This is a genomic window from Thalassotalea sp. PLHSN55 (genome assembly GCF_052030545.1).
Classification (GTDB): Bacteria; Pseudomonadota; Gammaproteobacteria; order Enterobacterales; family Alteromonadaceae; genus CANMXU01.
Map to the genome: position 1 here is coordinate 1 of NZ_JBPDIH010000008.1, position 57,671 is coordinate 57,671.

General features: G+C 38.7%; 49 protein-coding genes and 1 riboswitch (1 of these 50 running past the window's edge). Of the genes, 15 read left to right on the forward strand and 34 right to left on the reverse strand.

Annotated features, from left to right (window positions below; translation table 11 throughout):
• Window positions 1–262: 262 nt before the first annotated feature.
• The 10 genes from ACRRSQ_RS15400 to hinT form a co-directional block, all read right to left on the reverse strand.
• A complete protein-coding gene (locus ACRRSQ_RS15400) occupies window positions 263–2,419 on the reverse strand; it encodes a hypothetical protein (protein WP_440876658.1) in 2,157 nt (718 codons plus the stop codon).
• Window positions 2,420–2,874: 455 nt separating this feature from the next.
• Window positions 2,875–3,312: a universal stress protein gene (locus ACRRSQ_RS15405; protein ID WP_440876659.1), complete on the reverse strand. Its 438-nt coding sequence runs from the start codon at window positions 3,310–3,312 to the stop codon at window positions 2,875–2,877.
• A gap of 334 nt (window positions 3,313–3,646) precedes the next feature.
• Window positions 3,647–3,991: a YajD family HNH nuclease gene (locus ACRRSQ_RS15410; RefSeq protein WP_440876660.1), complete on the reverse strand. Its 345-nt coding sequence runs from the start codon at window positions 3,989–3,991 to the stop codon at window positions 3,647–3,649.
• Window positions 3,992–4,025: 34 nt separating this feature from the next.
• Window positions 4,026–4,850 carry a LytR/AlgR family response regulator transcription factor gene (locus ACRRSQ_RS15415; protein ID WP_440876661.1) on the reverse strand — a complete coding sequence of 275 codons (825 nt, stop codon included), beginning with the start codon at window positions 4,848–4,850 and terminating at the stop codon, window positions 4,026–4,028.
• Entirely contained in the window at window positions 4,851–5,921 is a 1,071-nt protein-coding gene (locus ACRRSQ_RS15420) for a sensor histidine kinase (protein WP_440876662.1), read from the reverse strand. It lies immediately after the preceding gene.
• Between the two features lie 128 nt (window positions 5,922–6,049).
• Window positions 6,050–7,069, reverse strand: coding sequence for a phosphotransferase (locus ACRRSQ_RS15425; RefSeq protein ID WP_440876663.1), 1,020 nt, complete (start codon window positions 7,067–7,069; stop codon window positions 6,050–6,052).
• A gap of 27 nt (window positions 7,070–7,096) precedes the next feature.
• Window positions 7,097–7,726 carry a nicotinamide riboside transporter PnuC gene (gene pnuC, locus ACRRSQ_RS15430; protein WP_440876664.1) on the reverse strand — a complete coding sequence of 210 codons (630 nt, stop codon included), beginning with the start codon at window positions 7,724–7,726 and terminating at the stop codon, window positions 7,097–7,099.
• Complete coding sequence (locus ACRRSQ_RS15435; protein ID WP_440876665.1) at window positions 7,720–7,992, reverse strand: hypothetical protein; 273 nt, start codon at window positions 7,990–7,992, stop codon at window positions 7,720–7,722. The genes pnuC and ACRRSQ_RS15435 overlap by 7 nt, the downstream gene beginning before the upstream one ends.
• Before the next feature lie 74 nt (window positions 7,993–8,066).
• Entirely contained in the window at window positions 8,067–10,214 is a 2,148-nt protein-coding gene (locus tag ACRRSQ_RS15440) for a TonB-dependent receptor (RefSeq protein WP_440876666.1), read from the reverse strand.
• 70 nt (window positions 10,215–10,284) lie between these two features.
• A riboswitch (TPP riboswitch) is annotated at window positions 10,285–10,384 on the reverse strand.
• 76 nt (window positions 10,385–10,460) lie between these two features.
• The gene (gene hinT, locus ACRRSQ_RS15445) at window positions 10,461–10,811 is read right to left on the reverse strand and encodes a purine nucleoside phosphoramidase (RefSeq protein WP_440876667.1); all 351 of its coding nucleotides are present in this window, start codon (window positions 10,809–10,811) and stop codon (window positions 10,461–10,463) included.
• Window positions 10,812–11,048: 237 nt separating this feature from the next.
• Between hinT and ACRRSQ_RS15450 the strand changes: the two genes are divergently transcribed.
• A complete protein-coding gene (locus ACRRSQ_RS15450) occupies window positions 11,049–13,640 on the forward strand; it encodes an EAL domain-containing protein (RefSeq protein ID WP_440876668.1) in 2,592 nt (863 codons plus the stop codon).
• Here ACRRSQ_RS15450 and ACRRSQ_RS15455 read toward each other — a convergent pair.
• From ACRRSQ_RS15455 to ACRRSQ_RS15475, 5 genes are all read right to left on the reverse strand, one after another.
• Window positions 13,600–13,983 carry a DUF4440 domain-containing protein gene (locus ACRRSQ_RS15455; RefSeq protein ID WP_440876669.1) on the reverse strand — a complete coding sequence of 128 codons (384 nt, stop codon included), beginning with the start codon at window positions 13,981–13,983 and terminating at the stop codon, window positions 13,600–13,602. The genes ACRRSQ_RS15450 and ACRRSQ_RS15455 overlap by 41 nt on opposite strands.
• Window positions 13,984–14,081: 98 nt before the next feature.
• The gene (locus ACRRSQ_RS15460; RefSeq protein ID WP_440876670.1) at window positions 14,082–14,627 is read right to left on the reverse strand and encodes a hypothetical protein; all 546 of its coding nucleotides are present in this window, start codon (window positions 14,625–14,627) and stop codon (window positions 14,082–14,084) included.
• 15 nt (window positions 14,628–14,642) lie between these two features.
• Window positions 14,643–15,254 carry a LysE family translocator gene (locus ACRRSQ_RS15465; protein WP_440876671.1) on the reverse strand — a complete coding sequence of 204 codons (612 nt, stop codon included), beginning with the start codon at window positions 15,252–15,254 and terminating at the stop codon, window positions 14,643–14,645.
• 3 nt (window positions 15,255–15,257) lie between these two features.
• Window positions 15,258–15,683: a hypothetical protein gene (locus ACRRSQ_RS15470; protein ID WP_440876672.1), complete on the reverse strand. Its 426-nt coding sequence runs from the start codon at window positions 15,681–15,683 to the stop codon at window positions 15,258–15,260.
• Window positions 15,684–15,789: 106 nt separating this feature from the next.
• Window positions 15,790–17,772 (reverse strand): methyl-accepting chemotaxis protein, encoded by a 1,983-nt coding sequence (locus ACRRSQ_RS15475; RefSeq protein ID WP_440876673.1) that lies wholly within the window; start codon window positions 17,770–17,772, stop codon window positions 15,790–15,792.
• A gap of 535 nt (window positions 17,773–18,307) precedes the next feature.
• Between ACRRSQ_RS15475 and ACRRSQ_RS15480 the strand changes: the two genes are divergently transcribed.
• On the forward strand, window positions 18,308–18,715 hold the full coding sequence (locus ACRRSQ_RS15480) for a type II toxin-antitoxin system HicB family antitoxin (protein ID WP_440876674.1): 408 nt from the start codon (window positions 18,308–18,310) through the stop codon (window positions 18,713–18,715).
• 129 nt (window positions 18,716–18,844) lie between these two features.
• On the opposite strand, the gene bioD is transcribed toward ACRRSQ_RS15480, so the two are convergent.
• From bioD to bioB, 4 genes are read right to left on the reverse strand one after another with little or no spacing between them, the layout of a single operon-like run.
• A complete protein-coding gene (gene bioD, locus ACRRSQ_RS15485; RefSeq protein WP_440876675.1) occupies window positions 18,845–19,543 on the reverse strand; it encodes a dethiobiotin synthase in 699 nt (232 codons plus the stop codon).
• Window positions 19,536–20,321, reverse strand: a complete 786-nt coding sequence (gene bioC / locus ACRRSQ_RS15490; RefSeq protein WP_440876676.1) for a malonyl-ACP O-methyltransferase BioC — start codon at window positions 20,319–20,321, stop codon at window positions 19,536–19,538. The genes bioD and bioC overlap by 8 nt, the downstream gene beginning before the upstream one ends.
• Window positions 20,321–21,460 (reverse strand): aminotransferase class I/II-fold pyridoxal phosphate-dependent enzyme, encoded by a 1,140-nt coding sequence (locus ACRRSQ_RS15495; RefSeq protein ID WP_440876677.1) that lies wholly within the window; start codon window positions 21,458–21,460, stop codon window positions 20,321–20,323. Before ACRRSQ_RS15495 ends, bioC begins: the two co-directional genes overlap by 1 nt.
• Window positions 21,461–21,478: 18 nt before the next feature.
• Window positions 21,479–22,549, reverse strand: a complete 1,071-nt coding sequence (bioB, locus tag ACRRSQ_RS15500) for a biotin synthase BioB (RefSeq protein WP_440876678.1) — start codon at window positions 22,547–22,549, stop codon at window positions 21,479–21,481.
• Between the two features lie 121 nt (window positions 22,550–22,670).
• Between bioB and bioA the strand changes: the two genes are divergently transcribed.
• Complete coding sequence (bioA, locus tag ACRRSQ_RS15505) at window positions 22,671–23,999, forward strand: adenosylmethionine--8-amino-7-oxononanoate transaminase (RefSeq protein WP_440876679.1); 1,329 nt, start codon at window positions 22,671–22,673, stop codon at window positions 23,997–23,999.
• A gap of 14 nt (window positions 24,000–24,013) precedes the next feature.
• On the opposite strand, the gene ACRRSQ_RS15510 is transcribed toward bioA, so the two are convergent.
• Window positions 24,014–24,382, reverse strand: a complete 369-nt coding sequence (locus tag ACRRSQ_RS15510) for a hypothetical protein (RefSeq protein ID WP_440876680.1) — start codon at window positions 24,380–24,382, stop codon at window positions 24,014–24,016.
• A gap of 144 nt (window positions 24,383–24,526) precedes the next feature.
• Between ACRRSQ_RS15510 and asnS the strand changes: the two genes are divergently transcribed.
• From asnS to ACRRSQ_RS15525, 3 genes are all read left to right on the forward strand, one after another.
• Entirely contained in the window at window positions 24,527–25,927 is a 1,401-nt protein-coding gene (gene asnS, locus ACRRSQ_RS15515; RefSeq protein WP_440876681.1) for an asparagine--tRNA ligase, read from the forward strand.
• A 181-nt stretch (window positions 25,928–26,108) separates the two neighbouring features.
• Window positions 26,109–27,113 carry a 6-phosphofructokinase gene (locus ACRRSQ_RS15520; protein ID WP_440876682.1) on the forward strand — a complete coding sequence of 335 codons (1,005 nt, stop codon included), beginning with the start codon at window positions 26,109–26,111 and terminating at the stop codon, window positions 27,111–27,113.
• Window positions 27,114–27,199: 86 nt separating this feature from the next.
• The gene (locus ACRRSQ_RS15525; protein WP_440876683.1) at window positions 27,200–28,306 is read left to right on the forward strand and encodes an ABC transporter substrate-binding protein; all 1,107 of its coding nucleotides are present in this window, start codon (window positions 27,200–27,202) and stop codon (window positions 28,304–28,306) included.
• Window positions 28,307–28,340: 34 nt separating this feature from the next.
• Here ACRRSQ_RS15525 and aroG read toward each other — a convergent pair whose 3' ends face one another.
• Window positions 28,341–29,396, reverse strand: a complete 1,056-nt coding sequence (gene aroG, locus ACRRSQ_RS15530) for a 3-deoxy-7-phosphoheptulonate synthase AroG (RefSeq protein ID WP_440876684.1) — start codon at window positions 29,394–29,396, stop codon at window positions 28,341–28,343.
• A 210-nt stretch (window positions 29,397–29,606) separates the two neighbouring features.
• Between aroG and add the strand changes: the two genes are divergently transcribed.
• Window positions 29,607–30,614 carry an adenosine deaminase gene (add, locus tag ACRRSQ_RS15535; RefSeq protein WP_440876685.1) on the forward strand — a complete coding sequence of 336 codons (1,008 nt, stop codon included), beginning with the start codon at window positions 29,607–29,609 and terminating at the stop codon, window positions 30,612–30,614.
• Window positions 30,615–30,693: 79 nt separating this feature from the next.
• A complete protein-coding gene (deoD, locus tag ACRRSQ_RS15540; RefSeq protein ID WP_440876686.1) occupies window positions 30,694–31,398 on the forward strand; it encodes a purine-nucleoside phosphorylase in 705 nt (234 codons plus the stop codon).
• 481 nt (window positions 31,399–31,879) lie between these two features.
• Here deoD and ACRRSQ_RS15545 read toward each other — a convergent pair whose 3' ends face one another.
• Both ACRRSQ_RS15545 and ACRRSQ_RS15550 read right to left on the reverse strand, forming a co-directional pair.
• Entirely contained in the window at window positions 31,880–34,150 is a 2,271-nt protein-coding gene (locus ACRRSQ_RS15545; RefSeq protein ID WP_440876687.1) for a TonB-dependent receptor, read from the reverse strand.
• Window positions 34,151–34,244: 94 nt separating this feature from the next.
• On the reverse strand, window positions 34,245–35,474 hold the full coding sequence (locus ACRRSQ_RS15550; protein WP_440876688.1) for a phosphopentomutase: 1,230 nt from the start codon (window positions 35,472–35,474) through the stop codon (window positions 34,245–34,247).
• 225 nt (window positions 35,475–35,699) lie between these two features.
• On the opposite strand from ACRRSQ_RS15550, the gene udk reads away from it, so the two are divergent.
• From udk to deoC, 3 genes are read left to right on the forward strand one after another with little or no spacing between them, the layout of a single operon-like run.
• A complete protein-coding gene (gene udk, locus ACRRSQ_RS15555) occupies window positions 35,700–36,356 on the forward strand; it encodes a uridine kinase (RefSeq protein WP_440876869.1) in 657 nt (218 codons plus the stop codon).
• A 7-nt stretch (window positions 36,357–36,363) separates the two neighbouring features.
• Window positions 36,364–37,608 carry a NupC/NupG family nucleoside CNT transporter gene (locus ACRRSQ_RS15560; protein ID WP_440876689.1) on the forward strand — a complete coding sequence of 415 codons (1,245 nt, stop codon included), beginning with the start codon at window positions 36,364–36,366 and terminating at the stop codon, window positions 37,606–37,608.
• A gap of 16 nt (window positions 37,609–37,624) precedes the next feature.
• The gene (gene deoC, locus ACRRSQ_RS15565; RefSeq protein ID WP_440876690.1) at window positions 37,625–38,419 is read left to right on the forward strand and encodes a deoxyribose-phosphate aldolase; all 795 of its coding nucleotides are present in this window, start codon (window positions 37,625–37,627) and stop codon (window positions 38,417–38,419) included.
• Window positions 38,420–38,486: 67 nt separating this feature from the next.
• Here deoC and deoA read toward each other — a convergent pair whose 3' ends face one another.
• Together deoA and ACRRSQ_RS15575 are read right to left on the reverse strand one after the other, a co-directional pair.
• Window positions 38,487–39,800 carry a thymidine phosphorylase gene (deoA, locus tag ACRRSQ_RS15570; protein ID WP_440876870.1) on the reverse strand — a complete coding sequence of 438 codons (1,314 nt, stop codon included), beginning with the start codon at window positions 39,798–39,800 and terminating at the stop codon, window positions 38,487–38,489.
• Between the two features lie 10 nt (window positions 39,801–39,810).
• Window positions 39,811–40,227, reverse strand: a complete 417-nt coding sequence (locus ACRRSQ_RS15575) for a cytidine deaminase (protein WP_440876691.1) — start codon at window positions 40,225–40,227, stop codon at window positions 39,811–39,813.
• Between the two features lie 201 nt (window positions 40,228–40,428).
• Here ACRRSQ_RS15575 and ACRRSQ_RS15580 point away from each other — a divergent pair, with 201 nt between their 5' ends.
• Together ACRRSQ_RS15580 and ACRRSQ_RS15585 are read left to right on the forward strand one after the other, a co-directional pair.
• A complete protein-coding gene (locus tag ACRRSQ_RS15580) occupies window positions 40,429–41,823 on the forward strand; it encodes an alkaline phosphatase (protein WP_440876692.1) in 1,395 nt (464 codons plus the stop codon).
• A gap of 176 nt (window positions 41,824–41,999) precedes the next feature.
• Window positions 42,000–42,227 (forward strand): glutaredoxin family protein, encoded by a 228-nt coding sequence (locus ACRRSQ_RS15585; RefSeq protein ID WP_440876693.1) that lies wholly within the window; start codon window positions 42,000–42,002, stop codon window positions 42,225–42,227.
• A gap of 54 nt (window positions 42,228–42,281) precedes the next feature.
• Here ACRRSQ_RS15585 and ACRRSQ_RS15590 read toward each other — a convergent pair whose 3' ends face one another.
• The 5 genes from ACRRSQ_RS15590 to ACRRSQ_RS15610 all read right to left on the reverse strand — a co-directional run bounded on the left by ACRRSQ_RS15590 (window position 42,282) and on the right by ACRRSQ_RS15610 (window position 47,585).
• Window positions 42,282–43,493 carry an EAL and HDOD domain-containing protein gene (locus ACRRSQ_RS15590; RefSeq protein ID WP_440876694.1) on the reverse strand — a complete coding sequence of 404 codons (1,212 nt, stop codon included), beginning with the start codon at window positions 43,491–43,493 and terminating at the stop codon, window positions 42,282–42,284.
• Between the two features lie 323 nt (window positions 43,494–43,816).
• Entirely contained in the window at window positions 43,817–44,374 is a 558-nt protein-coding gene (locus ACRRSQ_RS15595) for a phosphoribosyltransferase (protein ID WP_440876695.1), read from the reverse strand.
• A gap of 73 nt (window positions 44,375–44,447) precedes the next feature.
• Window positions 44,448–45,440 (reverse strand): M28 family peptidase, encoded by a 993-nt coding sequence (locus ACRRSQ_RS15600; RefSeq protein ID WP_440876696.1) that lies wholly within the window; start codon window positions 45,438–45,440, stop codon window positions 44,448–44,450.
• The gene (locus ACRRSQ_RS15605) at window positions 45,418–46,611 is read right to left on the reverse strand and encodes a tetratricopeptide repeat protein (protein WP_440876697.1); all 1,194 of its coding nucleotides are present in this window, start codon (window positions 46,609–46,611) and stop codon (window positions 45,418–45,420) included. The genes ACRRSQ_RS15600 and ACRRSQ_RS15605 overlap by 23 nt, the downstream gene beginning before the upstream one ends.
• Before the next feature lie 116 nt (window positions 46,612–46,727).
• Complete coding sequence (locus ACRRSQ_RS15610; protein ID WP_440876698.1) at window positions 46,728–47,585, reverse strand: hypothetical protein; 858 nt, start codon at window positions 47,583–47,585, stop codon at window positions 46,728–46,730.
• A gap of 171 nt (window positions 47,586–47,756) precedes the next feature.
• Here ACRRSQ_RS15610 and ACRRSQ_RS15615 point away from each other — a divergent pair, with 171 nt between their 5' ends.
• Complete coding sequence (locus ACRRSQ_RS15615) at window positions 47,757–49,343, forward strand: FGGY-family carbohydrate kinase (protein ID WP_440876699.1); 1,587 nt, start codon at window positions 47,757–47,759, stop codon at window positions 49,341–49,343.
• Between the two features lie 26 nt (window positions 49,344–49,369).
• Here ACRRSQ_RS15615 and ACRRSQ_RS15620 read toward each other — a convergent pair whose 3' ends face one another.
• The 4 genes from ACRRSQ_RS15620 to ACRRSQ_RS15635 form a co-directional block, all read right to left on the reverse strand.
• Entirely contained in the window at window positions 49,370–50,512 is a 1,143-nt protein-coding gene (locus ACRRSQ_RS15620) for a DUF1501 domain-containing protein (protein ID WP_440876700.1), read from the reverse strand.
• 2 nt (window positions 50,513–50,514) lie between these two features.
• Window positions 50,515–51,864 (reverse strand): DUF1800 domain-containing protein, encoded by a 1,350-nt coding sequence (locus ACRRSQ_RS15625; RefSeq protein ID WP_440876701.1) that lies wholly within the window; start codon window positions 51,862–51,864, stop codon window positions 50,515–50,517.
• 188 nt (window positions 51,865–52,052) lie between these two features.
• Complete coding sequence (locus tag ACRRSQ_RS15630; protein WP_440876702.1) at window positions 52,053–54,149, reverse strand: multiheme c-type cytochrome; 2,097 nt, start codon at window positions 54,147–54,149, stop codon at window positions 52,053–52,055.
• Between the two features lie 263 nt (window positions 54,150–54,412).
• Window positions 54,413–55,315, reverse strand: coding sequence for a GntR family transcriptional regulator (locus ACRRSQ_RS15635; protein ID WP_440876703.1), 903 nt, complete (start codon window positions 55,313–55,315; stop codon window positions 54,413–54,415).
• A 646-nt stretch (window positions 55,316–55,961) separates the two neighbouring features.
• Here ACRRSQ_RS15635 and ACRRSQ_RS15640 point away from each other — a divergent pair.
• On the forward strand, window positions 55,962–57,671 hold the 5' portion of the coding sequence (locus ACRRSQ_RS15640) for an HD domain-containing phosphohydrolase (protein WP_440876704.1). Its footprint extends 396 nt past the window's final position; 1,710 of the gene's 2,106 nt are visible here — the first part of the coding sequence; the start codon lies at window positions 55,962–55,964; its stop codon lies beyond the right edge, outside the window.

The following is a 57,671-nucleotide window of genomic DNA, read 5'->3' on the forward strand; positions in this document are numbered from 1 at the left end:
GTACTAAAACCCACCCTATTTTAAAAAATAAAAGATAAATGGTTATTTAGACCTGTTCTAAAGAGTATCGGACATAGTAAAGGTGTGAATTAGTCAGGGTGCTCACCTGTGTTTGTATATAGATTTTATAACTTAACACATTCATCTTACTTTATTGATATTTCCAAATTAACCTAAGGCATATAAAAAAATAGCGAGCTTCATAACGTTTATCGTTTTGAAGCTCGCTATATTTAGTTATCAATAATATTGATAACTCGTATTACTGACCTGTTCGTGGCAATGTTTTACTGGTATTAAATACTTGCAGTGCCGCGGTTGTGGCAAAGCCTCCCGCATCTGGGAATTCAATCTCTATGGTATTGTTTTCGGCTAACGCTGTAATTGGCACCGGAATTTCAATAACACCAAAGTAGCTATCGCGACCAGGATTTACTCTACCTGTTTCTTGATCATATCCTCTAAAGTCGGCTGGCACTGTAACATCCGTTGAATTGACTTTTACTGTTGGTATTAACGATTTACCATGTGCTCGGCCAATACCTAAACGTAATACCGCTTCACCAGTTGCGCCAACAGTAACGTCATTAATATTAAAGGTAATTTCAGTGTTGGCGGCAATTTCTTGTTTAAAATCGCTAGCGTAATATTTTACTTCATCACTGGTTTGGTCAATTGTAATATCAGTGTTGTAAGTCACTTTGATGATCATAGTACCTTCACCATCTAGCGTTACTGAGTCAGGCAAAGTACTTGCGTTTACTTCATCAAGCGATGATGTCCAATCGTCTGTTTTTAGATGTTTGATGTTAACAGCACTAATATTTGCGGTATCGATACCAAATGCATTTAAGTTAACGTCTGCTTCGTCAAATTCTAAGTTATTTAAAATGATATAGGCATCGTCACCATCAACATAAGCATCTACTTGAATATCAAGATCAGATGACCAAGTATCAACGCGTGTACCATTAACCTCAGACCATAAGTTGTAAAATAGTTCGATATCAGAATAAACCCACTGAGTTGCCGTATTGTCACCAGTGCGTTCAAATTCCTGCACCATTAAACGTGGACCATATGGAATGCTCTGACCATTTTGTTCAGTACGTCCCCATTCAGCTTTAACAACGATAAATGGAATTGTTTTTGCTATAACGTCTGGACGCTCAAGGAAACTCATCAACATTTTGTTCGTTGCGCGCATTACTAAGGTGTCTTTTTTATGCGTCCAACCAATACTTCTTTCACAATGGCTCGCTGCGCCATACTCTGAAATAACATAAGGTTTCATTTCACCTACGGCTATGTGGCTATAATTTTCCATCATATCCATCGTTGCTTCCATGTTACTGCCAGAGCGATATTTTTCAGTATTGTTGTGACAAGGAAAGTCATATAAATGGATTGAATAAAAGTCCATTTCAGCGCCAGAGGTATCAATAAATAGCTTGTCTCTGTCTTCCCAGCGTTGAAAGTTGTCAACGTCAAAATCAGGAAATGCAACGGTATAACCACCAACTAAAACATCGTCATTTTCAGCAATTTTGTGTATTTCTGCTTTGGTCGTATTGTGAAATTCAAATGCTTGCAATGGCGTAACATAATTATCATCGCTTGGGTTTCGAACTGTTGTTAGGTCATATAATGGCTCATTCATAATTTCGAAGTATTTAGGTTTAGTTTCCCATGCTTCGTTATCATTATTTTTGAAAAAGTTAGCAAGGTATTGGCCCATATAATGACCTGTTGCTGTACCTAATGGTTCTTCTTCGGTGTCTGTTTGTGAAAAAGCCCAAGGCTCGCCAACAGCTGCAAGCGTTGCTATTTCTGTTCCTTCTGGCCAATATGGGTGTTGCTGTGCCCCTTGAATCATATCTTGTGCACGCGCCTGTATTTGTGGCAGACGAGCATCGCTATGTTTTTTAGCCGTACTATTTGCATATGTCCAACGGAAGTTTCCGCCAGTCGTTGCAACGGAAGTCTCGTCAACAAATCCTGGCTTGTCGGCATCTTCACTAACATTGCGAAGTGCCCAACTAATCGAGCCAGTCACTCGTCCAAAATAAACGTCGTTGTTGGTGACAAAGTTAACCATAAGATCTTCGTCTTCATTCGGAGCGTTTCTTGAATGAACGTCGCTTTCACCCCAGTCATTTTCTGATGGTGAAGCGTGAATGGTGATAAACTTTTGTCGATCAAAATGCTCTATTCCACCAACACTATGTTTAGTATCAAAATTAATATCAACCTGTATACCGGTTGGCGTAGGTTCAGGATCGGGTGTTGGGTCTGGCGCTGGAATTGGATCTGGCACCTCTTCTTTTTCGCCACCACTGCTACCGCAACCAATTACCCCTATGCTAAGGCATGCCGCCACAACCAAATAAATTTTAGATTTTTTTGCGTGAATATTCATTTATACCTCTTGTTAAGCTCAATATTCTTAGCGTTAAACTTGCGCTAGCGTTTATATTGAACACATACACTATTATTATTTTTATTTCCTGCCTCTTTAATGCAGGTGATCTTTTTGTTTAGACAATTTTGTAAACAATGCAAATACTACATTGTTAACAATATTTAATAAACAATTTAATTGTGGCGATTAAGGATGATATGATTAATCGTTTAAATACAAGCAGATAATGGCATATCGGTTATTTCGATTTTTACAATAAAAAGATTTTTTCTAAAAATTAATCGATAAGGAATTAGCAGAGGCTGGAAATTAATGTAGCGTTTGATATTAAGTTATTCGTCTTTTACTTAAACATCATTTTGGCGTTAAATCATTTTTACCCTTTATCGCCATTTTCGAAAAAGGCTTCCGAAGAAGCCTTTAATTATTGTTTTTATACAGTCACTTTCCTGTTAAGGCACCAATACAATTGGAATACCTACACGGTGCGCGAGTTTGTTAGCAACACTACCAACAAGCAAGTCAACAATACGTGACCGACCTTGGCGGCCAACAAAAATCATATTAGCGTGCATCAGTTTTAAGTGATCCAAAATAGCAATTACTGGATCGCCCCATAATAATTCGTAAGTAATGTTGATATCGCGTTCTTTGTACTGTTCAGCTAACGGCACCAATATACGTTCTATGGTGGCTTGTTCTTCAGCATCTTTATCAATCGTTGGTGGTCTTGAACCTTCCATTGCTATTGGATGAATAAATGACCAATCCATTACGGTGATCAGCTTGATGTTGGCATTTGTTTCTTCTGCTAAACTAATGGCACGTGCTGCTGCTCTGTTGCTCCATTCACTGCCATCAACTGCTACTATATATAAAGGTTTGCTCATGGTCATTTCTCCAGTATTAGCGATATATTATTCTCGCTAGTGTTGCGTTAATTTTTATTACTGGTTAAACATTACACCACCAAACTAATGGAAAATAGCCACTTTCGAATAGAACTTTGCCGTAGATCAAATCAAGGCTCTGTTGTAAAAGAATCCTTAAGTTAGCAGAAAGATTTTGGTTATTTTGATAGTCAGGTTAATTATTGTGATCGGGTGTAAAAATTGAGCAAGTCTCTATTTATCGCAATAAAAAGCCGACTAAATTGTCGGCTTAATGTTTAACTTAACTGAGGTACTAATACGCAAATGCACATTTATACTATGCTAAAAACCATTATTTTTTGAGCATAGATTTTAAATCAGCAAACGGATTGTACGTTGCTGATTCTTGATCATTATTAGTGCTTAATGCATCAGTTTGATATTTGGCGTGTTGGGTGTATTTGTCATGCTCGTTGTCGTGACAATAAATACATAACAGCTCCCAGTTACTGCCATCGGCTGGGTTGTTGGTATGGTCATGATCAATGTGATGCACGGTTAATTCTTTTAAGGTTGAAAATACAAATTCTCGCGCACAACGACCGCAGATCCACGGGTATAATTTCAACGCTTGGTCACGATAGCCCTGCTCTTGACGTTTGTAATTGGCACTGGTGCCTAATTTATCAGATGACATTATATTCCTACTTCTTGATGATTAAAGCTAGCGATTAGCTATGTACCGCGAGTTTAACTTTTTCTTTATAACTTCGACTTACTTTTAACTCTTTGCCATTATTCATGACCAAGTAGTATTCGCCATTTAGCTGACTACAAAACTTTTTGATGTAGCTTTTATTCACTATGGTTGAGCGATGACTGCGAATAAACTGATTAGGATCTAAGGTTTCTTCAAGTTGCTTCATGGTTTTTCTGAGAATATGCGTACTTTCTTCAGTATGCACGCACATGTAATCACCAGCGGCATCGATCCATAATATGTCGCTTACCGGTACACGACTGGTTTCGCCTGCATCTTTGATCGCTAAAATATCTGAATACTTATGTAAATCAACAGGACGATTTTGCGCAAGTGTTTCAAGTATGTTGTCGGTATCATTACCTGTTACTTCACTTACTATTTGCACAAGTTCTTTAGTATGTGTCGCACTTTGACGCTGATTGATATGTGTTCTAATTTTATCAATACATTGTGCCAAACGCTGTTCATCAGCCGGTTTTAATAAATAATCTAATGCGTGAATATCAAATGCTTGGATGGCGTATTGATCAAATGCAGTAACAAAAACAATATTAGGTAAAGGCAATTCTTGGCTAACTAGCTCTTGCACTACTTGAAAACCATTTAACCCTGGCATTTGAATATCTAAAAACATCACATCGGGTTGATATGCACGAACTGCCTCTATTGCTTCTCTGCCGTTGCTACATTGAGCAACTAATTCAAAGTCGGTAAATTCCTTAAGCCTGATCTCTAACCCTTTACGGGCCAATGGTTCGTCATCAACAATGATGGTTTTGAACATTTGACTCATTTATTGACTTTCCACTTCATACGGTAACCTAATGCTAACTTTAACACCTGTGGGCGTATTATGTGAAACAACTAGTGAAAAATTGTCAGGATATAAGGCATTTAGTCGCTCTCGGGTATTAGTTAGCCCCAATCCGTTTTCGCGGTGCAAATTACCGTTGATAATTTCAGCACCGGGTCCGTTATCTGAAAGCTCTATCAGCAGATCGTTGCCAAAGTGCTTAACAATAATATTGATAGTACCGCCCTGCTCGCATACTGCAATGGCGTACTTAATTGAATTTTCGGCGAGCGGTTGCAATACCATACTCGGTACTAATGCATGCTGACACGCTTGTTCTATATCAACCACTACTTTTAAGCGCTCTTCAAAACGTACTTTTTCAATATCTAAATAAAGTGACAGCGCTTGAATTTCACTCGCCACTGTCACTTTCTTCATAGGATCTTTATCAAGAGAATAACGTAAAAATTCACTTAATTTGGTGACCATGCCGTTAGCGGTTTTATTTTCTTCAACCAATATTAACGTCGAAATGGCATTTAAGGTATTGAACAAAAAATGCGGATTTAATTGATAACGCAACATTTTTAATTGCGCCTGATGGGCAACGGTATTTGCTTTTAATACATTTTGCTGTGCTTTTTGCAGCATTTGATAGTATTTAATACCAAAATACAAACCGCTCCAGCTTAAAATAATATAGAACGACCAGACACTCGATTCGGTGTAATACAGCCAAAAGTCGGGTTTGTAGCCGTGCTTGTATATTTCCCAGTAGTTAATATTTTTAACGACTTGCCACAAAACCCCAGTTACATATGATGCGACAATGACAAAAATGGCAATTTTTAACGGTGGCTGATCCCAAATTCTTCGATAAAAGTAGCGCAATGGTACGGTTAAAATCCATGCGGCATACGAGTTTAAAAAGATGATCACCACAAAGATATCGCGCAAATCGTGTAGTAACGATCCCAGATAATGCACAAGCGCAAACCCAAACCAACCTGCAGTTTGTAATACCCAAAAAAATCGATTTCTATCTTCTACTAATACTTTCCAATTCACAGCATTCAACCGTAATGTGCTCTAACTTTTATTATAGAGAGCTATAAGTGAAGTTCATTACCACTTAGCGTGTCTATTTAACAGTTTGTCTCATTTGATTACATCTGGTTGAGACATGTTTTGTTTAATTATTCACAATGACCGACGAGCTTAATACCTGACAAATCGCCAAAATTAGCTAATTGCTCGTTTGCCAACGCCTGTAGATTTGAACAATGGTTTTGCTTCAATGAATTTTCTAGATACCAAAGCCCGTTTAATAAATAACAACATGGCAACAAGGCATTAACTAAGTTTTTATCAACTTTACCAATTGAGCTTTGTGCACTATCAATGCTGTTGGCAGAGGCGTTTTTGTAGCCTAAATACATGTGAACATATTGATCAACGGTCAAATCTAATAACGTTAACTCGCTATGGTTAATGGCGACAAACATGGCAATATCAAATTCTACCGGTGCTATTGATGCACATTCAAAATCGACCAAGACACATGGCGAGCTACTTTGGTGACTTGCTAGCTTGTTCGCGTTAGTTTTAGTTTTAGTTTTTATAATATTTGAAAAGTTGACATCACCATGACAAAGCACCAGATTTAACCTATTAGTTAAACTCGCCAATTGACTGTTTTGCACGGCAAGCCAACGATTAAGCAACGCCATTTTCTCTAAACTAAATTGTTCAATAAAACTTGCACTATGAGTGCTAATTAACGATGAAATTATGCCAATAACATTAAGAGCTTCAAGCTTAGCTAAAGAAGCATCTGATAATTGATGCAGCTTTGCCATTAGCTGCATGGCAATATCCATTTTTTCATCGGTAGGCATGGTTACTTGAGCCAGTGTTTGGCCATCAATAAATTCGCTAATAAGCCAAGTTTGGTCAGTATATACCAGTGTAGCGCCAAACTTATGTTTAGCGGCAAGCATTGTCGCTTCAATTTCAATCGATGCGCTGTAGTGACCGACGAGATACTTTGCGAAATATTGCTTCGTGTTGGATGCATTTAAATTGTCGATTAGTGTGACTTTAAAACACTGGTGACTTGTTCCCTGCGCTATCGGTTCAATGCAGATTTGGTACTTAGTTAAGTCATAGCCAACAAACAAGTCGAGCTTGGCAAGTTGTTGGCGAATATCGTTCATGTTAGCGCTTGGCAAAGTCAAGTTAGCTTAATGGGCCGACGATAACGTACATGGCGGCTGCGCAACCGATACATATTTTTTACGCCAGTAGATATAACCGACAGCCGCAATAACCACGTATAAAATAAATAGCGCTGCGGTTGGTTGCAGGTTTTTTTCTATATATAGGTAAATAGAAACTGCGTCGATGACGATCCAGTACAGCCAATTTTCCAAGACTTTTTTGGCAACTAAATAGGTACCAAATACGGCAAACACTGTGGTTGCGGAATCAAAGTAAGGAAAGTCTGTTGGTGTAAATGTAGCCATTAACCAGCCAACAACAAGCGATATTACAGTAAGTATGGCTATCGCTTTTACATGCCAAACTAACGACCAACTTTGAATTTTCTGTTCGGCTTTACCTTGTGACGGTAAATTCTTCCAGCAATACCAGCCATATAGCGCCATGACCAAATAATAGACCTGCAACAAACTGTCCATCCACAGGTAGACATCGTAAAAAATAACGGTATATATAACTGTACTAACGATCGCTGCCGGCCAACACCAAATATTTTCTTTCGCGGCAAGTATCACATAGGCTAACGCACTAATAACGGCAGCTAGTTCCCATAAGGGTAACGTGGAAAAATATTGGACACTTTCGCTTAGCATAATTCTTCAGGAATAACTTCAGAGCGGTCGCCGCCAATAAACTTACAAACAAACACGGCTGCGTCGAGGGTTTGATGTACGTGTTTTATTTCGGCCATGACTTTAGAGGTGGCTAAATCGTATTCACCGAACACTTGAGTGCTCATGCCATTTGTAACCACTTTTAAACCGTCGACATTGCGAAGGCGTTTAATAAAGGCCCAAATTTCAGTTTTAAATTTTTGCTCAGCCAATGGGTATAAACTGATTTCTATCGATATATTCATAAGGTTTCCTATATGCTTGGGCATCATGTATTGGACATAGTGTAATGACCAAGCATATTATCATCGTCAGTTAACTAAAACTGATAATCAAATGTTACGCCAAATACTGCTGGCTCCCCAAACTGGTAGTAGGCTTTATCAGTGTAGCCGTCGCGTGGGTCATTACCAAAGTAAAAACCACGAGTTGCATATTCTTTGTCGAACATATTACGCACCCATGCCTTAATATGCCAATTTGGTGCGAAGTAAGTAACTGAACCATTAAATACCGTTGCTGTGCTCGACTTTTCACTATGGCTGTCTGAGAAGTAAAAACCGTCTTTACTATCAACAGAAACGTTGACTAGCCAATTATCATTTGGATAATAATTTACACCTAAGTTCATTTGAAAGTTTGGTGCATGTGCTTGGTCACGACCTGTTTCTTCTGTACCGTCTTTATAAGTAAAGCCACTAAACTCGGTATCTAGCAAACCAAGTGCGCCATATACTTCAACAGCTTCGTTAATAAACCAATTGCCTTCTACTTCAATACCTCGGTTATAACCTTGCGCGGCATTAGCCCAGTAACTGGTGAATTCTGAACTACCGTCTGGTCGTTCAACTAAGTTGTAGCTGCTAATTTGAATATCTTCACGCTCCATATAGAAAACTGCGGTACGAACCGATGCGGTATTGTTTAAAAAATTCGCTTTGTAACCGACTTCGTAATTCCAGACATATTCAGGATCGTAAGTGCGTAAATCGGCTGGCAACGTACCGTCTGCATTTACACCACCAGCTTTAAAGCCACGGTTAATTGAAGCATATACTTGGTTATTATTATCTAATTGATAAGACAGCACAGCTTTACCGCCCAACATGTCGTCGCTTGGTTTATCAACAACACCATCACTGTTGGTGAAGTCGCTAATACGGTGTTCAAAGCGCAAGCCTGAAATAAGTTTTAGTTTTTGCGTAATCGATGTTTCTAATTGGGCAAACAATGCATAGCTTGAGGCGTCAAACTCAGAAAGATAGTCTGCATCAAGATAGGTATATTGACGACGTAGATCTTCTGTTTCATGTTTTACATAAGCGCCGGCAACCCACGAAGTACTGTTATTAAATATTTCTTCGCCTGGGTTTGAAATAAAACGCACTTCGCCGCTAAAGTTATTACGCTCTCTAAAGTAATGATCGGTTGATGAATAGCCGTCAGCTTCAGCTAAACAACCTGTTGGGGTAATACACGGGTCAGGATTATAAATATCGTTGTCCCAATCGTCAGGGCGCCATTCGTATTCACCAAAAGCCCAGTCTTCGTCATATCCGTAGTCTAAATCAGAAAATGACATACTAGTAACCGCTTCTATAGTGAACGCTTTGTTGGCGGTGTAAGTAAACTTGGCACTCATTGCGGTAGAGTTTTGCTTATCAAAGCCAGGGTTATCTGAATAAGTGGTGCGGTTATTGTCTAAAGAAAAGGCATCGTAACCGTTGTCGAAATTAAAATGCATTAGCGCTAGGTCTATGGTTAGATCTTTGCTTGCTTGGATCGCTAGTTTGCCACGCAAACTTAATTCATCACGGTTGTTGGTATCTTCACGATCTAAATGGATATTTTCCATATAGCCGTCGCTTTTGTACTGCTCTACTGCCATACGATAGTTAACTTTATCGTTTGCAGGCCCAGAAACAACGAGTCCAGCACCGTAACTATTATAGTTGCCAGAAGTTAAACGCATCGAGCTTTCAAATTCATCAGTAGGTGCATTACTTTGCATGTACATAATACCCGCTAACGCATTAGCGCCAAAACGTGTACCCTGTGGCCCGCGGTAAACTTCCACTTGACCAATATCGTATGTTGATGCAATGCTGCCAATTCCAGAAAAATCAATGTCATCAACAATTAAACCAACAGATGAGTTCATAGGTTGAATAAACTGGCTACGCTCACCTATGCCACGTATTTGGTAATATCTAGCACGTTGTGCGCCACTGGCAAAATTAATGTTTGGTAGCGTTGCGACAATTTCTTCTAAGTTTTGCGCACTTCGTAAGGCAATGTCTTCACTAGAAAGAACAGATAATGCAGACGTAGATTCGTGTAAATTAAGTTGGCGATAATCACTTTGAACGGTGATCACTTCCATCGCTTGATTGTTATTGGCTAAGGTAAGTGGAGTGATAAAGGCGCTAGCAACGGCTAAAGCAAGTGATGTTTTTACGGCTTTCATGTTGATCTCATAATTATTTTTACGGGACCGCGCTTGAATGTATCAAACAGTTAGCCATTAAAGCCTTAATGTACTGTGAAACAACCATTCCTACGCCGGTATTATCCGTGTCAGGTTCTAAGGGTTACTCTCAGCATAAAAGCATGTTTTATGCACCCCTTGGCTTGGGGCGCATATTACCAATTTGTATCAGGATGTACAGCAGTATTGTGTCACAGTTTTTTTATAACTTATTTAATAGTCGTATTAAACCGCTAACATTGGCCCTAGTGGCTTGCCACCAAGTAAGTGCATATGAATATGGTAAACCTCCTGCCCGCCATGATCATTGCAATTCATAATCAGTCGGTAGCCATTTTCATCAATGCCCTCTTCTGCAGCGAGTTTTTTAGCCACGGTGATCATACGCCCTAAGGTTAATTCGTCAGCTTCAGTAACATCATTCACCGTAGGAATTAATGTATTTGGAATAATCAATATGTGCGTACTGGCACGAGGTGCGATATCTCGAAACGCTGTTACTAGCTCATCTTGGTATAACAATGGAGTTGGAATTTCTTGACGAATGATTTTTGAAAAAATGGTTTCTTCAGCCATGTTTTAATACTCTTTATAAGTGCCCATAGGTTGTTATCGTTAGTGTAACGTGAAATCGATAAATAATTAACTATTTGCTTTAATTTGAAAATAAGGTGTTAAATCGCAATTTATTGTGGGCATGTTAATATTGGCTTTATCATGGTTTTTCAATAGTCGTTAACGCGTTTAGTGATGATATTCACTTGTAGATCTACTACTATAGCGTTTTAACAGCATTATAAAAAAGGCATTACCTTGCTAGTTAACAAGCTTAAACTTTTTGGTCAAATTTCCCGACAAATTTTTATCTATTTTATTATCGTCACTATTTTAGGGCTAATTTACGGTATTTGGCATAGTTCACAGCAAGCAGATTTTTTACCATTAACTGAACAGTCATCAACGATCGAGGCTAAATACAGTTATTTTATCAGTCGAGACTCAGTCAATACTCAAGAAGTTTTAGCGCATGAGTTTTCCTACGTTGATGCTCAAGATATTCCATTCCAGCTTGATGACATGACTTATTGGATCAAAGTTGAGCTTACCAACAAGGTTAGCGCCGAGCTGCCATTAGTATTACATGCCGACAATGCCATGTTAGAAGATTTTTCCATCTACCAATTGGCTCAAGAATACAATAAAGCGGTTAAAATAACGCTAGATACCAATACGACTCAGACAATATTTCCTCACTTATCTTTTAATTTGCCTGCAAAAGTCACCAATACTTATTTAATGAAAATCAAAACACTTGGTCCGCCTAATGTGCCAATCGTGTTATACCATCAAGATAATTTTCAACAACGCATACAATTAAGTCAGTTACTGTTCGGCGCATTCATTGGTATTATGTTGATGATCGCAGCCTACAATGTCGTGGTATATTTTGCCCTTAAAGATAATATTTATTTAATATATTTAGGCTATCAACTGTCAGCCTTTGTTGTTTTAGCGGGAATTAATGGTTTTGGCTATTACCTACTTCCTGTGTCTATTCAGCAACACCTTAACGACCAAATTATATTTTTTCACTATTTATTAGCGATTTTTTTGCTGGTATTTACGCTCTATTTTTTACGGTACAACCAACAACACCCTAAAATTACGCGAATTGTCGGTATCGTGAGCATTGCGCTTATTATAACCAGTGTAATTTCAACTCAACTCAGCCCCATTATGCAGGCGAAAGTATTTTTTAGCGTGCAACCTATGCTGTACTTACTGGCTATTTTTCTAGTGGGGTTAAAATTACGTAAATCTTTTGCTTGGGCTCGTTTTTATTTTATATCTTGGTTGCCTTTGCTTATCGGCGCAGCAGTTCAGCCTATGTTGCTGCTTAACTTTATTGACTATTCATTTATTGCCAAAAATGCCTTTTTACTTGGGGTATTAATTGAAGTGAGTTTTATGGCGTTTGCGTTAGCAGAGCGTATGCGCAGAAATGAACAAGAGCGATTACATGATGTTTATTATCACGCTAACAATGGCTTACTTAAAAAAGTGTTGTTATCAAATGCCATTGCCGAGCATGCACAGCAACACCAAGTTAATTTAAGTATTTTAGTGATTAAGCCAGAGCACATTGATCATATTAACTTGTACATGAATGACCGTTTAAATAGCCATTTTTATCGAGAGTTAAATCGCAGCCTTTCATCTTTATTTGCCTACAATAATGCCATTGTGCCGTTATCAGCTAATGGTGAAAAGCTTTGTTTGGTTGAAAAAAACACCTTCGCGATACTCATTGATAACAAAAAAACAACGCAGTCACACCAAGTTTTAATACAATCAATTCAGTCTGTTATTTTAGATAACTATAAAATTGACCAGCTATCATTGCCACTTTCTGCCCATGTTGGTATCGCCAATTTCCCTGAACATGGCAATACCAGTAACCAAGTATTAAATCGTGCGCAGCTGGCACTAAAACAAGCTGAAAACTCACCTAACAAATGGGCTATTTTTGAAGCTGAAAGCGCACTGCAAGACGAGTATTTATTAAAACTTGCCTGCGATTTGCAAGCGGCAATTAACAATAACGAATTTGAGGTTTATCACCAGCCCCAAATTGATTTAAAAACGTTAAGAGTCTGTGGTAGCGAGTGTTTATTACGTTGGCACCATCATAGTGAAGGTGAAATTTCACCAGATATATTTATTGCCGTAGCTGAAGATACCGGACTAATTAACGAACTCACCTTGTGGGCATTTAATAAAGCCTTATCTCAGCATCAAGATATTATTGATAATGGCAATTCTAATCACATGCTATCAATAAATATTTCAGCTAAAGATATCAGTTCAAAAACATTCTATCAGTCAGTAATTGAGAGCATTGAACAAAGTGAAATACGCGCAGATAAAATTATTTTTGAACTGACCGAAGCGGCAATCATTACCGATAATGAACAAGCACAACGTGCTATTGAACAATTTAGTGAACTAGGCATTACCATAAGCATTGATGATTTTGGCAGTGGTTGCTCTTCTCTCTCTTATATTACTGATTTACCTTTCAATGAATTAAAAATAGATCGGCAATTTGTCGCTGACATCAATCAATCTCGCAAACGTAAAACCATAGTACAAACCATGGCAACAATGGCAAAAGGTATTGGTTTGGAAGTTGTAGCTGAAGGGATCAGCAGTGAAGCTGATGAAAAAGCAATGCAGGCCTTTGGCTGCGATATTGGTCAAGGGTATTATTATGCGCCGCCAATGCCGATTATGAGCTATTTAATTTGGTTAAAAGAACAAGTTAATGGCCGAAATCAGCAACAAGAAGGTGAGTTTATTTCTGCTAAAAAGGTGGAAGAATTGAAGAGTGATGGTCAACAATAAGCCAGCTACCCCCTATTTTTTGATAGACAAAACTAAAACGTGCTTGAGTGATGACTTTATGGTTTTTATCAAACCAGCTAAATGTATATATACCGTTGCTTATGGCAAAATTGTCAAAGCAACGGATCTCAAACTGATCAAATTCAATTTTACGTTCACTAAACTGAAAAAAATACGTGAAGTATTGTTCTATTAAGGCTGTGGTATTACGTTGAATCGGAGAAAACGTGCCCCATAACGACGCGTTTTCAGCATATAAACGACAAATAGCCTCTGGTGTTTCTTCACTAAACCCTTGTGCCCATGTCGACATTAGCTGATTAATTTCTGTTGTTAATGCCATCACCTACTCCCTTTGTAAAAAACAAGCCTACTTGCATATGCTCATAATCTACCGACTAATGCGTTTGCTATCTATAAGCAAAAAGTCGTAATTATATTTTAAAGCAACTGTTTTTTAAGAACATTAAGATATGAAAAATAAGCCTCTTCGTTATAGTTTCTAGATAACTTATTCATAAAGCCGTGGTAATAATTACTTTGGCAAATACTTACCTTGTTAAATAATGCTATTTTGTTTGCCAAGTAGCTAATATCAAAATGATCTTCTTGTTTGGGCAATATAACGTCTATGGAGAACTTTGGTTGTTGGGTAAGGTAATGCCGTATTTGGCTGCCGTAAAAGGCAAATGCTTTCGAATTTTTGTTGATATTATTTGAGCCAGCATAGCGCCAAAGTACAGATGCGCCAACGCTAAAACCAATCAACCGGTAAGCTGTGTTTGGCTCGAGTTGCTTTTTAAGCGTGTCGAAATATCTATCTAAACCGACGTGTTCAACAAAATATTGATAGGCGGTTGCTTCGTCATCAAAACTAAGGCTTGAGTCTTTATATGGCGAAATGATTTTTGCAGCGCCAATCGCTTCGCTAAACGCTTGTAGAGAGGTGCTATTGCCGAATATATCGCTAATGATTATCGTGTCCATAGTCTCTTAGGCTGCCTAAAAGTATTCAACAACTAATGCCGAGATCACGGGTAAAATGGAGCCGACCAGTAACAACGCCATGGTTACATTAAATACTTTTTGATGATTTGGCTTTGACAAGTATTTTTTCATTTTCATGCCGCCGAGTAACCATAAAAACAAGCTTGGTAGAGCCACAACAAAAAAGACAAAGGCAATGTATAAAACTTGCCAATAAAACGTATCCGATAACGTGGTATAAGCGCTAATAGCGCCTGTGCCCATTACCCAAGCTTTTGGGTTTAACCATTGAAATAATGCCGCTTGTACAAAGCTTATCGGTTTAGCAACGTCTTTTTCTAACGATGTTGTCGCAGAGTTGGCAATTAACCACGCAAGATATAATAAATAGAACACGCCAATAATTTTAATCGCTTGATGTAAAAATGGATAAGCAAGAAAAACACTCGACATACCAAAACCAAGAATAATTAACATTGGAATAAAGCCACAAATAATACCCATTAAATGCGGCATACTTCGCTTAATACCAAAGTTTAAACCTGAGGTCATGATCATAATATTATTAGGACCTGGGGTAATAGAAGCAGACAAGGCAAATAGCCAAACTGTTAACCAATATTCCAATTGCTAATTCCTTTTAAGCTGATGTTTTTGATAATAGGCTTTAAGCGCCTGTTCAATTTGCACTTTATCAGAGGCTGAGTTTTCTTGGTAACCACGTAAGTATGGCCAGCCATATCCCCAGCGAAATTGTGTGGGTAAATAAGGTGTGCCTCCGACACGAACACCAGCAAGCATCAATTTTGCGATGTGCTTTTGTCCGACTTTATCGACGCAGTGCTTTAAATCTTGATCAGCAATTTCGCGCATTTTAGCCGTGCCACCTTGCCAATAGGCGAGATCATGCGCGGTGCAACAGTCTAACCATAATGTATTTTGCACGAGCGTACCATCGGGAAACAAACTACAACCGTCAGAGGTAAAAGGTTTGATGGTGTCAGCATTGCAAAACAATGGTGTTAAACAAACTAAAATGAAGGCGTATTTGAACATAGCTACTGTTTTATCGTTATAAGTATATGGTCGATGTGCTGATGCACTGACCATATACTAACGATTTTTGCTGGATAAAACAGCTAGCAAATTTTGAAATGGGTAGTTAAGTCGAAAACTTCTCAACTAAGGCTTGTTGCGTATTGGCGATATTTTCCAGTGTTTGACTAAGCGCTAACGCCTCACTAGATTGAACATTAACAATATCTGACTGAGATTGAATATGGCTCATGTTGCGATTCATTTCATCACATACGCTGCTTTGCTCTTCAGTCGCAGCCGCGATTTGTGTATTCATTTCATTAATGCTACTCACCGCCTCAGAAACATTAGTGAGCGCCTGAACAGCCTCTTGTGCTTTTTCCAAACCATGTGTTGATTTAGCTTGTGTTAATTCCATCGACTCAACAACCTCGTTTGTTGATTGTTGGAATTGGTTTAACATTTGATCAATTTCACCGGTTGACTCTTGAGTGCGCTGGGCTAAGGATCTTACTTCGTCAGCCACTACGGCAAAACCCCGGCCTTGCTCGCCGGCTCGTGCCGCTTCAATTGCTGCGTTCAAGGCTAATAAGTTGGTTTGTTCGGCAATATTTTGAATAGTCGAGAGAATACTATAAATCTGAGTGGTATTTTGAGATAGCTCGTTTACGTAGCTTGAGGCCAAGGCGGTTTGTTGAACCATCTCTTCTATTGCCTGACAGTTTTCATTTACTTTTTCGCATGTAATATCAACAAACTTTTGACCGTTATACGCAGAATCTGCCGCGCTTGCCGCATTAGCAGCCATATCTTGTGATGTTACCGACATTTCGTTCATTGCGGTAACCACCATATTAATTTCGTTTTGCTGAACGCTAACGGCATTATGGTTAGTTATTGACACTTGATTGGTTTGCTCTGCGGTATGATTAATTTCATTTGACGCTTGTTTAATATCGGTAATTAACACTCGCAAATTTTCGATAATTTCATTAACCCAATGACCAACAGTACCCAATTCATCTTTACCTAGATTGTCGATACGTTTCGTTAAATCACCTTCACCTTGGGCGATGTCTTGTAAACGTTCAGTCATTTGTGCAAGCGGTTGATTAATTTGTCTCATTAACCACCAACTAAAGACTAAACTGGCGAGCAGAATAAAACCAATTGCAACGAGCCATAAGGTTAATGAATTGTAGGCGACGTGCTTATTGCGCTCAGCGGTTTCAATAACTTGATTAGCGGCAAACATTTTAATTTGGTCAACGTCTGCAGAAATGTTATCAATTTGAGTTAACCATGCATTTAGATTGTAAGTAATAGGCTTACCAGTGCCCGCTTTAACGATATTAGATATCTTAGAATAAAAACGTGGCTTTAGGGTTTCGTTTGAAAGAGTGGTAAATTGCGATAACAAGTCTCCTTTGGCAAGTTGCATAATACTTGCACCATATAAACGCATTTGCGCTTCAAGTTTACCTAAACGAGCGATCGCAGGAACTTTAATGTTTTTTCCCTGTGCTGCAGCTTCAGGCAACCCACTTTGAAAAGTCGCGAATATATTTTTAAATTTAACTAAGTTGACATAGTTTGTTATGTCGATAAGAAGCTCTGTGGTATTCGCTTCGTTTATTAAACGCATCGTCGACCACATGGTGCCAAAAATATTACCTGATAACTTATTAATCAGTTGTTGCGGTTTTAAAGCAAACGAATCGACCAATTGACGATGACCAACAAAGTTTCGTGGATCTGCCAACATGCGCTCTAAAATAACTTGCTGGGTTTCTTTAGCGAATCCGGTTAAGTCAGTTTGTTTAATTAAAGCATCTAGTTGTAATATCTTTTCATCAGTTATATTTCGTTGTGTTTGCAGCTCACCAGACCAACGTTCTTTTTCAATCGTAAATAAAACACTAAAGCTTCTTTCTTTTTGCATTGAATCGGCAACATCATTTAGCGCAACAACCAGTTGAACTAAAGAGGTAACTCGTTCAGCTTTTTTCGCTTCTTCAAAATTTTGGTGGACGCTAAAAATTGCAGTGCCAATAAAAGCTATAAGTGGAATGATAAATAAAGCAATCAGTTTCAATCTAATGGACATGAGTTCTTCTTAATATAGTTATAGTAAAATTGAGACAATGTTTTTGTATATAAATACAATTTAACAAAGAATGTAATATATATCATACATAAGGTCACCTACCAACACAGATTAAAATGTTTAAAAGCGTTAAAGCCAAAATACAGCCCACCTAATTGCATTAAATCTTTCGCCAAAACTATCACTGCAAGCAAGTTGATATGCAGCTAATTTACACAAATAAAGCGCTCATCAACGGATAACGAATGTCCCTTTGTAACCCTGATAACTATTTATATGTCTAGCTTTTATGCCTAGTTATTATTTTTTCTTTTACCGCTCCACAATAAGCACAGCTATTACTTTTATTAATACAGATAGGTAGTGACTGTTCACCAACTAAATCTACGGAGTTGCTAGAGTTATCAAGCATACTTGATATAGAGTTACCAGGGTTGTTCGGATAAGTAATTACGGGGTTACCAGGGTTGCTCATGTATTTACATTTAGGGTTGTTAGGGTTATAGTGTTTTTTATGCTGATAAAGGAGCGAAAAATGCATTACCCTGTTGTTATTTTGTTTGAAGAATTAACTGAACAATTCACCTTGTCTGTCGTCGATTTACCAGGTTGCAAAGTGACAAACCATTCAATTGATCACGGTTTGTTGAAGTTAAAAGAAGAAATTGCGGGTCATTTAAAAATACTTGCAGAGTATGGTGAACAAATACCACATGCAAAATCGATCGATTTTCATCGTAAAAATTCAACCAACCCCATGGCGATTTGGGCATTAGTAGAATTTGATATTGTTCCCTACTTAGGAAAAAGCCATAAAATAAATGTGACCTTGCCAGAGTTGTTAATTAAACAAATTGATGATCGGGTAAGTAAAGACGAGAACTATAAAACACGCTCTGGTTTTATTGCTACTTCGTGTATTGAACAATTAAATAAGAAATAACGAGATAATAAAGAAAGGTAACATTGGTTACCTTTCTTTTAGTTTATAAGTGCAGATGAATAAGAAATGAAAATATTCGTATGAGGTAACTGATTGAACAGTGCTGCTCAAGCAATAAATTTTAAGTTATCAAAGCTCAAGCAATGCAGATTGAATATGTTTTTCTGCATTATTGATATCAGGATCAAATGCTAATACACCTAAGCATGGCGCAGTTATCATGGTTTTTAGTTCGTTAATATTGTCAGTTAAATAGTCCATATCAGATTGACAATTAGCGACCCAACCAATGCAATTGAGACCGTCAGCTAAGATCGCTTGATAGGTCAACATTGCATGGTTTAAACATCCAAGCTTCATATTAACCACAAGAATCACATCCATTTGCTTATTCGCGGCAAACTCAGACAAAAATACATTGTTACCTAGTGGCAGTCGCCAACCACCCGCGCCTTCAGTAATAATTACATCAGCATTGCGTTGCGCTAACTTGTTATAGCCACGTTCAATATCGGCAATTGTGATCGCACTACCTTGTTTATTCGCCGCGATATGTGGCGCAATAGGCTCTAAAAAGGCAATTGGGTTAACTTCTGCTATTGGTTGCTGGCAATTAGCCAGTGTGGTAAGTGCTAAGGCATCTTCATTAATTAACTGACCATTAACTTGTTCACAACCTGCTGAAATGGGTTTATATACCGCCACTCGTTTATTCTGTTTAACTAATGCATTAACTAAAACACGTGCGACGTAAGTTTTCCCAGCGTCGGTGTCGGTTGCGGTGATAAAAATAGCGCGAGTGTTTTTATTGGCTATTGTTTTACTCATGAACTTTAACTACTTGCGCTGAAAACAATCGATACGTTGCCGGATAAATACCGCTAGGCTCTTGGTAATTTTCATAGCATTGGGTCATTTTTTGCCATTTTTGTTTGCCCGCAAGGCCTTTGCTTTGTTTGCCTTTAACACTATTAGCACCTAATCCTTTAAGCTCGTGCGCTAAATGAAGTACGTTTTCATATTCAAGCACAATATCTTTACAATGATGATCGAGCATAGTCGACTGACTTGTAGTGATGGCATCTTTAATTTCTTGCTCGGTTTTAAAGTCGTTTACGTGTTTTTCATCGTCAACTTGTGCCCACGATGTTTTTAACTCTTCCAGTGTACCATCCATTAACGTGGTAAAGATAAACAAGCCACCTGGCTTTAATACGCGTAAAATTTCAGCAATGGCTTTATCTAACGGATCGAACCACTGAATAACTAAGTTTGAATAAATAAGATCTACCGACTCTGACTGCAATGGTAAATTAAATGCGTCAGCTTCTATCCAATCGATGTTTTTATTTCGATGCGCTTTGGCGTAATTTAGCATTTGAGTTGAAATATCTAAGCCAATCACGTGTTGATATCGACTTGCTAAAATATCAGTAAAAAAACCGGTACCTGAGCCTAAATCTAACACCGTCATATCATTTCGGTTTGGTAACCACGGCATTAAATGTTTACCGCTATACCGTTGTAAACGAGCAGAAACATCGTAAGAACTACTTGCTGCACCAAAAGTACGTGCGATTTTTAATAAATTTGAACCTGAGTCCATTAAATCATAACCTCATTAATACAATTCGCTAACTCTTTGATTTGATGCTCATTATGGGAAGAGGTTATCGTAACGCGTAACCTAGAGCTATTAGCTGGAACTGTTGGTGGCCTTATGGCAGTAACCCAAAAGCCGTTATTTTTTAATTGCGCAGCAACAGCAAGCGCCTTTTGTTCAGAACCAATAACAATTGCATGAATTGACGATTCTGTTGGTAATATTTTTATCGAAGGATCAAGTGTAGCTGAAAATAACGCACTTAATGTTGTTATTTTGTCACGACGCCAATTCTCATTAATGGTCAATTCAATGCTCTTTTTGGTTGCCCAAGCGATCGCTGGGGAAATAGCGGTTGAATAAATATAATGACGTGAAAAGTTAGTTAAATACTCAGCAACATTGTCTTCACAGGCAACAAAAGCACCACTCGTGGCTAATGCTTTGCCAAAAGTTGCCATAACAATATCAACTTTCGCTTTACTAACACTGCCTTGGCCATTGTCGCCTACTACGCCAATGCTATGGGCGTCGTCGCAATACAGCCAAGCTTGATACTGTTTGGCGAGCTTGGCGATATCGGCAAGCTTAGCTTGGCAGCCGTCCATGCTAAAGATACCTTCGGTGATAATAAGCTGATCGCGCGAAGTTGAAGTATTGAGAAATTTTTCAAGTTGAACAGTGTCATTATGCAAAAAGCGCTTACTTTTTGCTTTAGACGATAAAGCGCCATCAATTAATGACGCATGACTTAATTTGTCTAACCAAAAATTGGTATCAGCTTGGCCAAGTGAATGTAATACACCAACGTTAGCAGCAAAGCCACTAGAAAATAATAAACAGCGTGGCTTATTCAACCACTGACAAATGGTATTTTCTAAGGCTTGGTGGGCATAATGAAAGCCAGTAATTAAACTGGATGCACTCGCACTTGGCCCAAACCTGTCCACGCCCTCTTGCATCGCTTGTTTTATTGCATCTTCATGCGCTAAACCAAGATAATCATTTGAAGAAAAGTTAATGTACTGAGTACCATTAACTTTAATCATCATTTGGTGATTTTCTTCAAGGCAAATGCGCTTTCGAAAACGACTTTGCTGTTGCTGTAGATCTAATTGCTGATCAATAAAATCAAACGCCATTAAAGTAACCTAACGCGATTAGTTTACAGCGTTATAAAACAGATCACTGTTTTGCTGATCAACGACCGCGGTATTGATCTTTTCCATTTCTTGATCGTCGTCTATCGAGTTGTTTACGGTTTCAGTGTTAATACCAAGCTTTTTAAACAGTAAAACATCTTTATTTGTTTCAGGGTTTTCGGTTGTCAGTAGCTTACAACCAAAGAATATCGAGTTTGCACCGGCTAAAAAGCACATTGACTGCATTTGCTCATTCATTTCGTTACGGCCAGCTGATAAACGTACGTGACTTTTTGGCATGATGATGCGAGCAACGGCAATATTGCGAATAAAATCAAATTCGTCTAAATCGTCAACATCGGCAAGCGGCGTTCCTTCGATTTTCACTAATTTGTTAATTGGCACACTTTCTGGTTGTGGGTTTAAATTGGCAAGCTGAACTAACATTGACGTTCTATCTTTTGCTTGTTCGCCTAAACCTAAAATACCACCACTACACACTTTCATCCCAGATTTACGTACGTTAGATAACGTATCTAAACGATCTTGATGGGTACGCGTGGTAATAATTTGGTCGTAATGCTCTGCAGAGGTATCAAGGTTATGGTTGTAATAGTCTAAGCCAGCTTCACCTAAACGTGCAGCTTGTTGCTCGTCTAACATGCCTAAGGTCATACAAGTTTCTAAACCTAATTCTTTAACACCTTTTACCATATCAAGTACGTACGGCATATCACGCTCTTTAGGGTTACGCCATGCAGCGCCCATACAAAAACGTGTTGAACCTTGTGCTTTAGCCGCTTTTGCAGCCTCTAATACTTTTTCCACTTCCATTAAACGTTCTTTTTCAAGGTCAGTTTTGTAGCGTGAACTTTGTGAACAATATTTACAATCTTCTGGGCAGGCACCGGTTTTAATTGATAATAACGTACTTACTTGTACTTCATTAGCATTAAAGTTTTCACGATGAGCAAGTTGTGCTTGAAACATTAAGTCATTAAAAGGTAAGTCAAATAATGCTTGAACTTCATCTTTTGTCCAATTATGACGAACGGGAAATTGTTGCGTAGCGTTTTCAGAAACCGACATGTTTTCTACCTAAAAAGCGAAAGAATATAAATACAATTGTTGATTGCATCATTAAATTTTAACGGGTAGTCTAGCCATCAAAATAATGATGTCAACCTTGCAGTTTAATTTAAGTTTACATATGAGTAAAAATTATACAGATTTACTAGATTTTGATAAAAATAATATCTGGCACCCTTATACCTCGATGAGCAACCCATTGCCATCTTATTTTGTAGAGTCTGCCCAAGGTGTTTATTTACACCTTAGTGAAGGTAAAAAGGTCGTTGATGCAATGTCATCTTGGTGGGCAGTTGTTCATGGTTATAACCACCCTGTGCTCACTCAGGCAATTGTTGATCAAGCATCAAAAGTTTCCCATGTCATGTTTGGTGGTTTAACCCATCAACCCGCCATTGAATTGTGCCAAAAGTTAATTGAGCTAACACCTGCGCCATTAAGTAAAGTGTTTTTATCTGACAGTGGTTCGGTCTCGGTAGAAGTCGCGATGAAAATGGCTTATCAATATTGGGGCACCATTAAAAAGCGTCAAGCTAATCGTTTTAAAGCCACCGACAAAACTAAGTTACTGACAGTAAGAAATGGTTATCATGGTGATACCTTTGCTGCGATGTCGGTATGCGACCCCGTTAATGGTATGCATCAAATGTTCGAACAAGTCATTAGCCAACACTATTTTGCACCTGCGCCTAAAACAGCTTTTGGACAAGAGTGGGATAGCTGCGAACTTGATGAGCTAACAACCACTTTTAAAGATCATCACCAAGAAATCGCTGCCTTTATAATAGAACCTGTTGTTCAAGGTGCCGGCGGCATGCGTATTTATCATCCACAATATTTAGCGGCGTGTCGACAGTTGTGCGATCAATATGATGTATTATTAATTGTTGATGAAATTGCCACAGGTTTTGGCCGCACAGGAAAATTATTTGCTTGTGAATGGGCTGACATTACCCCAGATATTTTATGTTTAGGCAAGGCATTAACTGGTGGTTATATGACACTTGCAGCAACCCTTTGTAGCGAAGAAATTGCAACCACAGTCAGCGATGGCGAGGCAGGATGTTTTATGCACGGGCCAACATTTATGGGAAATCCGCTTGCTTGTGCCGTGGCTAATGCCAGTATTGATCTATTAATCACTTCGAATTGGCAAGAAAAAGTTAATACCATTCAAGCGCAACTTACCAAAGAATTATTGCCATTAGTGCGTCATAAAAGTGTTGCAGATACCCGGGTTATTGGCGCAATTGGCGTGGTTGAAACTAACAACCCGGTTAATATGGCGCATATCCAAAAGCGCTTTGTTGAAATGGGCGTTTGGATCCGCCCTTTTGGTAAGCTTATCTATATTATGCCGCCATTTATTACCACACCAGACGAACTGCGCACAGTTATTAACGCAATCGATACCGTATTAGCAGAGCCCGAGTGTTTTCTCGAAAAATAAAAGGTTGTTGACTGCTATTTATAGATGTGAAAACTAATATAAACCGCCCAAGCAATACTGATCAGCAACAGCAACACCACATTAAAATGAGTATTGTCAGTGCTTCTTCGCTGACGATACTTGTTAATTAATATGCTGGCGTAACTACTTAGACCGCTAAAAAGCAATAACATAAATAAATAACCCGTTAACGGTGTTAACCAAGCACTTCTGACTTCAATATGGTGATAACGTAATAAACCGTATGACTTTTCTGGCGCTGCGTAATACGAAACTATAAGTGCAATAATAAAGGTTAACCAACCACCTATGCTTAAAATACGAGCGATAATTTGCCAATTATCGGCTGATTTTCGTCGCTCTTTGCCTGTCCATTTTTCCATTTATAATAACTTTTTAAAAATAACCGAATAAATATGGTAAGAAATGGTATTTAATCACATTTTTTACTTGAGAAACGCTCTAAGGACTGTAACATATCATGCCCTAAACCAAGAGCAATTTTGACAGAGATAAGAGGTCATTTAATGTCAGTTATAGCAATTACGGATCTATTAGCAGGTAAATGCCCAGTTAATGAAACCGTTTCAGTGCACGGTTGGATCCGCACACGTCGTGATTCCAAAGCCGGTATTTCATTTTTAGCCATCCACGATGGTTCATGTTTTGACGCTATTCAGGCAATTGTTCCTAATGAATTAGAAAATTATGAGTCAGACGTTTTAAAACTAACCACAGGTGCTTCAGTAAAAGTTACCGGAGTATTAGTTGAATCTCCAGGTAAAGGCCAAGCGTTTGAAGTTCAAGCAACAGCGGTTGAAGTACTCGGTTTAGTTGATGATCCTGATACTTACCCTATGGCAGCGAAGCGTCACAGCATTGAATATTTACGTGAACAAGCGCATTTACGTGCTCGCACCAACATTGGCGGCGCAGTAACACGTGTTCGTAACTGTTTAGCGCAAGCGGTTCATCGCTTTTTACATAGTAAAGGTTACTTTTGGATCAGCACGCCATTAATTACTGGTAGTGACTGTGAAGGCGCTGGCGAAATGTTCCGCGTAAGTACGTTAGACATGGAAAACTTACCACGAAACGATAAAGGCGAAGTTGATTACAACCAAGACTTTTTTGGCAAAGAAACTTTCTTAACGGTATCTGGCCAATTAAACGTTGAAACCTACTGTAGCGCCCTATCAAAGGTGTATACTTTTGGTCCAACGTTCCGCGCTGAAAACTCAAACACGAGTCGTCACTTGGCTGAGTTTTGGATGATCGAGCCTGAAATCGCTTTTGCTGATTTATCAGATGCCGCCGATCTTGCTGAAGAGATGCTACGTTACGTATTTAAAGCCGTTTTAGAAGAACGTGCTGATGACATGGCGTTTTTCCAACAACGCGTTGATAAAACGGTCATCGATCGTTTAAATTCAGTAATTGAAAGCGAATTTGTTCGCATGGATTACACCGATGCGATCACTATTTTAGAAAACTGTGGCAAGAAATTTGAAAACCCAGTTGCTTGGGGTGTCGATTTAAATTCTGAGCACGAACGTTACTTAGCTGAAGAGCATGTTGGTGGCCCGGTAGTTTTACAAAACTACCCGAAAGACATTAAATCTTTCTACATGCGCTTAAACGACGACGGTAAAACCGTTGCTGCCATGGATATTTTAGCGCCAGGTATTGGTGAAATTATTGGTGGTAGTCAACGTGAAGAACGCCTTGACGTATTAGACTCGCGTTTAGCTGAAATGGGCTTAGACAAAGAAGACTACAGCTGGTACCGCGATTTACGTCGTTACGGCACTGTGCCACATTCTGGTTTTGGCTTAGGTTTTGAACGTTTAGTTGCTTATGCAACGGGTGTTTCAAACGTACGTGACGTGATCCCTTTCCCACGCACGCCAAATAATGCCGCATTCTAATTTAGTTTTTTAACACTAAGTTTTTAAAGCCTAAATGTTCAATGCTAAAATGAACAAAAATTAAGCCCTCTGTTGAGGGCTTTTTTATCGCCATAATTTGCCTTGTTAGGTATTCACCATTTGTAGTGTTTTATGCTAGGGTAATAACACCGTAATTGTTTCAAGCAAAACATTGATTGTTATGATAAAACGTATAGGAATATTAACCAGTGGTGGTGATGCACCGGGTATGAACGCAGCCATTCGTTCTGTTGTTCTTTCTGCCAGCCATTTTGATATAGAAGTACTGGGTTTTTACCACGGTTATAACGGACTAATTGCGGATAATAGCAAGATTATCACCAGTGAAGATGTCGATAGCATTATACAACTTGGCGGTACTATATTAAAAAGTGCACGTTGTGCGCAAATGCTTGAAGAAACAGGCCTTATACAAGCAGCAACCACGTTATTAAAAAATAAAGTTGATGCCTTAATTGTGATTGGTGGAGATGGCTCTTTTAACGGTTTGTTGTCATTACAACAGCATTGGTCAGGCAAAATTATCGGTATACCCGGCACCATAGATAATGATTTAGATGGCACCGATCACACCATTGGTTTTTCAACCGCAGTAAATACCGCATTAGACGCTATCGATAAAATACGTGATACCGCTGACGCATTTGAACGGGTTTTTATTATTGAGTTAATGGGGCGTCATAGCGGTCATATTACCTTTAATGTCGGCATTGCATGTGCCGCTGAACAAGTACTTTCTTTTGAAAATTTCACCAAAGGCTCTGAGCAACAAACCTTGCAAGATTTAGCCAAAGATATAAAAGCTGCAAAAGCGAATCATCATCACAGTTATATTATCGTTGTTGCCGAACACCTTTGGCAAGGTGGTGTAAATAAGCTCGCAGAAGATTTAAGCAAAGTTTCAAATATAGACTGCACGGCATGTGTTTTAGGTTATATACAACGTGGTGGTTCACCTGATGCAAAAGATAGGATCACTGCAACTAAAATGGGCGTAGCCGCGGTTCAAGGTTTACTTGATGGCAAAAGTGGCTATATGGTTGGCGAGCAAAATAATTCAATTGCCTACCTCCCGTTAAATTTGGCGGTAAAACACACTAAAACCGTGAGCGATAGCTTAGTTAGAGCACAAGATAACATTCTTGCGTTAACAGCAAAACGTTAAGTTATTTGCAGCAGCAAATTGGAATCCCACCACATATTTATCTACACTTTACAATATTGATCGTAACGTGTAGATAAAAGGTGAAGATGAAATTAAATCAGGTTCTAAGCTCAACACTTTTATTCTTTCTTTTACATGTTCCTTGGCTAAGTTATGCAAGCAATATTAAAGTCGTATTTCTCAATCCTGGTCACCCTTATCAAAATACCACAGGTCACTTTTGGCAAAATGTAAGCCAATTTATGGAGGCCGCAGCTCAAGATTTATCGATAGATTTAGTGACACTATATGCTTGTCGTGATCATATTCTGATGCAGTCGCTGGTCAATTCTATTGCACAACAAAACCCAGACTATGTGATTTTGGTAAATGAAAAAGGAAAGGCACTGAGCTTGGTGAAGAGCTTATCAAAACTTAATCTAAAAACCTTCATGTTACTTAATGGTTTAAGCAAAGGTGAAATAGCAAACTTATCGACTAATGAAAAGTCACTTAATATTGGTAGTGTAAAACCGAATAATTACAGCGCAGGTAAAAATCTACTTGCAGATCTCGTTAAACTTCATGACTCACAGCCGTTAATGCAGACTAAATTGCAACCAAAGAACATTCTAGCGCTACAAGGTGATTATTCGACACCGGCAGCACTTGAGCGCCAACAAGGTTTTAATGACTTTGCTAGGCAAAACAAAAAGCTATCGGTTGTAGATAGTACCGTTGCTAATTGGGATAAAGAAGAAGCATATACCAAAGTCAAAGGTATCTTGCAGCGTGAACGAATAGATATAATTTGGGCGGCAAACGATCCTATGGCTTTGGGGGCGAAAAAAGCCGTCGTAGAACTAAAGCCTAAACAACCTGTTATTATTGGTGGGTTTAATTGGGATGTTAAAAACTCGCAATACCCTATTGATATATCTTACGGTGGACACGTGAGTTTAGGAGCGTATGCATTAGTGATGATCAGAGATATTGCCGATAACAAACTGATGCCTAATAAAAACCATCAAGTAATTGATATATTTGAGTCGAGCAAGAGTAAATCCCAATTAACTTTTAGTGACAATTTACTTAACAATAATTTTGAACAATACGAATTTGACCGTTTTAGTTTAAGTCATAAAGCACCATTAACTTTCTCAATTGAGAACTTAATTAAGAGCTTAAAAAAAACGGGCTATTCAAGTGAATGAATAGCCCGTTTATTTGTATTTGCCTAAAACGATATTATTTTGCTCTACGCGCTGTTACCGCTTGGTCTAATTGTGCGAGTAATTTTTCAGTGTCGCCCCAACCTATGCAGGCATCAGTAATACTTTGACCATAAACATCAGCCTTACCGTCTACTAGGTCTTGACGACCTTCCACTAAATGGCTTTCTACCATAACACCAAAAATATCGTCGTTACCTGATGAAACCTGTCCACAGACATCTTCACAAACCAGCATTTGATTTTCGAATTTTTTGCTGCTGTTAGCATGGCTAAAATCGATCATGATTTTAGTATTTAAACCAGACGACGCTAATTGGTCGGTAACTTCTTTTACGCTATCGGCGTCATAATTAGTGGTTTTACCGCCACGTAAAATAATGTGACAATCTTTGTTACCTGTCGTTTCGACAATCGCTGAATGACCGTATTTAGTGACTGATAAGAAATGATGTGGTGCACTTGCCGCGCCAATCGCATCGATTGCAACTTTAATGGTGCCGTCGGTGCCGTTTTTAAAACCAACGGGGGAAGATAAACCAGACGCCAATTCACGGTGCACTTGGCTTTCTGTTGTGCGAGCACCAATCGCGCCCCAACACATAAGATCTGCCATATATTGTGGCGTGATCATATCCAAAAACTCACCTGCGGTAGGCAAACCTAAATCATTTAACTCAGCTAATAATTTACGGCCTATGCGTAAACCATCATTTAATTTAAAACTGTTATCAAGGTATGGGTCGTTAATTAAGCCTTTCCAACCCACTGTGGTACGCGGTTTTTCAAAATAAACGCGCATAACAACTTCTAACGTGCCTTTGTATTTTTCACGAAGCTCGACCAAGCGTTGACCATATTCCATGGCAGCTTTAGGATCGTGGATAGAACAAGGGCCAATAACTACTAATAAACGATCGTCGTTACCGTGATAAATGTTATGAATCGCTTCGCGTGAATTAATTACTGCTGTAGTGGCTTTTTCAGTCGCCGGAAATCGTTCCAGTAACGCTACAGGTGGCAGTAATTCTTTAATTTTGTTTATTCGAAGGTCATCAGTTTGGTAAGACATATTTTTCTCTTAAGTTGTTATTTACTACAAGTAGTTTGCATATTTATTCACGTGTAATTGAATCGCGAGTAATCTACCAGTGTTAGAGCAACAATTCCATGACAAAGATTAATTATTTTATAAAAATATTTGTTTTGTTAATTAGCGTTGAGCTTAGATTCAGTCTACTATCTGCTATAACTTGTAAGTATCAAAAAATAAGCTTGCTTTATGTATAATAACCAACTGCCATTAATCGATTTACACCGACATTTAGACGGTAACATTCGGCCGCAAACTATTTGGCAACTTGCCCAAAAAAATAACATCACTTTGCCCGAGATAAATTTTGAGAAATTTTTACCTCATGTCACCATCACTCATAATGAAGCCGACCTACTCGCTTTTTTAAAAAAGCTCGATTGGGGCGTTAAAGTATTATCAACGCTTGATGATTGTAAACGCATTGCTTTTGAAAATGTCGAAGATGTCTATCAAGCCGGTATTCGTTATGCCGAGTTACGTTTCTCCCCTTATTACATGGCAATGACACACCAACTTCCTGTTGCTGATGTGGTTGCTGCAGTCATCGACGGTGTGGCACAAGGGGTAAAACAATTTCCCGTTAAGATAAACCTAATTGGGATTTTAAGTCGCACTTTCGGTGTTGAAATTTGCCAACAAGAGTTAGATGCTTTGCTGACGCACAAAAACCATTTAGTTGCGATTGATTTAGCGGGTGACGAATACAACTTTCCTGGACATTTGTTTGTTGAGCATTTTACACAGGTAAAAAATGCAGATTTACACATTACCGTGCATGCAGGTGAAGCGGCCGGACCAGAAAGTGTTTGGCAGGCGATTAATGATTTAGGCGCTACCCGAATAGGCCATGGGGTTAATAGTTATAAAGACGAAAGCTTAATGGCTTATATGCATAAACACAGTATTGGTGTCGAGTCGTGTTTAACGTCAAATTTACAAACGGGCACTGTTAAACACTTAAATGAGCACCCGATCACCACATTTATCGAAAACCAATTATTAGTTTGCTTAAATACAGATGATCCGGCTGTTGAAGGCATTGAGCTTAAACATGAATTTGAGCTCGCACATCAAAGCTTTAATTTTGATTTGCAAACCATCAGCCAATTGCAGCAAAATGCGATTGACATGAGTTTTCTGTCAAATGCAGAAAAACGAACATTAACATCAGAATTTACAACAAAAGATTTATAACACCAGTAAAACACCCTTGATAGCAGGATAACACTGGCTAAAAACTTACTGGAAAATAACCAACATAAAGGGGTTTACCATGGCAACACCACATATTGAAGCATTAGAGCATGATTTCGCAGAAACGGTTTTAATGCCCGGCGATCCACTTAGAGCAAAGTTTATTGCCGAAAACTTTTTAGACAACGCAAAATGTGTTACTCGCGTTCGTAATATTCTCGGTTTTACCGGCACTTACAAAGGAAAACCGGTATCGGTAATGGGCTCAGGCATGGGCGTGCCTTCCATTTCGATTTATGCCACCGAGCTTTACCAAAATTACCATGTTGAAAATATTATTCGTATTGGTTCTTGTGGTGCGGTTAGAGATGACATAAAAATACGCGATATTGTGGTTGGCATGACTGCCAGTACCGATTCAAATGTTAATCGCCAACGATTTAATCATTACGACTTCTCCCCCTGTGCAGATTTTGGTTTATTACAAAAGGTTGCCAATAGTGCCGATAAACTTGGTTTAAATCTTCACGTTGGTAATATTTTTACAGCAGATTTATTTTATACACCGCAACCTGAAATGTTTAAGATGATGGAAAAATACGGCATCTTAGCAGTTGAAATGGAAGCCGCTGGCTTATACGGTGTTGCCGCCGAGTGCGGTAAGAAAGCCTTAACCGTGCTAACGGTAAGTGATCATATTAAAACCGGTGAAAAAACAACGGCTGATGAACGTGAAACAACGTTTAAAGATATGATGGAATTAACGTTAGAAAGTGTTTTATAACCTGTTAACGATTAAATAAATTGATTAGAGCGTGTTGATCTTTGCTGTTTGAATTTTGTTCGAGATAAAAGCGTTTTAATCGCGGCGTGAGGTTTGTTGCCTAGTCATCTAAGCAAAACACCTCACACAGGTTACTAGTTCCAAACGTAACCTAAGTACCTACATCCATGTAGGCAACAAAGAGTAAAAAGCTTTTAGCCGAATCCTTCGGACAGCGTTTGTTGTCATTTATACGGTGTTGGTGCTTTATCATGTGGAATAACCACACATCAAAAGCACCGCCTTGTATAAATACCCAACAAACTGCTGCAAAAACAAACTTGAAAGATCAATACGCTCTAATTATTTGGCATGTATTTATAGCTGCGTAATTATTATTAGTTAAATAAAAAGGGAACCTATTCAATAAATGATTAGGCTACCTTTTTAGTTTATACACGTAGTGCTTTTTATAAAGCAGTTCGTTAAACCTTAAATAGGTTTAATAAAAAGCAACTTTAAATTCTGCACCGACAAAACGCCCTTCGTTCACCATACCGGTACGGTTGTTAAAATCAACTGCGCCTATTGTCTGTACTTCGTCAGTTAAGTTTCTAGCAAACGCGGCAACTTCATAAGTAAAATCACCTGAATCCCAAGTGTAACCACTGCGTAAACCACCTTCTAACAGCGAATCACCTCGATACTCTAACGACTCGTATAAGAAGAAGTTAATTTCGTCTCGGTACGACCAATCGGTATAAACGTAGAACTCGCCTTCGCCAACTTCACGCGCATAGCGAGCAGTAATGTTATAAATTAACTCTGGTGCATGCGGTAAACTATTACCGTCGAGTAACGCTTTGCCATCTTCTCTGAGAGGATCCGTCACAGTACAATTGCCAAATGCACAAATGTCAGTTGCTAAAGTGTCATCATTAAATTCAGTTTTGTTGTAACTAAAATTAGCGGTAACCGTTAGGTTTTCAGTGACCATAAACTCTGAATCAAATTCAAAACCATACCCAATCGTTTCATCAACATTTTTCAATTTGTTGCCGTTATCATTACCACCAACAGCCGTTACTTGTTGATCATCTATAGTGTAGTAAAATACAGAAGCATTTACGCGGCCACGATTATCCCAAACATCTGATTTTATGCCGGTTTCAAATGATAAAATGGTTTCAGAGTCGGCAACTGTTACCGCATCAGAAAAGGCGACACGACCTTGAATACTCGGTGCTCTAAAGCCATTAGCTACGCGTGCATATAAGTTAATATCACTGCTATATTTATAACTACTACTAACATCCCAACTTACATGAGAATCATCGGTTTTAATTGGTACAGGGGCAAGTGGCCCATCAAATGCTGAGAAGTAACGTTCAGCAACAAAATCTTTTTGATCGTCTGAATAACGAATACCTGTGGTAACTGAGAACTTGTCAGTAAATTGATAATCAAATGAACCAAAAACCGCCCAAGCTTGGGTTTCTTGCTCTTGAATTGCATAAGCAGATTGAGCTGGCGGGTTAAAGGCATCAAACCCAATACTTAAAATGGTTAGGTCTTCATCAAAATAGAAAAAACCTAATTGATAATTAAAATCACCAGAAAAATTACTGGAAATACGTAACTCTTGAGTCAGTTGCTTATGGTCTGGAATTGCATCACCACTTTCAAAGGCTAGCGGAATAAAACCTGGACCTGTTGGGCCAGAGCAAAAATCTAAACCACAACCATAACCGCCATCTACATCACCTTGAGAATAAATTTCTGCCGATTCACTTGCGGTAATTGAGGTTAAGGTATAATCGCCATAATCGTATTCTAGCTTTAAACTCCAGCCTTCCGTTTGCACTTGTTGAGTCGCACGAGATGCAGAGTCGTGATAAACAACATCTGGGTCAAAACCTGCCACTAAATCATTAGTGCCTTGTTCGATAGCATTACCGTAAAAGACAATAGGTTTGCCATCTAAATCGCGCATGTGGTAATTAAGTAATGCACTAAAATCACCCTCTTCATACAATAATTGAAAACGGGCGGCTTGGTCGGTATAACCACCTAAAACATCCTTTTGCTCATTTCCAGGGGCAAGATTGTCAATGTAATCGTCTCGGTCTTGATGCAAAAGAGAGATACGCGCCGATAAATTGTCAGTTAGTGCTGTACCAAACGCGCCTTTAACATCCATGGTGTTTTTTGAACCATATGATACAGACAAATAACCATTAGCGTCTTCTTGCGAAGGTTTAACCGAATCAAGTTTAACAAGACCAGCAGGTGTATTTCGACCAAATAATGTGCCTTGTGGTCCACGAAGCACTTCTACACGCTCAACATCAAATACAGGGAAGCCTTTTAAGATCGCATTTTCTTGAACAACTTCGTCAACCACATATGAAACTGGCTGTGATGCGTTCAGATCAAAGTCTGTATTACCTAAGCCACGAATATAAAACCGAGGAAATGTGCGCCCATATGACGACTCAACCGATAAGCTCGGTATTTTGGCATTTAAAAATCGAATATCTACAGCACCAGAGGCATACGCATCAAGGTTTTCACCTTGCAATGCAGATACTGATACTGGAATTTCTTGAACATTTTCAACACGTTTACGTGCGGTGACTTCAATAACCTCTAAGCCAACGATTTCTTCGCTATCTTGTTCAGCAGCGAAAACGCTTGGCGCTGATGTTGAACAAATGGCAATAATGCCCACTTGGCAACAACGTTGCAGCAAGGTTTTGTTAAAGTTTTTCATTAAGTTAATCTCCCAAGGACTCTGTTTTATTATCTGTATATGTTGTGCTATTAAGGTTGATTTCACTCTATGGTGACTATTGTTAACCTTAAAATTAGTACCTTTTTATAGTTGGAAAGTTTAGTTGCGCTAAAAAGCTTTCGCCATATTCCATTGAATTTAATTTAAAAATATCTGCTATTGTCTGCCCTAAATCGGCAAACGATTGTCGTTCGCCTAAATCGACCGAGGCAATATTATTGTGATAGGCCAACATCGGCACATATTCACGAGTATGATCGCTACCATGCCAAGTTGGGTCGCAGCCATGATCAGCGGTAAGAAATAAAATATCGTCGTCATTTAACTGCTTAAATAATTCTGGCAAACGTTTGTCGAATGCCTCTAACGCTTCAGCATAACCTATTGGGTCTCGTCGATGACCAAAGTCTTGATCAAAGTTAACCAAATTAGTAAATATTAACGTGTTTGCAGGCGCTGTTTTCATATGTTCAATAGTTGCATCAACTAATGCATCAATGCCGGTTGCTTTGGTGGCTTGACTAATACCTTGGTGAGCAAAAATATCAGCAATTTTGCCGACACTAATGACCTGTCCGCCTGCTTGAGTAAGCTTATCTAACACGGTTTTTGCCGGAGGTAACACTGAATAATCTCGACGATTTCCCGTACGGGCAAAATCAGATGCATTATTACCAACAAAAGGTCGCGCGATAACACGGCCAATATTATAACCATCGAGTAATTGGCGCACTGTTTCGCAATATTTGTACAAGTTATCTAAGCCAAAGTGCTCTTCATGGGCTGCCACTTGAAAGACACTATCTGCGGAGGTATAACAAATTGGCAAGCCTGATTGAATATGTTGTTCACCATATTTTGCAATAATTTCTGTACCCGATGCATGGCAATTACCAAGACAACCGTCTATCAATGTTGCTTTACTAATGGCGTTGGTTAACTGTTGTGGAAAACTCGGAACCGTATCGGGAAAATAGCCCCAATCAAATAATACTGGTACGCCTGCCATTTCCCAGTGCCCGCTTGGCGTATCTTTACCTGTGCTGATCTCAGCAGCGCATCCATATGCGCCCTTAAAATGGCTTACTGGTTGAAACGGAAATGTTATATCAGATGCTCGCTCAGCGGCTTTTACTAAGCCCATAGCGGTAAGGTGAGGCAAATTAATGGTTTGTTTTTTGTGAGTAAAATAATAATTGGCAATACTTGCAAACGTATTTGCGCCTATATCACCAAATTTTTCTGCATCAGGTGCATGACCTATACCAAAACTGTCGATTACTAAGAGAATAACCCTCGACATTTATATCCCTTTTTATACTTATAATTTGGCGAATTAAACTACACTAAATTCAGACAACTGAATATGTGAAAATGGAATAGTTATGATAAGCGTCAAACCTTTTCAAATTTTATTTAGTATAGTGTAGTCGAATTAAAAGGTGCAACTTTTTGCCAAAATCACGTAAAATTAACGCTAATAAGATAAACTTTGTCGCCAACGTGAAAACAGGATGATTTTTTGATAATAAAAAACACCACCATAATTGCTATTGCCGGTGCTTCTGCTTCAGGTAAATCATTATTTGCTCAATCGCTTTATCAACAACTTAGCAATGAATTAGGCAGCAATGGTATTTCGATTATTCATGAAGATGCCTATTATCGCGACCAAAGCCAACTTGAACTGTCTGATCGTGTTAATACTAACTATGATCACCCTGACGCATTTGATCATCAATTACTCGAACAGCATTTACATCAGCTAGCGGGTGGTAAATCAATTGAAATGCCACAATATTGCTATAAAACGCATACCCGTACCAATCAAACGACAACAATATCACCCAGTCATATTATTTTAGTTGAAGGCATCTTAGTATTAACCAATCAAGCGTTAAGAGATTGTTTTAACATTAAAGTTTATATCGACACACCGCTTGATATTTGTCTGATCAGACGCATAGAACGCGATACAGTTGACCGCGGTAGAACGTTGGCATCCGTTACTGAACAATATTTGGCGACTGTAAGACCGATGTTTTATCAATTTATCAAACCGTCAAAACAATGGGCTGACATTGTCGTTACCCGCGGTGGTAAAAATAATGTTGCCATTGATATACTAAAAACAAAAATTCGCCAATTACATCTACAAAATTCAAGTAACAGCGGATCACAATGAGGTTAATATGGAATTAGGCGTATTTCGCGGTTTGTTTGGTATCGCCGTTTTATTAGCGCTTGCTGTCGCTTTATCAACAAATAGAAAGGCAATAAATTTACGAACGGTAGGTTTTTCATTTTTATTGCAAGTTGCCTTAGGGGCACTCGTGCTATACGTACCATTTGGCAAAGACTTGCTTGAAAGTATGAGTAATGGCGTACAAACGGTCATTGATAGTGCCAAGGTCGGCATTAATTTTCTTTTTGGTGGTTTAGGTACAGACGCCATGTATGAAAATGGCGTTGGCTTTGTATTTGCCATACGAGTACTGCCCAATATCATTTTCTTTTCATCATTAATTGCGGTGCTGTATTACCTTAACATCATGCAATGGGTTATTAAGGTTATTGGCGGCGGTTTACAAAAGCTATTAAAAACCAGCAAAGCGGAATCTCTTTCTGCTACGGCCAATATTTTTGTTGGTCAAACCGAAGCACCACTGGTAGTAAAACCTTATATCGCTAACATGACCCAATCAGAGCTATTTGCCATTATGGTTGGCGGTTTGGCGTCTGTGGCCGGTTCAATACTTGCTGGCTACGCAGGCCTTGGCGTCGAGTTAAAATATCTAATAGCTGCCTCATTTATGGCTGCGCCTGGTGGTTTGCTTATGGCTAAAATTATTTGTCCGGAGCAAGAGCCTGAAAAAATCGCGCAAGAATCTGCTCAATTTGAAGAAGATCAGCAAAGTGCGACTAATGTTATCGATGCAGCCGCTAGTGGCGCCGCTTCTGGGCTTAAGCTTGCTGTAAATGTTGGCGCTATGTTGCTCGCCTTTATTGCATTAATTGCATTACTAAATTTGATGGTTGGTGGCATCGCTAGCCTATTAGGGTTTGAAGACATCACCATCGAGTTTATTCTTGGCTATATTTTTGCGCCGCTCGCTTTTATTGTTGGCGTACCCTTTGATGAAATGCTTTCAGCTGGCAGTTTTATAGGCCAGAAAATTGTCGTGAATGAATTTTTTGCCTACGTTAATTTTGTTGAAATTAAAGAGACGTTAAGTCAATCAAGCCAAGTGATCATCACCTTTGCTTTATGCGGTTTTGCTAACTTGTCATCAATTGCCATATTACTTGGCGGCATCGGTTCAATGGCCCCTTCTCGACGTCATGACATTGCTCGTTTAGGTATGAAAGCCATGTTAGCTGCTACATTAGCAAATTTAATGAGTGCTGCAATTGCCGGCTTTTTTATCGGCTTATAAAAATTAGGAAACTCCCATGAATGATACTCGCCACTATGCACAACAAGCCATTGCCTTAATGGACTTAACCAGCTTAACTGATTCGGAGTCTGAAAAAGATATCGAGCAGCTTTGCCAACAGGCCAAATCACAAGCAGGCGAGACTGCCGCAATTTGTATTTATCCTCGCTTTATTCCTCTGGCTAAAAAGTTTTTACAACAGCAAGCAACGCCCAACATTAAAGTAGCTACCGTCACCAATTTTCCCCATGGCAATGACGATATTGATATAGCATTGGCAGAAACAAAGGCAGCTATTGCCTATGGCGCTGATGAAGTTGATTTAGTCTTCCCCTACAACGCATTAATTGCAGGTAATGACCAAGTAGGCTTTGATATGGTCAGCCAATGCAAAAAAGCCTGTCCAAATAACGTATTGCTTAAAGTCATTATCGAGTCTGGCGAATTAAAAACTGATGAACTTATCACTCAAGCAAGTCATATCGCCATTAATGCCGGTGCTGACTTTATTAAAACATCAACGGGGAAAGTTGCCATTAATGCCACACCTGAGTCGGCAAAATTAATGCTAACCGCAATTAAACAAAGTAATAAGGATGTTGGCTTTAAAGCGGCTGGTGGCGTTAAAAATGTTGAAGATGCTCAAATTTATCTTGACCTTGCTACTTCCATTTTCGCGCCGCAATGGTTAAATAGTCGTCACTTTCGATTTGGGGCAAGTAGCTTACTTGGCAACCTATTAACGGCGTTAGGTTGTGATGAAAACAAGCCTAAAAATGGCTCAAAAAATAGAACAAACTCCGATTATTAGCTTCAAATTAATTGCGTAAAGTGGTCAATTCACGATGAATTACCACTTTACCACACAACAACCACTCCTAGCTTATTACATTATAAATCAGAGTTTTATTACTTTCTTGCTCAGCACTTATTCGTAACGCGTTACTGAACACAAGGCTAGTTTCACTTGCCTGTTCAACATTTTCAGCATGAACTCTGGCAACGACATCACCTTCAGTTACTTTAGTGCCAACAGGCAGTATGTTATCAAAACCGACGCTGTGATTTATTTGCTGTTTTGCTGACAAACGGCCACCGCCAAGTTTAACCACCGACATACCAATGGCTCGTGTATCTTGTTCGTTTATATACCCTGATTGTGCAGCTTTAATGTCTAAAATAATCTTAGCTTTTTGCATAGACTGCCAAGGTTTTTCAATAAAGTTACTGGGCCCACCTAATGCATATATCATTTGTTCAAATAAACTTGCGGCTTTTCCTGAACTTAATACTTCGTTTATTTTACCAGTTGCCTCGTTTTCATTTTGTGCAACCTTTGCACTAATTAAAATCGAAGTAGCTAACGCAGTTACAATGTTATGCAATCTTGGCTCTCGATATGCGCCAGTTAAATAATCAACCGTTTCTGCCATTTCAAGCGCATTGCCCGCACTTAAGCCAAGAACTTGATTCATATCTGTGATCAAGGCTTGGGTTTTTACGCCACAGGCATTGGCAACATTTACTATGCTTGATGCAAGTGCTTTAGCATCATTTAGCGATGTCATCATAGCGCCATTGCCAACTTTAACATCCATAACTAGCGCATCTAATCCGGAGGCAAGTTTTTTAGATAATATCGATGCTGTTATAAGAGGAATAGACTCAACGGTGGCAGTAACATCACGAATGCCGTATAAACGTTTATCCGCTGGCGCTAAATTATCCGTTTGTGAGATTATTGCCAACCCCAGTGATTTTACCGTTTGTTGAAATTTTTCTATGCTTGGCTGTACATTAAAACCTGAAATACTTTCTAGCTTATCGGCAGTGCCACCTGTGTGCCCTAACCCTCGCCCTGAAATCATCGGCACATAAACGCCACATGCCGCAACAATGGCTGCGAGCATAAAACTAACCTTATCGCCGACACCACCGGTTGAATGCTTATCAACAATAGGGCCGTCAATTTCTGGCCAGGTTAAGGTATCGCCAGAGACCATCATAGCTTTAGTTAACTCGCTAGTTTCTTTTGCGGTCATGCCCTGATGAAATATCGCCATTGCCATCGCACCAACTTGGCTGTCGGTAAAAGTGCCATCAACCAAACCCTTGACAAAACGTTGAATAATTTCTGGTTCTAGCACTTTACCGTCACGCTTTAGGCGAATAATTTCTTGCGGTATTAGCATCATATATTCCTTATTTCGCTAAATGATCGGGTAAAAAAGCATCAGGCAATAACTGGGCAACCGTCCACTGCTTTTGTTGCTGTAAGTGGTTAACAGCAGTAATAACACCATCTTGTTGAAAAAATTCTGCAATAACTTGTCGGCAAGCTCCGCACGGCGGAGTGAGTGTCTCTTGCTTGGTATAAATAACAAGTTGAGAGAATTGTACCGCGCCCTGAACTACACCTTGTGCGATACAGTTACGCTCTGCGCAAACGGTTAAGCCATAAGAGGCATTTTCAACATTACATCCAGATACAATAACACCCGATGATGTCCTTGCCGCAGCACCCACTTTAAAATTGCTATAAGGCGCATGCGCGTTCAAAAATGCTTTTTCGGCAACTTTTACTAACGGTTTTATTTGATGAGTGTGATCTATTGTCATTAGGAACGCCTTAAACGCGTGTTATTAACATGATAACTATAATCAATGTAGCAAATTTAAACATTATTTTAGCGCAAGAATATCTGTTGCCACGAATAAGCAAAAACATGCGTTAAAACTGAAAATCGAATAGTTGCCTTAACAGATGACTTTTGGAATAATCATTGGCTCGCCTTTTGACAATTAAAATAAGAAGAATTAATGAAAAAATCAGTTTTCACCTTGTGTTTAGCCATGGCATTAAGTGCTTGCGGATCAACAGAGCAGCCTACGATAAACACTGTTGCCGAACAGAACACTGAAACGTCGCCTAAAAATATCATTATGATTGTTGCTGACGGTATGGGACCTGCGTATACCACCGCTTATCGCTATTATCGTGACAATCCAGAAACCGACACGGTTGAAGCAACGATATTTGATCGTTATTTAGTGGGAATGAGCAGCACTTACCCAGATAAAGTCTCGGGTGTTGTCACCGACTCTGCCGCAAGTGCTACTGCATTAGCATCTGGCGTAAAAACCTATAATGGCGCCATTGGTCTTGACGTGAACAAGCAACCGGTAGAAACCGTATTAGAATGGGCGAAAAAACAAGGCAAGAAAACCGGTGTTGTCGTTACATCACAAGTGAACCACGCGACACCCGCTTCTTATTTAAGTCATAATGAAAGTCGACAAAATTACAATGCGATAGCTGATAGCTACCTCGACGATGGCATTAAAGCTGACGTTATTTTAGGTGGCGGTTGGCAATATTTTATTCGTGACGATCGAAACCTTGTTGCTGAGTTTAAACAACAAGGCTTTCATTATGTCGATAATTACGATGCATTAACCGAGCTACCGAATAAACCTTTGTTAGGCTTATTTGCCGATAAAGGCCTGCCATGGGCATTAGATGATACTAACCCAAACCGTCTTTCGGTGTTAACTCAATCAGCGACTCAGCTTTTAGAAAACCCTCAAGGTTATTTTATGTTGGTTGAAGCAAGTCAAATTGACTGGGGCGGCCATGTAAATGACGTCGCTGCAGCAATGACTGAAATGGATGATTTAGCAGCAACGCTTGAGTATTTATCAAGTTACGTTGAACAAAACCCCGATACCTTGGTGGTATTGACGGCCGATCACAGTACCGGTGGTTTTACCATTGGCGCAAACGGAAAGTACGCCTGGCAACCTGAGGTTTTGCATAAACTGACCATGTCGCCACAAACAATTGCTAAGCAGCTGCTTGAGATTGATATTACCTTAAAAGAAGCTAATAAATTACTCAGTTTTGAGTTGACTAAAAAAGAATTAATGAGTTTACAACAAGCAAAATATGAAGCAAATGAAGCGCTACAGCGCTATTTTTCATTAAGCTTAGCGGAGCAAAAACTTAAAAAAGAACCCAAAGCAACTAAATATATGCACAAGGCGGTAACTCAACTTATTGATGTGAGAACCAATACCGGCTGGACATCAAGCGGCCATACAGGGATCGATGTGCCAGTATTTGCATTTGGCCCTAAAAGTGAGCTATTTAACGGTAAGCTTGATAATACCGACATAGCAAAAACTATTTTTAGGTTACTAGGTAAAAATCACTAACAGCTAACACCTAGCAAACTATACAAAAACAATGCAAATAGAAAACATGATTAAAAAGTATGCATGATAAAAACTAAATCGTTAACGCCTGTTAGTCTAGTTTAGCGGTTTAGTTTTTTTATAATCTGCTAAACGGTATACTATCGCCATCTTTGTTAATATTTTTTCTGTTCATTATGAAACGAATTGTTTTATTCACCATGCCCAATTGCCCTCATTGCAACACCGCCAAGCGATATTTTGATGACAATTCAATACCCTATCGTTTATGCAATGTTAAAACGCCAGCAGGCCAAAAAGAGTTTCGAAAAACTGGCATGCGTGGGGTGCCCGTAGTAAAAGTCGGCGATCAATTACTTAATGGTTTTTCGGTTAAAGGTTTTAATAAATTACTCAACGATTAAATACAAAAAAGCCCGTGAAATACGGGCTTTTTCATATATTTATAAGACGCTAAATTATATATCTAAGGCGTTACACCACTTACTAGCCGATACAAACTCTTTATGAATAAAGTCTTGATCTAACGAGAAGTTCTCTAGTGTTTGCTCAACTTTATCATTGCGACCAGTAATGTAATTAGTGGTAAAATCTAAAAGCTCCCCTAACAAACCTTCATGATTAACTAAAGCAGTTTCAATTGGCTTAGCTAATGGCATTGTTTGCACTATTTTATCCATTGGCATGCTTAATAGCACTTCAATAGCGCTTAACAAGCCAGTGATAAAGGCCAGATCTTTGATTTCTTTAAAGGCATTTACTTTGGCAATGGCAGCCATTAATTTACCAGTGATCAGCGCTTGTTTGGCGATTTCATCAGTTTGATCAACGGTGAGTTTAGATAAGGCTAAAATGGTCACAAATTGCTTAAGTTTATCTTCACCTAAATATGCAGCTGCCTGTTTTAATGAAGTAATTTCAACTTGTGTACCCACGGCGACGTTATTGACTAGTTTCAATAAGCTCACCGATAAATTAACATCTTGGCTGATCACTTTAGCAATGGCGTCAAAATTAAAAGGAACATTAAAGGTTTCACTGATCAAATGTAACATTTGCGTTTTGATCGGCGCTAATGTTTGCCCTTCTATGACTTCAGGCTCGTGGTAGAAAAAACCTTGATAAGCACTAAATCCGACTTCAGCTAATGATTGCAATTGAAAGCGCGTTTCTACTTTTTCTGCGGTAAGTTTTACATCAAACGGTTTTAGTTTTTTAACAACAGGTGATAACCGTTTTGCATTGATCTTTTCAACATCTACTTTCACCAAATACAAATAAGGGAATATCACGTCCCAATGATCTTCCAAGTCATATTCAGTTAGGGCAATTTTATACCCTTTTTCGAAGTAATATTTTAAGATTTTAATAAAACGAGAGGTCGGTTTATTACTACCAACTAGCTCAATAACAATATCTTTGGTATCAAACAACAAGGGGTATTTATTAATTAAGCAATGCTCGGTGAAATTAATAAACGCCAATTTCCCCATGCATAAGGCAGTAATGTCGCCATGAATATGATTTTGAATAATTAATTTAGAGGTAGCTACGTTTAAATCAAGCTCAGGAAATTTATTTTCTGGGCTATTTCTAAACAGAAGTTCATAGCCAATAGCGTTGGCATTTCTATCGAAAATAGCTTGTCTAGCGATATAAGTCGTTTGCATTATTTTTATTAGTTATAAAAAACATAGGTATTGAGTTTACCTAAAAACAAATGCGCTTTACAGACAATTCATTAACATTTTTTTGATGTTTGTAAGAAGGTTGTTTCAAATGATTTGCCAATTAGAATAACGTTTCATCAACAACGTACATTGGTTTAGTGCATTAAGGCACGAATATTAAATTTATGCAAAAGATGTTAGTCGCGAAGCTTGCGCGTAGAGGAACGAAGTCTGTAACAAGGGAATGTTGGGCGAGGTAGGCAGAAAAGGTAAATAAACAGGCTATTCGCACTAGCGCTCACAGCCTGTTTTATTTTATTTTTTTATTCAAAAAGCTCGCGAATATTGGCAAGGTCTTTTTTGCCTTCAGCTAGTTCTTCAACTGATAATCCAGAAAGTTCATGTGGGAAAACCAACCATTCATCAGACTCATGAACATAGTAATCAGGTTTAATATCAACCTTGCTGTTTGCCGGTTTGTACCAAGGACAGGCAATACGAACATCTGAAGGCATGTTGCGACGCGTTAACAACTCAAGTTGCTTGATTAACGCTTCAATGCTTCGACCTGAGTCAAAAACATCATCAACAATTAATAATCCATCAGTGGCATTGGCATTTTCAATAATATAATGCAAACCATGTACTTTAATTTCTTTATTTTGCTGATTAATACCGTAGTAAGATGAAGTACGCACGGCAATATGGTCTGTTTCTACCTTTTTAAAGTCAAAGTATTCTTGTACTGCGATACCAATTGGTGCACCACCTCGCCAAATACCTACGATAAATTGTGGTCTAAAGCCGTCTTGATAAACTTTAGCAGCAACTCTGAAAGAATCTTCCAGCAATTCCTGCGCTGTAATAAAGCGTTTATTCATAATAATCTACGTTTGTTATATGTTAATCGTGCCATTTTCTCATTATAGCGAACACTGAGCAAATGGTTCTTTGTTATTTGAGGTATCTATCAATTAATCGAATGTAACTATAAATATACTCACTCGCGTTGATAAAAAACGCTAAGTTAACATTTTCATAATTGTCTTTATCACTGTGATATAGCTTATGCTCTCCAACACCAAAATAGATAAAAGGAATGTTATTTTGGTAAAAAACACCGTGATCACTCGCTTGTACCCAATTGGTTCTTCTACCAACAACACTGTAACCTTTAATATTAGTGAAGCCTTTTTTAACTGAAAACCTCTTAAATGGTTCAGTATTAATTAACTCAGTAACCAGCTCTGTTGATACCAGGTTGTCGAGATGACTATCAATATAGTGAAGGGTTTTAGTGCTCTTATCTCCAGCGATCATATCCATGTTGATATTAAGCGAAATAGCACTGACGATGTCTTGATTATCATCAATAAAAGCTTTGGCACCACTTAAATTTTGCTCCTCGCCATCGGTAAACAAAAAAATACTGCTGTATTTTAATGGTTGCTTGTTAATTTTGTTAGCAAAAGTAAGTAATGCCGCCGTACCAGAAGCATTGTCGTCAGCGCCATTAAAAATTTGATAGCCTTTTTTACCAATGTGATCGTAATGTGCGGTAAAAACAATGTATTTTTCAGAAAACTCGGTTCCTTCGACAAAGGCAGTCACGTTATAGCCTTGCTTTGAGGTAAATAGTTGTTTCTTGATAAATTGATGAGCATATTGCTGTTTAAAAGGGGCTACATTTGAAGATTGCAGTCGCTCGATTATATATTGTTGTGCCTTAATATTACCCGCACTGCCAAGTTTTCTACCTTCAAATTCGTCTGACGATAAAACTTTTAAATCTGATAACAATTGTGCATGGTTCAATTTAGCTTCACCGGCAGATGATGCTAAATTATTGCTATTGTTTGAAGCTATTTGTGATGAACAACCTAAAAGAAAAGCCGCTAAAATCGCGGCTAATATCGTCTTGTTTCTATAGTTTTTGATAGCTAGCATGCTCGGCTTGTTTTAAAAAGTTTAACTTGGCTATGTATTGATTTTCAATCTGGGTAATTTTATTAAGCGCCAAAGCCTTTTTTAATGACTTTTTAGCGGCACTATAATTACCCATTTCGTAATGTACCTTGGCTAAACCAAAATAAAACTCATCAACACGACCAGATAAGTCGATCGCTTTTTTATAGTGATTTAATGCGTGATGTGGCTCACCGCGATGCAAGGCTTCGTCAGCTAACAACGCATAATAGTATGGGTTGTTGATGCGTTTGCGCAAAATTGAAAGCTCTATTTGCTCTGCGACATCTAACTCACCTTGCGAGCGCAGTAATATAGCTAAATTATTTAACGCCGTATTGTTGTTTCTATTGATATTTATCGCTTTGTGATAGGCATATTCCGCATGTTGGTCGAGCTGTTTGTGTTTATATAAAACCCCTAAGTTCCCCCAAGCTGAGCTAAAGTTAGGGTCAATCAACGTAGCCGCTTTTAGATATCGATAGGCCACTGAATAATCTTTATTCGCGAGTGCGTCTGCACCTTTGTTATTGTAAAACATAGCGACAATTTTATTTTTACCAATTGCACGGCGTGGAAATGATTTTTTGTTGATGTAAGGGTCAAAATCAATCTCTAGTACTTCTTCTGACATCAGTGATATTTTATTTGATTCAATCCTTTTTCTAATCAACAAATTAACATGCCCCGTTAGCATGTTGTATTCACCATCGCGTTGCCAATATTCTGGCACTAATACATCTTGAAAAGTCACCGAAAGTTTTGCTGCTTTTGCTAGCGAATACGCCATAATCGTGAGTGACATACAATTTGCTTCGCCCGAATGAAACGCCTGCCTTGCGGTAAGATTCGCACCACCTTGATATTGCAGGTTGATTTGTTCAGACTCAAAGATATGCTCTAATAGTTCAGAAGCACGCTTTCGCTCGTCGTAAATGCGGCTGAGCTTATTATCAACAAGTGCCTGCATGTCTTCATCGAGGGCAAAAATTTCGTCTAAGGTTTCTACAGCATATTCGTCATGCCCTTCAAATTCATGATCAAGGTAAACAGAATTGACTGTCGTCGGTTCAAAGTTGAATTTTGGTGTAGTTTTACAAGCACTTAACAGCAAAAGTAAAACAACTAAAGAAAGGATATTGAATAGTTTCATAACAAACTCCATCGCATACACCTACCTTAAGCATATACGACAGAGTAATTATTGAACAGTTTAAGGCAAGGTTATTAATATTCCCTTACAAACTGAATTGATAATCAACAGCAAGGTTAATTGTGCTTAAGCATATCTAGCCAAGAACTTTGTTGATTGATTTTTGTTTTAGCGCCATAAGATAAACGGTGCGTACCGTGACACTGCGCACAGGCTAATACTGCTAAAGTGCCTAAATCTCGTCCCTGCTCTTTCGCGCTACCGTTAACTAAACTATTTTCTAGGCTATTCAGTGTATTAACAACCGTTTCATCTGGATAAGCTTTACCGCCCCGATGACAATTAACACAGCTTTTGCCTAACACATCCATTTCAACTTTTAGATCATTTAAAGACGCTAAAGCGTTCTCTACATTGCCGTCTTGTGCAGAAATTTTAATTTGGTTAACTTGGCGCGTTAACTTATTCATGTGCGCTTGATATGACAAAGGCGAATCAAGGGTGATAGTTGAAAAATCAGGCGTTCGGTAAGTTAACGCCGTAATTGCTTGATAGTCGTCATGGCAGCTATCACAATTTTTTTGTAAGCTATTTACCGCTGTAGAAACTTGGCTAAATTGGTTTTGATCAACATGTGCCTGTAACTGTGCTAATGCGTTGTAGTCTAAATTTTTTCGCCACGTTGGCACCATTTCAGCAATTTTTCCATAGTGTTTGGTAAGATCTGCCATCCACTTTTTCATTAACTCACTGTCTTGCTGCTTAGCGTAATAATCAACCGCTTGCATTTCTCGACGTAATTGAAACATGGTATGCAGCCAAACTTGTCGTTTATTTTGTGGCTTATACCATTGCGCTAATGCTTTCGGGGGCATTTTAACCATATTGATATGCTCATCATGCTGATAGACCACAACAGCCGTTATCGCTATCATTAATAAGGGTAAAATAATTATGCTAAGCCAACGCTTCATGCAAAAATCCTATTATTAGAAGACTCGTTTCTTGTCAGTTAGTATAAGTAATCTAATACGTTAACTGTTGATCCGGCACAAATAAACCAACTTTTGTCACAGTTAATTTTATTTTAGCGTCGCTTCTGTCAATATTAGCGTCACAATAAAAAAATAATAATGAGAACAAACGTGTCTACAAACCACCCTGATGATCTATTTTTAGTAATTGATAATGGTACGCAAAGTATTCGCGCCATGATTTTTAATCAACAAGGTGAGTTATTGGCAAAATCTAGCGTTAAGTTAGCAAATTACCATTGCCCACAACCCGGCTGGGCTGAACAAGAAGCCCATTATTTTTGGCAGATGATCGGTGATGCTTGTCAACAACTGTGGCAGTTGCCAGATGTTGTTGAGCAAAAATTAAAAGACAAAATAGTAGCAATGTCGGTAACCACCCAGCGCGGCACTGTCGTTAATTTAGATAGCGACGCCAAGCCACTAAGACCTGCGATATTATGGCTTGATCAACGACTTGCCGATTTAACCACAAATGAACAAAAGAAAATCCCTTGGTACTTAACCTTAGTGTTTAAAAGTATTAATAAATGGAATTTAATTGAATATTTTTACCGCAAATCGCAAGCGAATTGGCTCGCACAAAAGCAACCCGAAATATGGCAAAAAACGGATAAATTTTTACTTCTCTCTGGTTATTTAAACTATCAACTTACTAGTAACTTTAAAGACTCCGTCGCCAGTATTATTGGTTACTTACCCTTTGATTATAAAAAGCAAAACTGGGCAGCAAAATACCATTGGAAATGGCAGTTATTGCCAATTTCGGCAAATATGTTACCCGAACTTATTCAGCCAGGAGAGCTCATCGGCTGTATCACTGAAGCCGCAAGTAAACACATAGGGCTAAAACAAGGGTTACCCGTTATTGCTAGCGCATCTGATAAAGCCTGCGAAGTTTTGGGCTCAGGGTGTATTAGCCCCAATACCGCCAATTTAAGTTTTGGTACCACAGCAACCATTAATACCAACAACAAACGTTATGTCGAGCCGCAACCTTTTCTGCCCGCCTACCCGTCTGCAATTCCTGCGCATTACAACAGTGAAATTATGATTTATCGTGGATTTTGGATGGTTAATTGGTTTAAACAAGAATTTGGACAGCAAGAAACAGCACAAGCACAGCAACTTGGCGTAAGTGTAGAAAGCTTATTTGATCAATTAATTGAAGATATTCCCGCTGGTTCGATGGGCTTAATGCTACAGCCTTATTGGTCACCGAGCTTAACTAATTTAGAAGCAAAAGGCGCGATGCTTGGTTTTGGCGATGTACACCATCGCGGTCATATTTACCGAGCAATACTTGAAGGTCTCGCCTATGCATTAAAAGAAGGGCAACAAACATTAGCTAAACGCCAAGGTATTGAAATCGATCGCTTAATTATTTCAGGCGGTGGCTCACAATCGGATGCGGCAATGCAGCTAAGTGCTGATATTTTTAATTTACCTACTCACCGGCCACATACCTTTGAAACCTCAGGCTTAGGCGCAGCAATAAATATCGCGGTGGGCTGTGGCTATTTTGATGATTATCAACAAGCGATAAAAGCAATGACTCATATCAAGCAAACATTTTTACCTGATAAAAAGAATGTTGCACTTTACCACCAACTTTACCATCGCGTTTATAAAAAAATGTATCAGCAACTTAAACCTTTATATAAAAATATCAAAGACATTACCGGCTACCCAGAGTAATTTCCTAGGTAGCAACATGGTGTTACTTAGGTTTTTATTAATTGATGTTTTAAAATTGGCGCGCTAGGGAAAGCTTCATTAATTTGGTTTGTATCTAGCTGCCAATGCTGTTTTATTGCCGTTGCGATCCACGAAAACGTTGACGATGTAGGTTTTAAATCGCGTTGTTCAAACAGTTGTGCTTGTGCTAATCCCGGCCATTGCCCAAGTACTTGACCACCGTTAACAGCGCCACCGGCTAAAAACATCGCGCTTGCACTGCCGTGATCTGTGCCTGCAGTACCATTTTCTTTAGCAGTTCGACCAAATTCAGTTGCCACAACAACTAAAGTCTCTTGCCAATGTTCGCCTAACGTTTGCTTTAACAAAGCTAAGCCCTTATCCAGTGTCGATAACTGACGATTTAACCGATTAGCTTGGTTATTATGGGTATCCCAACCACCCAATTCCAACATCGCACAATCAACACCCTGCTCGCCTTTTAATAAGGTGCCGCAAGATTTTGCCAATTCAATAAAGTTGCCTTGTTGCTTTTTACTATCATTTGACATAGTCATATCTTCAACCGCCATACCGCTAGCTAAACGCTCGCTTAACAGTTCATCTTCTTGATACATTTTGCTTAACGCTTGGTAAATGTCATCGTCAGCTTCTTTTAATTTTGACGGATACCAAGTATCAACGGCTTTATTACCGCGCATAGTAATCGGTGTTGAACGAGCAATTGCCAGTGCGGCTTTGTTTTGTTGGGCAACCAAACGTCCTAACCAACCACTTTGATGATCAATTTCCGCCTTACCACTTTCTAAAAAATCTTGCGCATCAAAATGCGAACGCTCACGATAACCAGAAGAAACCGCAACTACCGGTAGCAATTGTTTTTGTTGATACCAGCTATGTAAATTTTTTAACGCCGGATGCAATGCATAGCCGTTGTCTAATTGAAGTGTTTTATCTTTGATCGCTTTATTAAGACTGGGCCTTAGTGTTTTAAGGTTGTCATCAAAAGTGGGTACAACCGTGTGCAATGAATCTAAACCGCCACGCAATATTAACCAGACGATCTTAGGCTGTTTTTGCGCCTTATTAACCAATACATTTGCCATTAATGGTGATTGAAATACCACCAAAGATGCCGCTAAGCTTTTCATAAATTGTCGACGTTGCATCGTTATCTCCTTAAAAACTCAGGGCTCATTAATAATAAAGTCATTGCTTGGCGCCGACTTTCGGCACGTAAAACACTCTGGTAGGTGCGTTTACTCACGTGTTTTGAAAAAATATGGGCTAATGTCTTTTCGGCATTGGCTTTATATTTACTGGCAAACATAGACGCCCACTCTATTCTTGCAATAAGTGCATTACCGCCATTCCAGTCTTCTTGCACATCGCCATATCCTGCAGGAGAGCCAGCATTAAATGGCCGTTGCCCGAGGGAAGCTAAACTATTAAATAATTGTGAATTAGATACCTTTTTAGCATCAACCGCTCGGCACGCTGAAATTATAAATTCTCTAGGGGTTTTGTATTTTACCGAAGTATTAGACCAAGCATGTTCCGATTGCACCAACTCAATCATCACGTCTTTTATATTGCCATTCGTTTTTTGCCAGCGCTGGTTAAGTTGCTTCACTAGCGCTTTAGGTGGTTGATCACTAACAAAATGACGGGCAAGCTTATAACAGATATGTTGCGCCGTCGCCGGATGGCGGGCTAAATCTTGTAACATGGCGCGGCCTTGCTCAACACCTTTTTGGCTATAACGTTTAGTTAATAAAGTACGTGTGCCGGGTTGATGGCCGACTTTTCGAAAAATAAAACCGGGTTGTTCTTCTTTTCTTGGGTTTGCCACACTCCAGCCGGTGATCGCCATCGCAAGCTCAGTAACATCATCTTGATCATAGCCGCCATTAACGCCTAAGGTGTGCAACTCTAATATTTCACGCGCGAGGTTTTCATTTAAGCCTTTGCCTTTTTTACCCAACCTTGAATCTGGCCCAAATGAGCGTTCATTATTTAAATACAAAATCATGGTTGGATGGCTGCTCACCGCCAATAACATATCTTCGAATGAACCTAAAAGATTGGGCGCGATAGCTTCACGCTCTAATGTTCCAGCTAATGCCGTTAAATATGGACCTTGCGCAGTAACACTAAAGTGATTTGAGAAAAAATCGAGTAAACGCCAGTTAAGGCTGTTAGGAGATGCAATTGCGCTATTAACGGTATCGACGCTAAAACCACGCAATAATTCACGATTGTATTTTTTGCTTTTTTCTTTGGCGTTTGTCAGGTCTTTATTGGCTTGTTTTTTTTCAGCACGTTCAGCTTGCTTTAACTTGGCGAGTTTTTTTGATATTTCAACCGACGTTGGTAAGGCGGTAGTAAAGCTTAACGCGGGGCTTTGATTTAATTGACTAATTAGCCACATTTTAGGATTTTTATCTGCGGCGGCAAGCTCTAACGGCCTTGCTCCGAGTCCAAACCTATTCACGGCGATAACGGCTTGTATTGACGACATGCTTATACTCAGTTTTATTAATGCACTTGTTATTAACTTAAACTAGCCGGCATAAAACGCTATGGCTTTTACACATCTTTACAACATAAATTTATCAAATATCTGGCTGATAAAACCAAAAATGCTTTTCAATGACAGGATAAACTGCCAATGAAAAGCACTAAAAAGGTCTTACTATTTATAGCGCGTTATAACGCGCGAAAACGTTCGAACGCTTTGCGATCACCGGCTTTTTGCGCTAATTGCATCCCTAATTGTTGCAACGCTTGGCTATAGGTGAATCTGTGTATAACCGACTGCAATTTCTTAAGGGCTAATACCGTTTTGCCTTCACCGTCTAACGATAAAATATAAGCATAAAGGTATTGTTCATTACTTGGTGCTAGTCTCACGGCTTTTTCAAAAAAGCTGGTTGCCTTTTGATATTGCTGTTGTCTAACCAAGTGAAGACCGTATGCATATTTTAAATCACCTGATTTAGGCAGCTTGTTCATACCTTTGGTTAAAACAGAAACCACCTGAGAGTTCTTTTGACTCGCACGATAAATATCTGCCAGATTAATATACGGCGCTTCCATATAAGGATCGACTTCAATAGTCTTAAGTAAGGCTTTTTCTGCTTTTTGATAATCGCCACTGCGCAGTGCGTTCATGGCATTATTTAAACGCCCTTCTCCGCGCCAGCTACTTAACTCATTTGAAAAGCTTAATTCTTCAAAGGCTTGTTTAAATAATTGTGCATGTTTAGGTGTTAACTGAACATCAAGTAATGAACGAGCAGCCGCAACACGTACTGCTTTGAGTTTATCTTGCATTAATGGCGACAGTGCATTAATTCGTTGCTGCGCTGGGATCAACATACCCACATTTGCCGCCGCAATTTTTAATAACGGCTCTTGGTGAGTTAAATAAGGAGTTAGCTGCTGCGTCGATAAGGTATTCGTTGAATAGCTCAACATGCCAATCGCTGTAGCTCGGGTAATTACATCAATGCTTTCATCGTTAATAATGTCAAAGTGTTGAGTCAGGGTTAATGTTTTACCATTATGCATTTGATAATAATTATCGAGATTGTTACTAATCGGCTCTGCCTTACCATACCATTTAGTCACCTTATCTAATGCCCATTCATTATCTTCATCGCTATGACATTTTACACAGGCATTTGGCGTATTGTATTTAATTGAATGATCTGGACGTGGAATTTTAAAGCTATGATCACGTCTATCATCTACGCCCATGTAACGGCTTTCTGGCATATGACAATTTACACACTGAGCGCCTTCAGAGCCTGTTGCATGTTTAACATGTTTTTCTTCGTTGTAACTGTTGGCGTCGTGACATTGCAAACATAAACCATTGCCTTGAACTTTCACTTTCATGGTGTGCTGATCATGACAATCTAAACAATTTACACCGGCTTTATACATTTTACTTTGCAAGAAAGAGCCATAAACATAAACTTCTTCTTTTATTTGCCCGTCAGCAAAATACATAGGTGGCGCTAATGTTTGTGGCGTAAACTGATCTAAAAATGCGACATTCGGTTTAAAGCCGTCAGTAAGTGGTGAGCGAAGTGAATGACAGGCAAAACAATTATCCATAAAAGTATTATCACGTTTTTTGCCGTGCCAACTCGCGGTTTTATCGCCTATTGCTTTAATCCATTGTCCGGTGGGATGCTCGGCATTTAATACATCATGCTTCGCTGTTTTTGCTTTTTCATGCGGTGTATTCTTATCGCCATGACACGACAAACAACCGACATTTATGCCTTTCCAACTGGTATTAAAGGTATCGTTTTCAACATTATAATTGCGCTGTAATCCATCTGAATGACAGTCAGCACACATACCATTCCAATTTTGCAATGGTTGACGCCAGTGCAAACGATCTTCTGGGCGAATTTCTTCATTGCTGTAGTTATGGTACCAACGTTGACCACCTTCCGCTTTACTACGCGCATCCCAAGCAAAAGGGAGAATTTGTAATCTGCCCGGCTCTGTTTCTGCTAAATACTGTTGTAATGGGTAATGACCAAATGTGTAGTTAATGTCGTAAGTATCAACATTATCATCATAAGTTACTGTCACTTTATATTGATTATCTTCAATAAAAAATAGTGCTTGTTGACCGTAATGTTCAGCCTTAGTGTTATTAAAATCACCTAACACATTGGCTTTAGTCGCGACAGCCATCGCTTTGGCGTGATCAGATTGTTGCCACGCTTTGTGCTCACTTTCATGGCACGACAAACAAGGCTGAGTAATGTCATTAGTTGGCATAGTTTCGCTAAACGCCGAAACTGAAGGTGCCGATAAGACGGACAATAATAAAATGAATGAGTTAACTAACTGGCGCAAAAGATTCCTCTAAACCTATCTAAACCTAATTAGCTTGCATAATACGCGAGTCAATCAACAAGAAACAGTAAATTTAATAAAACCTTACATAAGGTAACTATTGTCTATAGTTCATAACATTACGCCACGTACAAAAAAGCCGATAAGGTATTATCGGCTTTAAGGATTTACATTTTTTGTTGAAATTATTTTAAACTAGCGACCGAGCGCAGCAACATAGCTTGTGCCGTGTTTAAATGTGATTCCATTGCAGATATTACGCCAGACGTATTATGGGTTAATAAGTTAGTTAATATCGCGATATGCTCATCTAAAATCACTTTGCAACGCTTGGTAAAATCACTATCGTCCCATTGATAATGGTAATGACAAATCAGTGAAACAATATCAAAAAATTGCGTATAAAAGCGATTATCAGATGCTTTTTGAATAATATGATGAAACTGTCGATCTAACTCTTTTAATTCATATTGGCGATTAGGTAAATCACCTAACACCGCAACATGGCGATCTAATAACGATGATAGTTCCGCCCAAATAGCATCTTCTGACGGCGTTGCTAATAATTTAGTTACTGCATTCATTTCGAGTACACGTCGAAATTCAACGAGCTCTATGGCAAATTTTTCATCAAACTTCACCATTTGCCACTTGGCTCTTGGCTTTTTCTCAATTAAACCAAATCGAGAAAACTTAATTAAAAATTCACGAACGGTAATAGTATTACACCCAGACGATTTGGCTAGTTCAAGTTCTGAGAACTTATCACCGGGTAATAATTTACCTTGATTGATTAAATTTAAAAAATAACGCTCAATCAATTCCTCTTTAGTCGCCACACTATTGCTCATATCAAAAAAGTCAGATTGTTGTGCGCTGCGCAACACTGTTTTTTGAGAGCCGATAATGCTAATAATGCCTTTTTGTTCCAATTCCAAAAGCGCTGTGCGAATAGTAGTTCTGCTAACATCCAGTTGTTTAGCTAACGTATTATCTTTTAATAAGACAGGTGATGCAGGATCAAAGTCTGTCAGGGTATTTAAAATACCGTTAACAGTTTCTTGGATCAGATAACTCTGTTCGTTCACACAAAAATTCCTGATTAAAATAAGTACAGGAATTATACCTTAGCGTGTCGATTATTAATACTGACCCTCAGTCGCATCGCCCGCCATACAAGCGTTCAACTGGCCTACCAGAATCAAATGTAAAAAAAATGTTACAAGAAAAATGCACGCAAAACCCTATTATCACAAATGTACAATAATCTTCGTGCGTGTAATTTTACAATAATAAACAATACTAACCAGTTAATATTGTTTATTAATTAAACGCATTTATATTCAATTAGGTATTAAACAAATATTCTTTTACGTTTTTTATTTATACTGGACACGTTTGTTTTTTATTCGTATTTGCTCATTTGCCACAATTCAATTAATTTTCGCCAAAAATAGATCTTAAAAATATTTTTATAAAAAAGAGAAATAAATAGTAGAGTCGTTGCAGGGCGCAGTATGAAAATTATTCAACTTGTCAAAATTAACTGAGATTTTATTGATCAAACATAGATAAAATTATTCTGCAATCTGTTAATTTATCGGCCGAAATTAGTTAATACAAACATATGTACTAAGCTGTAGGAAGGATCCCTTGTACTATGAAAAACAAACGTTCGCGATATTGCTCTTTTATCGTGTTATCTAAGAATGAAGTTAGGATTGACACAATTCAATGATAAGCCCCCTAGTTAAAAAGGTCGTACTATTAACGGTAACGGTAATGTGTTTCGCATTTGTTGTGATCATGCTTTTTGGCAATTCTGAAAAAAGGCTTATCGCTAAACAACAAAAAGTGATCACTGAACGCGTGTATCAGGTAAAAAAAGAGCAAATTGCCGATATTGTAAACTCTGTGCAAATTACGCTTGAAACGGCAATTCAAAGCAGCTATTTACTCTACGAAAACCTGTTAAACACCCGATTAATTCAACTTAACCAAAAACTTGCAAAGCTACCAGAACAGCAATGGTGTGGAACACTTGCCTCATATTTGGTACATGAAAAAATTGAATTTAAGCTAAATAATGCTCAAGGAGTAGCGTGTTTAACTAGCGGATTTGATTCATCAGAAACAACTATTCAGCCTTTTAAGGCGATTACCGCCAGCAAACAATTAAACGACGATCTTGTTTTAACCATTAAATACCAACAAAAAACCGTTATTGCTTTTGTAAAAACGCGTGTCGCCCACCTGATTAGAAATTTACGGTTTGAAAACTCTGATATTTATGTCTGGGTTAACGAAGTTATTAACTTTGACGGTGGTGATAATTACGCCAAGCGTATTGTTCACCCTAACCTGCCAGAAACTGAAGGCCAATTTTTATCAACCAATACCCAAGACATTAAAGGCAACCTACCTTACTTAGAAGAGTTAAATGGCATTAAAGCGCACGGCAATATTTACTTTTCATATTATTTTAAGAAAAAAACCACCAATATCATCAAAAAGAAACTCGCCTATGCCCAACTGTACCAACCTTTTAATTGGATAATAGCAACCGGCATTTACACTGACGATATCGACGCTTTTGTTAACCATGAAATTCAAATTATTGCAGATGAACACACGCAACAAAACTATATTTTGATTGTCATCACTATGCTTCTTTCCTGCCTATTAATATTTCTACTGTTTAAGTTTGAACAACGCGCGATCAGCTTTAAAGAAAAGCAGCTCAATTTAGAGCATAAAGAACTTGAGCTAAAAAACTATAAGCAAGTGTTGTCGTCAATGTTAGAGCTGGTTGAGCGCCGCGACAGTTACACTGCTGGCCACACTAAACGTGTGGCACGATATGCAAGCATGATCGCTAAAAAAATGGGCTTTTCTAAAGAAGATATCGCGATATTGTATGAAGCGGCAATAATGCACGACATAGGTAAAATTTCGACACCCGATACGATTTTGCTAAAACCAGGTAAATTAACAAAACAAGAATATAAAATTATTCAAAATCACTTAGAAAGTGGTTACGCCATGTTGTCGTCAATTGAAGCGCTAAAACCACATGCTGAAATAATGCGAAATCACCATGAAAGGTACGACGGCAAGGGCTATCCAAGAGGCTTAAAAGGCGATGAAATGTCGATAATGTCGCATATATTGATCCTCGTTGATGCCTTCGATGCCATGACCTCAAAGCGCATTTATCGCAATAATAAAACTAAAGAAGATGCCCTAGCAGAAATCTCGAGTCTCAGTGGCAGTCAGTTTTGTCCAGAAGTGGTAAAAGTGGCCATCCCACTATTAAGTCGAATTAAAAAAGTCGCCCATGAGCATGACTATCTTTCAAATGAATACGAGCAAGCAAGGCTCGCCTACTATTACAAAGACTCACTAACCGGTTTATTTAACTACCGATATTTTGAACACATTTTA

Bases quoted from the DNA above. Each gene is read 5' to 3' on its own strand.
- ACRRSQ_RS15435 (WP_440876665.1), bottom strand. From the start codon at position 7,992: ATGAATATATCGATAGAAATCAGTTTATACCCATTGGCTGAGCAAAAA.
- bioC (WP_440876676.1), bottom strand. From the start codon at position 20,321: ATGGACTCAGGTTCAAATTTATTAAAAATCGCACGTACTTTTGGTGCA.
- ACRRSQ_RS15405 (WP_440876659.1), bottom strand. From the start codon at position 3,312: ATGAGCAAACCTTTATATATAGTAGCAGTTGATGGCAGTGAATGGAGC.
- ACRRSQ_RS15400 (WP_440876658.1), bottom strand. From the start codon at position 2,419: ATGAATATTCACGCAAAAAAATCTAAAATTTATTTGGTTGTGGCGGCA.
- ACRRSQ_RS15590 (WP_440876694.1), bottom strand. From the start codon at position 43,493: ATGCAAACGACTTATATCGCTAGACAAGCTATTTTCGATAGAAATGCC.
- bioD (WP_440876675.1), bottom strand. From the start codon at position 19,543: ATGAGTAAAACAATAGCCAATAAAAACACTCGCGCTATTTTTATCACC.
- ACRRSQ_RS15440 (WP_440876666.1), bottom strand. From the start codon at position 10,214: ATGAAAGCCGTAAAAACATCACTTGCTTTAGCCGTTGCTAGCGCCTTT.
- ACRRSQ_RS15520 (WP_440876682.1), top strand. From the start codon at position 26,109: ATGATAAAACGTATAGGAATATTAACCAGTGGTGGTGATGCACCGGGT.
- deoD (WP_440876686.1), top strand. From the start codon at position 30,694: ATGGCAACACCACATATTGAAGCATTAGAGCATGATTTCGCAGAAACG.
- ACRRSQ_RS15410 (WP_440876660.1), bottom strand. From the start codon at position 3,991: ATGTCATCTGATAAATTAGGCACCAGTGCCAATTACAAACGTCAAGAG.
- ACRRSQ_RS15550 (WP_440876688.1), bottom strand. From the start codon at position 35,474: ATGTCGAGGGTTATTCTCTTAGTAATCGACAGTTTTGGTATAGGTCAT.
- pnuC (WP_440876664.1), bottom strand. From the start codon at position 7,726: ATGCTAAGCGAAAGTGTCCAATATTTTTCCACGTTACCCTTATGGGAA.
- bioA (WP_440876679.1), top strand. From the start codon at position 22,671: ATGAGTAAAAATTATACAGATTTACTAGATTTTGATAAAAATAATATC.
- ACRRSQ_RS15510 (WP_440876680.1), bottom strand. From the start codon at position 24,382: ATGGAAAAATGGACAGGCAAAGAGCGACGAAAATCAGCCGATAATTGG.
- deoC (WP_440876690.1), top strand. From the start codon at position 37,625: ATGAATGATACTCGCCACTATGCACAACAAGCCATTGCCTTAATGGAC.
- ACRRSQ_RS15425 (WP_440876663.1), bottom strand. From the start codon at position 7,069: ATGAACGATATTCGCCAACAACTTGCCAAGCTCGACTTGTTTGTTGGC.
- ACRRSQ_RS15495 (WP_440876677.1), bottom strand. From the start codon at position 21,460: ATGGCGTTTGATTTTATTGATCAGCAATTAGATCTACAGCAACAGCAA.
- ACRRSQ_RS15600 (WP_440876696.1), bottom strand. From the start codon at position 45,440: ATGCTAGCTATCAAAAACTATAGAAACAAGACGATATTAGCCGCGATT.
- ACRRSQ_RS15595 (WP_440876695.1), bottom strand. From the start codon at position 44,374: ATGAATAAACGCTTTATTACAGCGCAGGAATTGCTGGAAGATTCTTTC.
- ACRRSQ_RS15575 (WP_440876691.1), bottom strand. From the start codon at position 40,227: ATGACAATAGATCACACTCATCAAATAAAACCGTTAGTAAAAGTTGCC.
- ACRRSQ_RS15470 (WP_440876672.1), bottom strand. From the start codon at position 15,683: ATGTTCAAATACGCCTTCATTTTAGTTTGTTTAACACCATTGTTTTGC.
- ACRRSQ_RS15460 (WP_440876670.1), bottom strand. From the start codon at position 14,627: ATGGACACGATAATCATTAGCGATATATTCGGCAATAGCACCTCTCTA.
- hinT (WP_440876667.1), bottom strand. From the start codon at position 10,811: ATGGCTGAAGAAACCATTTTTTCAAAAATCATTCGTCAAGAAATTCCA.
- aroG (WP_440876684.1), bottom strand. From the start codon at position 29,396: ATGTCTTACCAAACTGATGACCTTCGAATAAACAAAATTAAAGAATTA.
- ACRRSQ_RS15620 (WP_440876700.1), bottom strand. From the start codon at position 50,512: ATGCAACGTCGACAATTTATGAAAAGCTTAGCGGCATCTTTGGTGGTA.
- ACRRSQ_RS15605 (WP_440876697.1), bottom strand. From the start codon at position 46,611: ATGAAACTATTCAATATCCTTTCTTTAGTTGTTTTACTTTTGCTGTTA.
- ACRRSQ_RS15585 (WP_440876693.1), top strand. From the start codon at position 42,000: ATGAAACGAATTGTTTTATTCACCATGCCCAATTGCCCTCATTGCAAC.
- ACRRSQ_RS15525 (WP_440876683.1), top strand. From the start codon at position 27,200: ATGAAATTAAATCAGGTTCTAAGCTCAACACTTTTATTCTTTCTTTTA.
- ACRRSQ_RS15545 (WP_440876687.1), bottom strand. From the start codon at position 34,150: ATGAAAAACTTTAACAAAACCTTGCTGCAACGTTGTTGCCAAGTGGGC.
- ACRRSQ_RS15415 (WP_440876661.1), bottom strand. From the start codon at position 4,850: ATGAGTCAAATGTTCAAAACCATCATTGTTGATGACGAACCATTGGCC.
- deoA (WP_440876870.1), bottom strand. From the start codon at position 39,800: ATGCTAATACCGCAAGAAATTATTCGCCTAAAGCGTGACGGTAAAGTG.
- add (WP_440876685.1), top strand. From the start codon at position 29,607: ATGTATAATAACCAACTGCCATTAATCGATTTACACCGACATTTAGAC.
- ACRRSQ_RS15610 (WP_440876698.1), bottom strand. From the start codon at position 47,585: ATGAAGCGTTGGCTTAGCATAATTATTTTACCCTTATTAATGATAGCG.
- ACRRSQ_RS15630 (WP_440876702.1), bottom strand. From the start codon at position 54,149: ATGCCAACTAATGACATTACTCAGCCTTGTTTGTCGTGCCATGAAAGT.
- ACRRSQ_RS15475 (WP_440876673.1), bottom strand. From the start codon at position 17,772: ATGTCCATTAGATTGAAACTGATTGCTTTATTTATCATTCCACTTATA.
- ACRRSQ_RS15455 (WP_440876669.1), bottom strand. From the start codon at position 13,983: ATGGCATTAACAACAGAAATTAATCAGCTAATGTCGACATGGGCACAA.
- ACRRSQ_RS15580 (WP_440876692.1), top strand. From the start codon at position 40,429: ATGAAAAAATCAGTTTTCACCTTGTGTTTAGCCATGGCATTAAGTGCT.
- ACRRSQ_RS15625 (WP_440876701.1), bottom strand. From the start codon at position 51,864: ATGTCGTCAATACAAGCCGTTATCGCCGTGAATAGGTTTGGACTCGGA.
- bioB (WP_440876678.1), bottom strand. From the start codon at position 22,549: ATGTCGGTTTCTGAAAACGCTACGCAACAATTTCCCGTTCGTCATAAT.
- asnS (WP_440876681.1), top strand. From the start codon at position 24,527: ATGTCAGTTATAGCAATTACGGATCTATTAGCAGGTAAATGCCCAGTT.
- ACRRSQ_RS15560 (WP_440876689.1), top strand. From the start codon at position 36,364: ATGGAATTAGGCGTATTTCGCGGTTTGTTTGGTATCGCCGTTTTATTA.
- ACRRSQ_RS15480 (WP_440876674.1), top strand. From the start codon at position 18,308: ATGCATTACCCTGTTGTTATTTTGTTTGAAGAATTAACTGAACAATTC.